Raw genomic sequence first — 46769 nt, forward strand, 5'->3', positions numbered from 1 at the left:
AAAGNGTTTTACAATGTATTATGCAGCACAGACAGCTTCACTGTCTGTATTTATCTCATCCCTCTTAGTTTTAAATTCACGCTTTGGTTTTTTGGAGAGATGCATTTCTATGAGATTGATAGCCTCTGTTTCAGAAAGACTATTAATAACAGCAATCTCACGCGCCATCCTTTCAAGCGCAGCAGTATAGAGTTGACGCTCGGAATAAGATTGTTCAGGCTGTAGATCGGAACGAAAAAGATCGCGCACAACTTCAGCGATACAAATGAGATCTCCTGAATTAATTTTCGCATCATATTCTTGAGCACGGCGTGACCACATGGTTCGTTTAACGCGCGCTTTTCCATGTAAGGTTTTCAATGCACGTTCAACGGAATCAACAGCAGATAATTTGCGCATTCCAACAGAAATGGCTTTCGCAATGGGCACTTTAACATCCATCTTATCTTTCGCAAAATGAATGACAAAAAGTTTTAATTTATGTCCTGCAACCTCTTGATCTTCAATCGCTATAATTTGCCCTACACCATGGGTAGGATAGACAATATATTCAGAGGTTGAAAATCCTTTAGCATTGGAGGACGTTCCATGTTGGGATGCCATATTGTAGTTTACTCCCTTTAGTGACCAACAAATGTAACGGAAAACAGGCTAAAAGCCTGAACGTTGAATGTTCTTTAACTAAGTATATTATACGAATTTAATGAGCATAAAAGTCGAGTACTTTTAAAACAAACAAAAATACCTTCCTTTACAAGGAGAAAATAAGAAAATTACCTAGAAAGATGATCATGTTAAAATAACACTAACATCAAACATTAAAAGAATCAATCATTTCACTGAGGAATTTTTATTTTTACAAGAGATTGTTCTCAATTTCTCAAAATGCATGCTGTGTATCTTATGCTTATTATTCTCCGCTTCCTGGATTTTCTGAAAAATACTTTTCTAATTTATCTGGAACGCCATCCATTTCTTTTGCTTGAGGAAGAGGATCTTTTCTGGTGGTTAAATTAGGCCATTTGTTTGCATAATGAAGATTGAGCTCTAACCATTTTTCTAGTCCCGGCTCTGTATCCGGTTTAATGGCTTCTGCTGGGCATTCTGGCTCACACACACCACAATCGATACATTCATCGGGATGAATGACCAGCATATTTTCACCTTCATAAAAACAGTCAACAGGGCAAACATCAACACAATCCGTATATTTGCAATGAATGCAGTTGTCAGTTACTACATAGGCCAAAATCAAACTCCATTTTTATTTTAGTGACCTTTGGAGGAAAGGGGATGCGCATTTTTATTTTTGTCTTTTATCAGTTGATCACGCAGTGCAGCTAATTTTGCAAAAGGTGAATCAGGGTTAGAGCGCTTTTCTTTCTGAGAGGATTGATGATGACTGCCTTTGCTATGCTGTTTGTTTGCTGTGTGAGAATGTCCAGTGTGTGAGGTGGTTTTGCCCAGGCTGTCTTCCTGGGCATTTGCTCTTTTTTTAAAGGGATTGCTTTTTTTGTTTGGTCCCTTATGCCCAAACTTCTCATTGCTCCTTTGTGTGTGATGATGGTTATAACGCCATAGTAAAACGATTTTTTCTTCTGTCTCAACGCGTTTTTGTTGAGCAAAATCGCCAACAGGTTCAGCTGCTGGTAAACAATCTTCCCTGTCGGATTGGGTTGCAACACAGGTAGGCAAAGAGCCCTTTTCTTCCTGTGTTGTCTGCGAGATGTCTGTTGTCTTCCATTGGTCGCCAACAGGTTCAGCTGCAGGAACATCTTGTATCGCCGCGCGTGTAGAAGCAGAGGCTGTATTTTGAAGACGATTTTGCTCAAAAACAGTATTGCTTACGGCATGCGATTGATAACCAAGACCTTTTAGAATTTCTTCCATATCGGTTCCATTGGCTCCAAGAATAGACATCATCGTTGAGGTGACAAAAAAACTTTTGCCATCATAGGCTCCATCCGGTTTCGGGTCCATTCCTTGTTTCCAATGAAGCGCAGGGCGGATGAGATTCGCAAGACGCTCTAAAATATCAACCCGTACAGCACGTTGACCTAAAATACGATAACCAGCTAACTGATAAAATTGCCGGTTATAACGAGAATCAACAACTAAGGAGGTTCGTCCAGCTGATAAGGCGGTAAAAATTTCATGCAAACCAGTTTGGTCATGTCCCTCATTTTGCAGATTCCACAGCAGCGTAATGGCTTGGACTGGAACTGGTTTAAGCATCCCTGCAACATAAATATGAAATGCACCAAAGCGCACCCCTAACCGTCGGAGAACTGTCCGCGATTCTTGATCAAGATTTTTGACAATTGTGGCTATTTCTCGACGAGGAATAATTCCTAAAGAGTGGACAAGTCGTGCAGCAAGACTGCTTGTAGAATCCGTCAAACCTTCAGCATCACGTAAATCAAACAATGGCTTTAATGCTGTTTCAAAATGAAAGGTAACAAAACGTTCCAAGCGTTTTATGACGTTTTCTCGTGCTTCTCCCGTTAATTGCGCATCTGCTAAAATAATTAGTTTGGGTTTTAAAAAATCTTCTGTTGCAGCAAGTTGACAAACTGGTTGGCCAATCCAACGTACAATGCCATCAGAACTGAGGGTGAAATCTCCATTGGCTGAAGTACAAAAACGCACCGCACGTTTCGAAAAAGCAAGAGTTAAATTTTCATTCTCTGCTGAAAGTTCTGTCTCAGGTGCTTGATTGTCGGTAGTCTTCTTGTTAGCATAAAAACGAAAACCTTCAAATTTGCCACGTCCATGTTTTTCAATAAGAATATCATCTTGAAGAATATTATTCTCTTGAACAATCTTACTATCCATGATCATTTTCTTTCTTAATGCTACGCTGGTAAAAAAATTATTCCCGCCAATTCCAATCCTGTTGCTCCTTTAACATGTTTGTTCCATTTGCTTCAATCATTCTTGTCGTTTTTTGATACTTCTTTTTATTATTTTAATTTTGGATATTTTCTTTTTTATTCATTTTTCATTCAGTTTGGATGTTTTATACATCGCCATCATATGTATTAGTTGTATTGTAAGGCTGCAAGCGTAAAATAATTTTTTTACTCAAAAGGCAGATCAATCGAAAATCCAACAAAATACCCTCTCTTTTGTTAGACTATTTTATTTTTCTGCTGCTGTTCTCTTATGAACATATGAGAAAAAAGCTTTTTTGCGTATTTCTTTGGGTAAAATACATATTCATATCGTTATTTTGAACTGAAACTGTGTCTCATGACAAGAAGTTTTACGATAAAAATAAAAAAACAATTGCGATTATAAAAATACACGCTAAAGTAGTCCACATTAAAATAAACAACTTTTACGTTCTTTTTTAGAAAGAATGATGGTGTCATTGCCAAATCAACTTTGATAATTTTTAATCGCAAGGGGTTATTATGGGTAATCTTTCAAATGCTGTTTACAAAAATAGTAAAAATTATAGCGATGCAGACAAAAGTTTGGGACGCAATATGATGCGTTCTGCTATGCAAGCGCCTTATCTTGAACGGCAAAAAGAGCATGATTTGGCGCTGCGATGGAAAGACAAACGTGATGATGATGCTATGCATCAAATTGCAGCCGCTCATATGCGTTTGGTGATTGCGATTGCTAACCGTTTTAAGCGGTTCAAAATGCCATTGGGGGATTTGGTACAAGAAGGCTATGTGGGGCTGTTGGAAGCTGCTGCGCGTTTCGAGCCTGATCGCGAGGTGCGTTTTTCAACTTATGCTACATGGTGGATTCGTGCCTCTATCCAGGATTATATTTTACGCAATTGGTCAATCGTTCGGGGGGGAACGAGCTCTTCACAAAAAGCACTTTTCTTTAATTTGCGTCGTTTGCGGGCGAAATTGGTGCAAGATGATAGCGCTCTTTCAAAGCAGGATATCTTTCGTACCATTGCTGAAAAGCTTGGCGTTTCCGTGCGTGATGTTGAAACAATGGATTTCCGTTTTTCGAGTTCTGATAATTCCTTGAGCGTTTCTGTTTCTGAAAACAGTGATAATCCCGTTGCCAAAATGGATGCTCTTGTGGATGATAGCCCTCTGCCGGATGCTTTAATTGAGCAAGTGATTGATGGTCAAAGGCGCACACAATGGCTTTATGATGCGTTACAAATTCTCAATGAACGGGAATTGGAAATTATTCGTTTTCGTCGTTTAAATGAAGAAGGGGCTACTCTAGAAGTTTTAGGTGAAAAATTGGGAATCTCAAAAGAGCGGGTGCGCCAAATTGAAGCCCGTGCTTTGCAAAAGTTGCGCTCTGCTTTGCTTACGGTTAATCCAGCAGATGCTTATGATGTGTAAGCTATGAGTATTTTTTCAGGCAACGTGCTGAGAGTGAGGCTGGGTCGTTACAGGGCACAAGCAAGCGGGTTTTGTAGTGCCATTGAATCTGTGTGAAAAGGCCTCATACGGCAGGGGGGGATGAGGGTAACAGCGCATAAAAGTGTAGAAAATGGTGGCGAGCTTCCTTGGGCAGATGCTGATCAAGGGAGTAGCTTGTTGGTATTTTTCAGGCAACGCATTGAGAGAGAGGTTATGCAATTACAGGGCATAACAAATACAGCGATGAGAAAACTTATTTTTGAGAAACAATGGGAGTGGTTGTCGATATGCCTGAAGGGATAGAAGATGATGAAAAACACGGTTTCTCTTTATTTTTTTTACTGCGTAATAATTTTAACAGCGGCTCCTGTCTGTAAAGTTTGGTTTGGTGAGAGCGCATTAAGAATGCGAAAGAGTTTTGCTTTATGCGGTATATTGTACATTTTTTTCGCAAGGCTTGTAACATTTTCTCCTTTCTGGACACGTATAATACGGATTCTTAAAGGTTGTAGTTTTTTTAGCTGCGATGATGAAAGAAAAGCAAAACTTTGTATTGTTTTTTCGGAAACTTCTGCAAAATTTTGAGAACCATGTGGGGCAGCAGTGAGAAAACGCAAGATGTGGTTGTTGAATAGAATGACAATCACATCAAATTGCCATTGTGCATTGTATGCACGCGCCTGTACTCCAGGTAAACCTTGGATTATCAGTGGGCGGATAGAGGATGGATCTAGTCCTGCAAGCCAGCCACTTTGCAGATATTCACTCGCAGACATTGCAGCAGGATGCGGTAGGGCATCAAAACGAATGGCAATTTTATCTGGACCGCTCGCCCAAACTGTGTGTCCCGAATTTTCTATAGTGAAATTCTGTGGAACAGAAAAACTGATGCCCAACCGCGGGTGAATAAATTGGTCGCTTTGCACAAAACCTGTGTGAAGGCTGCCACCAAAAATCATGCCATCAATGCTTTTGAGAAAAGTATCACGTTTCGTGTTTCTCGTGTTCATTGGACTGATTTTACCGGCTTTTTCTCTCGCAAGATGAATTCGTTGCGGGGTGGTTGGATGTGTTATGAGAAAGTCTAGGGAAGTATCTTGGTTGCTTGGAATATGATGAAAAAGGCTATAAGCTTCTATAGATTCGAGAAAGCGTGGCAAAGCAAAAGGATCATAGCCTGCTTGTTTGAGCATTTCCAAGGCAATCGAATCAGCTTGGAGTTCCTGATTGCGTGAAAATTGTGCGAGTTGTCGCTTATCTTCAATGCTGTTATGAACTTTTTTTCCATCATAAGAGAGAAGATTGGCTGAGATGTGCTTTGTCGTCTTCAATTCTGCTGCTTTTTGTAAGCGTAAAATACCGTGATTGGCAGTAATATGCGCTATTTCATGGGCTAAAACTGCTGCAACTTCTGAAGAATTATTCGCTAATGCCAACATACCGCGGGTGATGTAGATAGAGCCATTAGGCAGTGCAAATGCATTGACACTGTGCGTATTTAAAATTGTCAGTGAATAGCTTTGATAAGAATTTTGTAATCCTGCGGTGAGCTTACGCACAATATTTGCTAACAGGCCTTGAAGTTTTGCATCATAATAGGCGCCTCCATAGATTTGCAAAATACGGGGGTGTTGTCTTGCACTTAATGTGGCATAAATATTGTCCTTGCCGGACTGCTCTCTTCTTGCAGAAGAATTGTAAGAAGAAAGCATCTTGTCGGGAGAGAAAGCCGTATGACACGCAGAAAGGAGAAGCATTAAACTTATCAGAAGTACTTTATACATGCGGGTACGAAAAAATAATATTTGTTGAAAAATCTAGATTCCTTGAAAATTTGTTGCCAACAAGCTGCTCAAATTTTCTTATGGTATTTTGAAAAAATTCATTCGTATCTTTTTGGTCTATTTTTAAAATGAAGAGACTCTCTAGGAAAAAGTTTTAGAAAGGATGCTTTCAAATCTATCACGGTTCTTTTTATACAAAGATGATAGAAAAGCAAAGCATTATGAAAGGCATAGTCTGTCATGACAACATTTGCAATATTGTTAAATGGAGATCTTTCTATCACCGATCGTTTGCGGAATCAAATTCGCAATAGTCGCGTGATTGCCGCCGATGGTGGAATGCGTCATGCAGAAGCTCTCAATCTGGTACCTGAGTTGTGGGTGGGCGATTTCGATTCTTCTCAGCAGGCTTTAAAACACAAATATGCAGATGTTCCTCGTGAGGTTTTTCCCTCTGATAAAGATATGACCGATAGTGCACTGGCATGTGAAAGAGCTCTACAAAAGGGAGCTGAAAAACTGATTTTATGTGGTGCTTTTGGTGGCGAAAGAAGCGATCATAGCCTTTCTCATATGACACAAGCATTGGTCATGGAAGAAAAAGGTATTTCAGTGTTATTAACCAACGGCCTTGAAGAAGGGTGGCCGCTTTTGCCAAAGCCTTTTTCATGCGATTTACCTGATGGGTCTTTGTTTAGTATCATTGGTTTTTCTGATTTAAAAGGATTAACACTTTCAGGTGCAAAATGGCCTCTTTGTGATAAAAATGTGTCATTTGGGTCTTCTTTGACGCTTTCTAATCGCATTTGTGGAACCTTCTCTTGTCATTTATGTTCTGGAAAAGCTATAGTGTTGGCGTCTGTACCTATTCCATAAGACTCTTCCAGTATATTCGAATAATGCAGAGGGGGGAATAAGTGATGAAGTGCCGGCGTGAATAATATATTTATGTTTTGATCTTTTTTAGGAGAGGTTTTTCTATGTTAAAATCAATTTTGAAAGTGGCTGTTGTTTCCGCCATTGGTTTAAGTACGGTGGCGTGTTCTGTAAATGATCAACGTGTCGCACGCTACGGTGTGGGAGGTGCGGCAATAGGTGCTTTGGCTGGAACAGCAATTGCTGGAAGTACTGCTGGAGCAGCACTTACCGGTGCAGCATTTGGTGCAATTGCAGGGTCTGTGACAGGTGCTGCTGTTAATCAGCAAAAACAGCAAAGACAAATTATCATGCATCATCCATCATTGTGCACATATCGTAATCGTAAAGGCCGGGTTTATCACGCGCCTTGTGCTCAAAAAGTACAGACACCACAATTGTGTACCTACCGTGATGGAAGAGGTGTCATGTATAAAGCACCGTGTCCGCAACGCGTTCGTTAATGGTGGTGCCGCTCCTGCGGCTTGACCGCATTTTCCTAACTTTTGGAAAAACGCCCTTGTTCAACCAAGCTTGTTTAGCGGTTGAACAAGGTGCCCGTATTGCCTTGGTAGGGCGTAATGGTTGTGGAAAATCAACCCTGTTAAAAATTGCCGCCGGAATGATCGAGCCAAACGAGGGGGAAATTTTTCGCCACCCTCGGGTAACTCTTCGTTATCTCTCACAAAACCCGGATTGTTCAGGATTTGAAGATGTTGATGCCTTTGTAGAAGCGGGGCTGGATCATGCGCCTGATACACAGTGGATCAATACTCTTTTGGCAAATCTTGGTTTTTCAGGAACAGAAAAATTGGCAAACCTTTCTGGTGGTGAAAGGCGGCGTGTATCATTAATACGGGCTCTTGCTACAAAACCCGATATTCTTCTCTTAGATGAACCAACCAATCATCTCGATTTACCAACCATTGAATGGCTTGAAGGGACTTTATGTTCTTTGCGTTCAGCACTTGTGGTGATTTCGCATGATCGGCGATTTTTAGAAAATGTCACGCGTTCAACGGTATGGCTTGATCGGGGGAGCACAAAAAGACTGGAAAAGCGTTTTTCGGAGTTTGAAAATTGGCGTGATAAGGAACTTGAAGAAGAAGCTTTCGAACAGCACAAATTAGGCCGACAGATTGCTCGTGAAGAACAATGGTTGCGCTATGGGGTAACAGCACGGCGTAAACGGAATGTGCGCCGGCTGGGTGCTTTAAAAGAATTGCGACAGCTTCATCAAACTTACAAAGGACCCTCTGGAAGTGCGCTGTTGAAAGCTGCGAAAAGCCACGATTCTGGTCAATTGGTGCTGGAAGCAAAGCGTATTTCAAAGTCTTATGGTGAGCGCGTTATTGTCAAAGATCTCTCTTTGCGTATTCAGCGTGGTGATCGAATTGGTTTGGTTGGTCCTAACGGTATTGGAAAGACGACATTGCTTTCTATTCTGATTGGCCAAGAAGCGGCAGATAGTGGAACGGTGAGGCATGGATATAACCTTTCCATGGCGTTTCTTGATCAACAGCGGAGTTTAAATGAAGAGGAAACATTAGCGCATTATCTTACGGGAGGGAGGGGAGAGACTCTTGTGATCAATGGGCAGGAGCGCCATGTGGTGTCTTATATGAAAGACTTTTTGTTTTTACCAGAACAAGCACGGACACCACTTAAAGAATTTTCAGGTGGAGAAAAAGCCCGCATTATGCTTGCTAAGCTGCTTTCGCGTCCGGCTAATTTTTTGATTCTTGATGAACCAACCAATGATTTGGATATGGAAACACTGGATTTGTTGCAGGAATTTATTGCCGATTTTGCTGGGACAGTGTTGTTGGTGAGCCATGATAGGGACTTTTTGGATCGTACTGTGACCCATATGTTAGCACCCAAAGGCGATGGGCATTGGGTTTTGTATGCTGGCGGTTATAGTGATATGATCGCACAAAACAAGCACGCTGCATTGTTAGGGCGCAAAGAGGGGGCAGTATCACAGCGTAAAGCGCCTTCAAATCCTCAGACACGGGAAAATGCAAATCCCCTCTCATCAGCAAATCGTGGCTTTGTGGAGTGGGAGAAAACAAAAATCCGCAAGCTGTCTTATAAGCAGGCTTATGCACTGGAGAAATTGCCTGAACAAATTGCTATTTTGCAGGACGAAATTAAAAAAATTGAACAAGAACTCTCTGATCCAGCCCTTTACTGCAAGGATAAACAGCGTTTCGAGTGTCTTTCTAAAGAGCTTGAGGAAAAACAAAAGCTTCGTGCGCAGAAAGAGGAACAATGGTTGGAGCTTGAATTGCTGCGCGAAGATATAGAGTCTATGAAGTCATAAAAACGTTTTCCTATTTACTTCTCTCAAGAAGATTTTGATATTTGGATAATCGCTGCGCTTCCATTTCCTATCTGTTTTTTCTACAATTCTTTGTGAGATGATGCATTGGAGAACAAAATATTTGCGTACAATAAAGAAACGCATTGGTATTTACACTTTTGAGTAAGATATTGATTTATAACAATCATTTATTGTACTGTCTGTTGAATAACAGCTCCGCATACCGTAAGATTTACTCATTCTAAATCTGTTTATGTTGATTCACTCAAAACCATTCGCTTGCACATTACAAGCGGGATGGGCGTGCGGATAAAAATGGTTAAAGAGACTCACAATACCTCTTGTGAATCGTCTCAAGTACTGCGGGCTTTAGCAACATTGAGGGTTGGTAAAGATTATCATGGTGCCGGCTTGCACGTTCAATAAGTGTAAAGAGGAGAGTGTTGTCCAATGGCTTTTTCGCTGTATTTTTCATGAACGCCGTTATGAAATGGGCTTCGTCCGCTTTAAAAGATGTTTGTTTAAAATAAGCTCGTGCATTCACGAGAGAGTGACATTTTGTTGTACGTGAGGGATGTGACTCCCTTAGAGAATGAGAGAAACAACACTATGAGGCAATGTATAGTCTCCATGACTTACAAGATATTGCTTCGAATATTTTTGAGAGTCATAAAGCAGAAATTAAAAGGAGATGGTAGAGGTGGGAACTGGTTTCTCTCTTTACAACTTCATGTTTTTCCAAATGAGAAGGTAGATTCGTTTTAGAGATTACGCAAATAGAGATACCTGATATTCTTGCTTCATATCTTGCGTATAAAAGCTGCAACAGCTCGTACTGCACTTGATATACGCCTTAATATTTGTGAGGTTTAAGAGGATCGATTTTTTTGGGGTACATTCTCTGCTAAAAACGCTTTATAACGTTCTCTTTTGCTCTTTTGGACTATAAGAATCATGAATTCGAGAGGTGAGAATATGATCTCTCCATTGACCAGAAATCATCAAATAGTCTCTGGCGTAGCCTTCTTTCTCAAAGCCGAGGCGTTTCAACAAAATTCCACTTCTGATATTCTCTGGCACATAGTTTGCCATCACGCGATGTAGGTGATAAATTTTAAAGATATGCGGTATGAGAGCAGATAAAATCTCAAACATGAGGCCTTTGCCTTGATGTTTTTCGTCAACAGAAAAACCAAGGTAACAGGCTTGAAAAGCACCACGAATTATATTTGTAAAATTCACCACCGCGATGATAGTGTTGTCATTTTTAAATCGTACGGCATATCGGTATGCTGTTCCCCGTATACTTTCACAAGCAAAGGCATGGGCCCGTGTTTTCCAAGCTGTGAGGGTGTTGTAATCATTAGGCTTTAACGGTTCCCAAGGATGGAGATAGTCCGCATTGCGTAGGAAATAGCAAGACAGTTCACCTGCATCTTCTAAATCAATCAATTTGGAAATTGTTCGTTTCGTTTTGAGGGACATCGCTCTCTCCTGATAGAAATTTATGTGTTTGCATCTCTCTTCTGCAATTTTTCAAATGTTTTTTCTTTTTGGTGAAATTAACCTTAAAAGTTAAGAAGTTAACTAGGAATTTCATCAAAAACACTTAGTTTTTTGTGTGTGGTAGAATGGAGAGAAAAGGGTACAAATAATCAGATATTCTTTTGATGGTGTTTGATTATTCTTGAGCGCCCTTTATACGCGTTATTTTATTTTTAAGTTTCTTTTCTCTCAAGAACTTACTTGCTTACTCTAAAAGACAAAGCTTTTTGTTTAGCTTTGATGTGATGTTTTAATGCATGCGTTTTTTATGCTTTATAAATTCTCCTTAATATGTCTGATTTGTTTGTTCACAAAAATATTTTGCAAATCATAGGGGATAATTATTGTTATAGCGCGCAAATGGGCAATGCTCACTCTCTTGGTGATTAGATCCACTATTCTGAATTTATGATGTGGTGGTTCAGTCTTTTCTTAATCTTATTTTCTTATCTTAAATGATTGTCTCTTGTGCTCATGAGTGGCTGCGCTTTTGTGATATCCTCAACTTGTTTGTGTTGCTGCAATCATTTCTTCAGAGTTTTGCTAGTCCATTGTCGTGTCGATTCTTTCATGGTTTGGTATTTATGAGCTTTCTTGCTTTTTGGTCTGTATTTTTGAGTTGGCAAGAGTATGATGCTGCCGGTTTGCTTCTTTTCTATGGGAAGTCGTGGTTCCCTTGGGGAGAATTGCATGTTCTAATATAAGGTACAGTCATTTGTTCTTTATGCGCCCATCTGTCTCCTTATCTTGCTTGTTTAAAGGCTGATTGAAGGAGAAGAATACTCCGAAGCAAGAAACATTATGCCTTCATGTAGAATAGAATGTTTCGCAAAACAGAACGCCATTATGTTACATATTCAAGATGTTATACATTCATGCACTTGTTTTTAAGAGACATCTCTTAATGATCGCACGCCTCTTGGTACTACGGTGCTAGAGTATAGAGCGGAAAAGCTATTATGCATCACTCTCCTCTTTACGCTTACATTTAAAGTGAAAAATAGCACCATCATTCTTTTTGCCTTTTTGCTCGCTCAAAATGTTGTAATAGCCCTCGTTAGGGGAGTTCATAAAGGGCATTTTTACTCCTTATCTTGCAGAGTTTTTATCCACACGCCACCCCCGCCCTTGCTGTGCAAGCGAATGCTTTTGAGTGATTCCTTATAAGAGGGGGTGAGATGAGCGAATCTTATGAGATTGGCGGTTGTCATTCATGTTAAAAAAACGATGAATTATCCTTATAAATCACTCTATTGCTCTTTTAAGGAATTGCTTCTCCAACTGTGTATCATAGTGCTGATTGTCTTGATTATAAGCGAAACATGCTGCTCATTTCTGGCATAAGTTCTGGCAGAAATTGATGTGCATGATTCATTTTTTGCATCTTCTCTTTTCTCTTCATTGTGAGGAAATATTCATTGTCATCAATGGCCTTAACTCATACCAAGGGCATCTTTATAAAGCTGGATGATAGCTTCTTCTTCCATGCGTTCATGTTCTTCTTTTTTACGCAGTCGTATAATGCTTCGCACAGCTTTACTATCAAAACCAGAGCCTTTCAGTTCGGCATAAACCTCTTTAATATCATCAGAAATGGTTTTTTTCTCTTCTTCTAATCGTTCGATTCGTTCGATAAAAGCACGTAATTGGTTTACGGATATAGCATGTGTTTCATCGGTGACTGTATTCATTTGTGTTTTCTCCGGGGTGTATATTTAAAACTGTTTTTTCGACGATAAAGTTGGGTGAATAAGCTTGAAGAACAAGAAGTTTATCAAGCTGTACAGTTTTTTTACAATTTGACTTTAAATATTTTGTAAAAGTTTAAGATCTATGCATTGACAAAAGGGTACTAAGAAGCAGAAAAGAGTGAAAATATACCTATATACATTTGGAAAGTTCTTGAAAACAGAAAAGATAAAGGGATGTATGTTTTGTTTTAGTGGTTTACGTCATAAAGGTGGTTTTGTGGTTGCCGAAAAACAGACAGGGGTGTTGCAGAGAAGGTTAGAGATTTTTTTGTTGAGTCTTTTGCTCTTGTCCACGTTTGTTGGTTTTGCAAAAGCTGATTTCCGAGTTTGTAATACGACACAACAGCCCGTTGGCGTCGCCCTTGGGTATCGTACATTTTCAGGTTGGGTGAGCGAAGGGTGGTGGGTCGTCCCTGTGACAGAGTGTAAAACCTTGATCGAAGGTCCTCTTTCTTCGCGATTCTATTATTTTTATGCAGAGGGAGCAGAGAAAAAAAACAGCTGGCCAGGTTCGGTGACCATGTGTGTGCAAGATAGCCAATTTACTATTCAAGGCGTGCATGATTGTTTTCCCCGTGGTTATCAAAAGGCTGAATTTAAAGAAATTGATACGGGGAATCAAACCAGTTGGATGGTGCAGTTGACCGATGAGTCTTTGTTCAACAATTCCGTTGTACAGTCCCCCTCACTTTCAGGAGTTTCTCCCCCATGAAGCGTGCACGTAAAGTAAAAATTATTGCTACCCTTGGTCCTTCTTCTTTTTCTACTTCCATGATTGAGAAGCTTTTTATGGCGGGAGCAGATGTTTTTCGTCTGAATATGAGCCATACGGATTGTGACACGATGATTGATTTGGTCAAGCGCATACGGAAAGTCGAAAAAACTGTTCGTCGGCCAATCGGTATTTTAGTCGACCTGCAAGGACCAAAATTACGTGTTGGCTCTTTTGCTAAGGGGCAAGAGGATTTGCGTATTGGGCAAAGCTTTACCTTGGATGATCGTGATATTCTTGGTGATGCGCAGCGTGTTTTTTTTCCACATGGCGAGGTGTTGGCTGCTGTCAAGCCGGGTGATCGATTGTTGATTGATGATGGAAAGCTGGAACTGCGTGCACTGGTGTGTGATGGTCATGCTGTTGAGTGCCGTGTGGTTGCTGGAAACCGTATTTCTGATCGAAAAGGGGTTAGTCTTCCCGATACAGTTTTGCCTCTGGGGCCAATGACGCTAAAGGATAAGGCTGATCTTCAGGCAGTTTTAGAGCAGCCTGTTGATTGGGTTGCCCTTTCTTTTATCCAGCGTCCGGAAGATATTATAGCGGTGCGTGCGTTGACCAAAAGCAAAGTGTCTTTGATGGCTAAAATCGAAAAACCTCAAGCTTTGGAGCATATAAAAGAGATTATTGATGTTGCCGATGGTATTATGATTGCACGCGGAGATCTCGGTGTGGAAATGCCCTTGGAGAAGGTTCCTGCCATTCAGATGGAGCTTATCAAAGCTTGTCGTTTAGCCGGAAAGCCTGTCGTGGTGGCGACGCAAATGCTCGAGTCTATGATTACATCCTCTGTTCCAACACGCGCAGAAGTTTCTGATGTGGCGACAGCCGTTTATGCGGGAACTGATGCTGTGATGTTGTCCGCAGAATCTGCCTCTGGTCTTTATCCTGAGGAAGCTGTGCTGATGATGGATCGAATCGCTCAACAAATCGAACAAGATCATACTTATGCGGCTCAGGTTGGGGCACAGCATCCTGCTCCAGAGTCAACGGGGACCGATGCGATTTCTCTCGCCGCGCGCCAGATCGCCGAAACACTGCAATTGACAGCCATTGTTGCTTATACTGCTTCAGGTACAACGGGTGTGCGTACATCACGGGAGCGCCCGAACAGACCCATTCTTGCTTTATCACCTCTTGTGAAAACAGCAAGGCGTTTGGCTTTGGTGTGGGGGCTTCATTGTGTGGTCACTGAGGATGCGCGGGATTTGGAGGATATGGTTGATCGTGCGGCAGCAATTGCTTTTCAAGAAGGCTTTTGCAGCAGCGGAGATCGCTTTCTTGTGACAGCTGGTGTTCCCCTTGGCACACCTGGTGCGACCAACCTCTTGCGTATTGCTGCTGTTTCTCAAGATGGAACAAAGGGTGTTTGAGTGTTGGTATGCGTTACCCTTTTGGGCAGCACTCGAACAGACTTACTGATTACCTTTTCGCTTATTGTGAAGATAATAGTGCGGCATTTCGCTTTGGTCTGCAGGCTTCCGGGTGGATTAATACTCTATGGCGTTAAAGTAGTCTTTGGTGTTTTATTCTTTTGTCAGTAGTATTGAGGATGGGCTCCTCGTTTCATCAATTGAATAAGAGTCCATATCTCTGCGGTTCTGGTTGGGGCGTAGTATCCTATTCCTGAGTTAACAGAGACCGATGCGATTTCTCTTTTTAGAACAGTCTTGACCAAGCAGTTTTTTCTTCTTTCAAATTCTTGTATGCACAAACAAAAAATTGCCTCTAGAGTTGTTGGGTTGAATAATATATTGATGGTTGTACAAGAAGATAAGGCAGTTATTGGTGCAGCTGTTGTTGCCGATGCTTTGGTTATGGCTTGAAATTATAGAGCAGCTCCATGCGTGTAAGGTTATCGCATTTAAAAAGCTCTGCCGTTAGAATTTAAAATGCACGCGTGGTCACCGCCAAGAAATAACGATATTTCGTATTTTAGAAATTTTAACGGGTGGTTTAAAGCCTCAAAAAGCAGCTGCAAAGCCAAGAAGAAGCTGCTGTAGTGAAGGAAACAACACAGGAAACGAAAACAGCGACTTCTGTTTAAAAAACTGCAAAAAAATTTCTGAGAAAAAGTCTGCATCACAGAAACAAACTGCTGTAGCATCAAAGAGTCAAGAATATTACAGGAAAATATCTATGGAACATAAAAAAGCTGGTGGGTTCTCGCGTAATGATCGCGATTTAGAATCGAAACGTCTTGGCGTTAAAAAATTTGGCGGTGAAGCTGTTATTGCTGGAAATATTCTTGTTCGTCAGCGTGGTACGCACACACCTTGGTAGCAATGTCGGTATAGGGAGGGATCATACTCTTTTTGCACTCTCCAATGGAATGGTTTCTTTTCAAAAGAAAGCGAATAATCGTTCGTATGTTTCTGTTGTTACCATGGTGGAGGTTGTAGAATAAGCAGTAATATTCTCTGGCAAATAGAATATACTTGTTTATTTATTTAAGAGGAAATCGACGTGTAAAGAGAACTCGTTTGAACAAAAAGTAAAAAGAGAGTCTCTCAAGCGCTGAAAGGCAAGAGTTGTGGCGATATGGGGTGCTTATCAATATCATAATGGATAATGATGATGTTCGCAGGCATTTTTGATGTTGATTTGTAGTTTCACAGTGTAAAAATCGCACTGCAGAGGAGGTTCTTGTATACTCTCTCATGGTAAGAAATTTTGCATAAAATTACGCTCGTTCATGAAGGGCGCATGCACTTGTCTCTTTTTTTTTAGAAGACACGCTGTTTGTTTGCAGTTATTGCGATTGAGGCGATTTTTTGACAATCATGCACCGACAATTATAATTATGCTCATTTATACTGGTCTTTGAGTGTTATAGCGCTGGTTTATTGAAGAGGAATAATGCGTTTAGAGATCTTCCTGTTCTTGCGGAACAAGACTGTTTTGCTCATCTTTGAGTAATTGGCTGGTAAGCTTTTCAATGCGCTTTGTTGTGTCGCGCATAATTCTTCCCATCGCCTGCTCTCTTTCATTATGAAGTTGTAAAAGAGATTCGTAGTCTTCTTGTAACTTTTTATTTTCTCTTTTTATTTCTTCCATTTCATCAAGAATCATAATGCCAGCCATAACTGATAAACGATGGTCACCAATTTCACCAAAATTTTTCTTCAGATGTGTGATATATTGGTCTAATCGAGCCGCAAGCTCAGTGAGATGGCGTTCTTGCCCTTTATCGCAAGCCATACGATAAACTTTACCATCAATGGTGACGGAAACCGTTTCCATGTCTTTAAACCTTTATCTGTCAATTACGACACGAATCGTTTCCATTGCTTTAATTAAACGTTTAGAAACTTCTTTATTTACTGCTTCTAGCCGCTCAACTTGCGCTTCAGATTTATCAAGTGCTTGGGCAAGACGGCTGCGATCCGCGTTCATTCGTTGAATTTCTTCTTCCCATTCATTGTTTTTATCAATAACCGCATTGCGGTTTATAATAGCGATTTCTAAGGTTCTGAGGGCTTTTTCCAATTGCTCTAAAGTTTGTGATAGAACCGTAGTCTCTTGGTTCATGATATTTACATCCTTTAAGTAAGTGTATCCTTTATTAATTCTTTATGCAAAAACGAATCACTCCTTTTCTTTTCTTGTGAAAAGTTCATTTTTAAGTATGTAGGACATTTTAGCAAGTAAAGCAGGGGATAGCTGTTAATTAAAAGCTGGATTTTTTGACAGTATTGGCATAAATGATATGTGCATAAAGGATGTGTGAGGGGACTGTTACTGAACTGATCGCAAAAGGTCTCACGCTGACAATTGAAATACACTGAAAAATATTTCTCAGAAAATTGAAGAGAATATGAAAGAACAACAAAATAACGCGTTTAACAAAGTGGTCTATCATTTATGACAAATATCGAACAACAGAAGCAGATGGCGAATGCTATCCGTTTTCTTGCTATTGATGCGATTGAAAAAGCAAATTCTGGTCATCCGGGTTTGCCAATGGGGGCAGCCGATATTGCTACCGTCCTTTATACAAAATTTCTTGCTCATGATCCCAAAAATCCTCATTGGCCTAACCGTGATCGTTTTGTATTGTCCGCTGGCCATGGCTCTATGTTGCTTTATGCGCTCTTGTATCTTTCTGGTTATGAAGATATTTCCCTTGAAGATCTCAAAAATTTCCGACAAATAGGTTTTAAGGTTGCTGGGCATCCAGAATATGACCATGCTGCCGGAATCGAGACAACCACTGGGCCACTGGGACAAGGATTGGCTAATGCCGTGGGAATGGCACTGGGAGAGCGCCTGCTTAATGCACGTTTTGGTGATCTCATCAACCATTACACTTACGCGCTGGTTGGCGATGGGTGTCTCATGGAAGGGATTTCACAAGAAGCTCTTTCCCTTGCTGGACATTTGAAACTCCATAAGCTTATCGTCTTGTGGGACGATAATAACATTTCCATCGATGGAGAAATCTCCCTGGCTGATAGTACAGACCAAATAGCCCGTTTTAAGGCTTCTGGTTGGAATACCCTCAAAGTCGATGGACATGATCAAGCAGCAATCGCACAGGCTATTGAGGCAGCACAAAATTCCGATAAACCAACTTTGATCGCTTGTAAAACAACCATTGGTTTTGGAGCTCCTAATAAAGCTGGAACCAATAAAGTGCATGGAGCGCCTCTTGGCGCATCAGAAATTGCTGAGACACGTATCGCTTTGGGGTGGGAGGCAGAGCCTTTTGTTATTCCAGCCGATATCCTCGATAATTGGCGCTTGGCTGGTCTCAATGCCGCTAAAAAACGACAAAAGTGGAAAGAAAAATTTGCCGCTCTACAACTCTCAGAACGCGTGGAGTTTGAAAGATTAATGCGTGGTGATCTCTTGAGCGGATTTGATGGTGCTATCGATGCTTATAAAAAGAAACTGGTTGAGGAGTGTCCGTGTGTCGCCACCCGTAAAGCTTCGGAAATGGCTCTTGAAGTGATCAATGAAGTCGTGAGTGAGACGATTGGTGGATCTGCTGACTTGACCGGATCGAATAATACCAAAAGCAGTCAGATGAAAGCGATTTCTGCTGAGAATTTTTCAGGGCGTTATCTGCATTATGGAATTCGCGAACATGCCATGGGAGCTGTGATGAATGGTCTTGCCCTTTATGGAGGCTTCATTCCTTATGGCGGAACCTTTTTATGTTTTTCCGACTATATGCGTCCCGCAATGCGTTTGTCTTCTCTTATGGGGGTGCGGGTCATTTATGTTATGACCCATGATTCTATTGGTCTTGGTGAGGATGGACCGACCCATCAACCGGTGGAGCATTTGGCTTCTTTGCGTGCGCTTCCTAATCATCTTGTTTTCCGTCCTGCTGACGCTATGGAGACTGTCGAGTGTTGGCAATTGGCTTTGAAAACACGGGGGACGCCCTCTACCTTGGCTTTGAGTAGACAAAATTTACCACTTTTACGCCAGGAATATGAGGAAGAAAATCTTTGTATGCTCGGTGCTTATGAATTACTCACAGCAAGTGATGATGCGAAAGTTACCTTGTTTGCTTCCGGTTCAGAATTGCAAATTGCTGTACAAGCACATGCAGTTTTAGAAGAAAAGGGTGTTCCAACGCGTGTGGTGTCTGTGCCTTGTTTTGAACTCTTTGCACAGCAATCTCTTTCCTATCAGAGCGCTCTCATTGGTGATGCACCGATTAAAATTGCCATTGAAGCTGCAATTCGGCAAGGTTGGGAGCGTTTTATCGGTTGTGATGGAGTGTTTATTGGTATGCAAGGATTTGGTGCTAGTGGCACCATTGATGCGCTTTATAAACATTTCGGCATCACCTGTGAGAATGTGGTTGCTGCTGTTGAAAAAAAGCTTGAAGAAATCAATAAGGAAACTGTCAAATGAGTGTTCATGGTGCCATGAACCGTTTTGATCATTTTGGGGGTGGTCGTTTTTATGCCATTGTGGAAAGTAAACCAATGATTATTGGTGATTCGGAAAGGATCGAAATAAAGACATCTATGTCGTGCTATAAAAAATCGGCGAGGTCAATGTGAAATGCGTGTCTCTCTTGCAATAAATAGATGTAAACCTCTTGTAGGCAAGAGTTTGTCTGTTTATCGTTGAATGTGAAAATATTAAGGTTTTAGAAGTGAATGATTTGGGGGTGCTTGGAACTAGTGTACCTCTGTTGTGCTCTGAAAAATCGATAAGGAAAATGTCAAATGAGTGTTCGCGTTGCAATTAATGGGTTTGGTCGTATTGGACGCAATATTTTGCGTGCCATTATGGAAAGTGGAAGACAAGATATTGAAGTTGTGGCCGTTAATGATTTGGGATCGGTGGAAACCAATGCTCATTTGTTGCGCTATGATTCCGTTCATGGGCGTTTCCCAGGCACTGTTCAGGTTATTGGGGATGCCATTGATATCGGTTCTGGTTTGATCAAGGTGTTCGCACAGCGTGATCCAGCACAATTGCCTTGGAAGGCTTTGGATATTGATATTGCTTTGGAGTGTACGGGTCTTTTTACTGCTTGTGATAAAGCAAGTGCTCATTTGGATGCGGGAGCAAAGCGTGTTCTTGTTTCTGCACCCTCAGAAGGCGCAGATCTCACAGTGGTTTATGGCGTGAATCATCAGTCTTTGAGAAAAGAGCACCGCGTTATTTCAAATGCTTCTTGTACAACCAATTGTTTGGCCCCTGTTGCACAAGTTTTGCACAATACTGTTGGTATTGAAAAGGGCTTTATGACAACAATCCATTCTTATACCGGTGATCAACCTGTGTTGGATACAATGCATCGTGATCTTTATCGTGCACGTGCGGCAGCTCTTTCTATGATCCCTACCTCAACAGGGGCAGCGAAGGCTGTGGGATTGGTGTTGCCAGAATTGAAAGGGTTGCTTGACGGCGTCTCAATTCGTGTTCCAACGCCGAATGTTTCTGTTATTGATTTAACGTTTACCGCTAAGCGTTCCACAACGGTGGAAGAAATTAACACCGCTATTCGCACGGCTGCACAAGGCTCACTCAAGGGAGTTTTGGATTATACTGACGAAAAGCTTGTGAGTTGTGATTTTAACCATAATCCGCATTCGGCTATTTTTCATAATGATCAAACTAAGGTTATCGATGGTCAGCTCTGTCGTGTTCTCGTGTGGTATGATAATGAGTGGGGTTTCTCAAACCGTATGGCTGATACGGCTGTGGCTTTTGCTAAAACACTATAAAATGAGAGGACCTGCTGGTCCTCTTTTTATAAAAAAGTCAAGTTTATGATAAAAAATGAAGATGCATTCTTTTTGAAAAAAAACAGGTGAGGTTTCTCTTAGCGTGTAAGGAAAATGCTGCTTAAGTTATTGAGAATTTGTCCTTTTTAGGTACAATTTTGGTGGTTTTTTTCATTGTCTGAAAGGAAAAAGACGAAAAACGCTCATTTTCAATGAGATAAAGTTTTGAAAATACAGATGCACATCTTTTTTGTATAAAAGTAAAAAAAGACTCAAAGGCAGAAAAAGTTTAAATGAATGCGTTTTTGTTTGAGACAACAGAAAGTGAAGAGAAGAGATTGATGGGCTTTCATAGAGTTGATGTTGTTGATGTCAACTGAGAAACCTGTTGTTGTACGGAAGAGTGACAGAGAATAAAGGAAGCTTTTTCTTTGATGGAAGATGAAGAGAAAATTGCCTAAGATAAGAAGTGAACAGGTGCGTTTTTGTTTGAAACAACAGAAAGTGAAGAGGGAGCAGTGATGGGTTTTCGTACACTTGATGATGTTGATGTGGCAGGGAAACGTGTTCTTGTGCGGGTGGATTTTAATGTCCCAATGGCGCAAGGAAAAGTTTGCGATGATACGCGTCTTAAACGACATAAAGAAACGCTCATTGAATTGCAAAGGTGTGGTGCTAAACTTATTCTTCTTTCCCATTGTGGGCGCCCTAAGGGACAAGTGGAGCCAGAATTTTCGTTGCGTCCCGTTGTGCAAGTGTTGGAAAAAATAATCGGACAAACGGTGAATTTTGCATCAGATTGTATTGGTGAAGCTGCACAGACAGCCGTTCAATCCTTACAAAATGGCGGTGTTTTATTGCTTGAAAATGTTCGCTTTCATTCAGGGGAAGAAAAAAATGCTGGTTCTTTTGCTGAGGCTCTTGCTCATAATGGAGATCTTTATGTCAATGATGCTTTTTCAGTCTCTCATCGTGCCCATGCTTCGGTAGAGGGGATAACACATTTTTTGCCTTCTTATGCGGGGCGTTCTTTGCAGTGTGAATTGCAAGCCTTAGAAAAAGGTCTTGGTAATCCAACCCGTCCGGTGATCGCAATTGTTGGAGGAGCAAAGGTTTCCAGTAAGCTTTTTGTGCTCAATCATTTGGTTGAAAAGGTCGATTATTTGGTCATTGGTGGGGGCATGGCCAACAGTTTTTTAGCAGCCAAAGGTGTGCGTGTTGGAAAGTCATTGTGTGAACATGCGTTGATGGAAACAGTAAAAAAAGTTATTGAAAAGGCAAAGGAATGCAAATGTACGCTTCTGCTTCCTGTCGATGCAATCGTTGGATTTCGCTTTGAAAAAGATGCACCGCATCGTCTCTATGATATTGGAGATATTCCTGAAGATGGAATGATTTTGGATATTGGTACACGCTCTATCGCGCATATCAATGCCGTGATCGATAAAGCTGCTACACTCGTATGGAACGGACCACTTGGTGTTTTTGAGATGTCTCCTTTTGATCAAGGAACGATTGCAGTGGCATGCCATGCAGCAGAATGTAGCTTGACAGGGAAATTGGTTTCAATCGCAGGAGGCGGAGATACGGTGTTTGCACTTAATCATGCTGGTGTTGCTGATGATTTTACTTATCTCTCAACCGCAGGTGGGGCCTTTTTGGAATGGATGGAAGGCAAGGTACTGCCTGGTATTCTCGCTCTTATGCAGGCTTAATGGATAAGTTTAGAGGATCAGTTTTGTGGTATAGTTTTGTAAGATGGTGTATTGCTGCTGATTTTACTTCTCTTTCAGCTGCTGGAGAAGGCTTTTGGGGAATGGATGGAAGGTAAGATGCTTTCCGCTATTCTCGCTCTCATGCAAGCTTAAAGGGATTCGTGTGAACGAACAGTTTTAAAAAATGTAACATCATGGCTATGGAGTATATGTGCTGGTGTTTTGCACAGTTTTGGAAGTTAAGACAAGATTAAAGAGGAATTTTTTATGAATGAACGTCTTGAAGATATAGCACTTACTCTGGTAAGTGCAGGGAAGGGTATTTTGGCAGCAGATGAAAGTACTGCAACGATTGGAAAGCGTTTTGAAAGCATTGGAGTGGAATGCACTGAAGAGAATCGCCGCGCCTATCGTGAAATGCTGTTTACTGCAAAAGAAGCTATGGAAAACGCTATCTCTGGTGTTATCTTATTCGATGAAACACTGCGTCAAAAAGCATCTACGGGGCAAATGTTGACCGATCTTATTCGTGATGCAGGTGCTGTGCCAGGGATTAAAGTCGATACTGGTGCTAAACCCTTGGCGGCTTTTCCTCAAGAAACAATTACAGAAGGGTTGGATGGTCTTCGTGAGCGTTTAAAGGATTACTATGCTTTGGGAGCCCGTTTTGCTAAATGGCGTGCGGTGATTGCCATTGATGCATATACTCTTCCAACAAGAGCGGCAATCAGCCAAAATGCACAAGCTTTGGCGCGCTATGCTGCTTTGTGTCAGGAAGCCGGTCTTGTGCCGATTGTTGAGCCGGAAGTGCTAATGGATGGATTATCCCGTCAGCATTCCATTACGCGCTGCTTTGAGGTCACAAAAGCTGTTTTACACACTGTGTTTCAAGAATTGTTTGAGGCCCGTGTCCTTTTCGAGGGCATGATTTTAAAGCCCAATATGGTGATTGATGGAAAAGATGCGCGCAATGCTTCTGTTGAAGAAGTGGCTGAGAGGACAGTTCATGTTCTTAAAAACACTGTTCCTGCTGCTGTTCCTGGAATTGCTTTTCTTTCCGGAGGACAGACTGATGAAGAAGCAACAGCACATTTGTCGGCTATGAATGCTTTGGGGACATTGCCTTGGAAATTGACCTTTTCTTATGGGCGAGCGTTGCAGGCAGCTGCTTTGAAAGCATGGGGTGGGAAAGAGGAAAATGTTGCTGTTGCACGGGAGGCTTTTTGTCATCGCGCCCGAATGAACCACCTTGCTGCTTTGGGACAATGGACAAAAGAGCAAGAAAAATCTTGTGCTTAAAGAACATAAAAAGCCCCTTCAATGTGGTTAGAATTTTGCTTTTTAAGTTTAAAATGTCAGTCTTATGCTTTATCAAAGTACTCAAGGGCGTAATATTTTCTGTGTGAGCGTTTAAAGGATTATTATGCTTGTAAGAGCCCCTTTTGCGAAATGGCGTGCGGCGATTGCTATTGATGCACATTATTCTCTCAACAAGAGGGGCTATCAGCCAAAATGCACAAGCTCTGGCGCGCTATGCTGCTTGTATGTCAAGGAAGTTGGTGAAGTGGGTCTTGGACCGATTGTTGAACGGTAAGTGCTGATGGATGGATTATCGTATCAGCATTCCATTAAACGCTGCTTTGAGGTAAAAAGCCGTTTTACAAACGGTGTTTCAAGAATTGTTTGAATCCGTGTTCTTTTCGAGGGCATGCAGCCCTATAGGGTGCGTTGATGGCAAAGATGTGTCTACTTCCTTTGTTGAAGAAGAGACTGAGAGAACAGTTCATGTTCAGAAAAAGATCCATGTTTTTCGATCAACCTGCTGTAAAAAGGCTAAAGGCTCGAAGGGGAGGGACGTTCAGTATATGGCTTCATTAACTCATATGCGGGGTTAAGGGCAGTTCGTACTCTTTGAGAGTTATCGAATGGTGGAAAAATTTCTCACAGTCAAGAGAACTTGCAGGGGGGTGTTTACTGCTCGATAAACATGAAAATGGCTTTGCTTTGTAGATTTTTTTCCGGCATTTATTCATCATGATTGATGTTGTAGAATGCGATTTGAGAGCTTGTAAAGAGATGTCTTTTTGAAAAACCGTATTTAATTTTTTGAAAATGTTTTTCTAAAAATCCGGTGATCATGTGATTTTCTTTCGATGCGTAGGAATTGCTTTGTCTGTGGATATAACACTTTAATTTATAAGGATAATTCATCACTTTTACCTTGAATGAGATCTCCCAATGTCTCAATATTTCAAGATTTTCTCATCTCAAATTTTCCTATAGCACATCAATTACAATCACTGGCTTGCATGTTACAAGAGAGGTTGACTGTGGAGAAAAACATACTTTGAGAAAAGAGTAAAATGCCTCTTATCAAATATCTTAATGCAAGGGTTGCAACATTGCGAGTAGGCCAGAGAGAAAAGATGGTGCTGGCTCGTTCCTTCATAAGTGTAAAGATGGTTTTGCTCCGTGGATGCAAGACAGTGATAGAGATGTAAGGAGCAGTGCCTTTTTGCTTGTGGGCGTTTGATGTCCTGAGAATGCCTTAAAAAATCTCTCCTCTCGCACTGATTTTGGCTCTTATATTCTTTTGGCACTGGCAATAGGTGGTTTTAACCTTGCTGAGGAGGGGTGTTATAATGGATCTCAACGGGACAGAGTGTTTGTTAAGACAGAGTAAACAGTTTTGTGCAGCAGGCGAAATACTAAATAGAGCACAAATTCATTACACAATGGTGCAGACAGCTGTTTTCTTTTCTGCTTTATTCGGCTAGTGAGCACTGACACTTACCTTTGTTCAAGCTGTAAAACCTAAGGTGTAAAAAGGCAAATCTCTCACAACCTTTGTTACCACTTTTAGAGTCTTGCTTTTGCATTTATAATGGTTCATGATTTGTCTCTTCTATCCGTTCTCAAACTGATTTTCAAATTATAGAGAAAATCTTCTATTGAAGCTCTTTTTTATGGACATATTCCTTATGAAAGAATTCGCTTTAGAGTCGTATTTTCAATGTTGTATTTTTATAATTCCTTTTGATTGATTAAGGCGTTATGAGAGTTCAACCTTGATCTGTCAGGCGGTTGTTTTTTTGATTTCATAAGTAAGAATGTTTAAAATAACAAAATAGAACAGTCTCAAGAAAACTGATTTCAAGGGTAGTAAAGAGGCGCTCTATATTTAATCATTCTGTATTGCTTTATCTGAAGGGTTGGCTTGAATCCCAAAGAGCAAGAATTCTCTAGACGATGAAAGAGGTTTTATAGGCTCAAAAGATTTTTGTGAAATGCGTGTAGTGAACGGTAATCCAGATCTATGATCCAGTGTGTGCTATATGGGCACTATAATGGAGTTCGATATTGAACGAGAGCTGTGGTGAAGAGAAAATTTACCTCTTTTGCGGATGCATAAAGCAGAACTGTACAGACTTAATTTAAGATCTTACCATAAATAGCGCTTACAATGATAATTCTCAAAATGTCTATGGGGGTAGTTTGGAGGAGAGCTATCATCACCAGAAAGAGACTTTTATTTACATTTCATAAGCACAAATTTGTAAGTCTTATGTATGTTTGTAAACAGTTTTGCATGATAACCCTTCTGCAAAAGCAAAAAAAAGCTCTGCTGATTGCACAGAGAAGTTTGTGGATAAAATTATATTTTATTGTTTGAAAAATTATAGCTTGTAGTGCTTTCATTCTCAATATATTTTTCTAAAGTCGAAATTCCAAGGTCTAAAACAGATTATCTGCCTGTACTGCGCAATTTTCTTGCCGGAATTTTTATGATTTTGTTTGCAGACTTTTTGTCCGTTACAAAGCTTTTTTATCTGTCATAATCAGAAAAAAATTCCATGCCAAGATGAGCAAAACGATTTTTAAATGTAGAAATATGATGATATTACCCAGCAAATTCGCGATCCGTCTGCTCGCTTCTATTGTTTCAGGCTCATACTCTTGGATCAATCTCCAGATTAAGCATGTTACCTTCTTTTCTTTATAATTCCTGTTTACCTAAGCGTAATCGCTGTGCATTTTTGTTGTGACAGTAAAAAACCCCGCTTTAATTTAAAGCGGGGTGTCTCATTTTTTACTCTTTTTACTAAAACTCTCAATTATAAAAGTTTTCAGGTTGCATCATCTTCACAGTCTAAAACAAATCAACTGCTTTCACGCTGTAACACGCTTATCAAAAATAACGTATCACTCTGTTGGCAAGCACTTTATTTTTCATAACCAGAAAAAAGCTTTTACATGCCCAAATTACCAAAACGATTTTTAAATTTAGAAATACGACCACCATGGTCGACCAATGTTTGAGATCCACCTGTCCAAGCCGGATGGGTTTTGGGGTCAATATCCAAATTAAGGACGTCACCTTCTTTACCCCAAGTAGAGCGCGTCGTATATTGGGTGCCATCCGTCATAACAACGGTAATCCTGTGATAGTTGGGATGAATATTGGCTTTCATGTGGCAAACTTTCTACTTTCATAAAAGGAAATGGAACTTGCTCACTTTTTAAGTGCGCTCGCTTTGTCTTTTTGATAAATTGATTAAAGTGTCTTCTATATAACTGAGCACGCTTTAAAAAACAAGTGTTCAAATGCATTATCGTATCAAGAGTTATAAACAATCTTATAAGTGAGCGAAGCCCTATGAATCTTTTTAATCATTCCGAAAAATCTACAAAATTTTCTTATACAAAGCCTTCATTCTCTTCGCTTGCAACTTTCGCTCCTTATCTTGTGCGCTATCGTTGGTTGTTTGTTTTTGCCTTTCTTGCTTTGTCTGTTGCGGCTCTTGTCACCCTTGCTTTGCCTATTGCTATCCGCCAAATGCTTGATCATGGCTTTTCTCCTGCAAGTCACGGCCGGATTAATTTTTACTTCGCTGTTTTGTTTGTCTTAGCCTTGCTGCTTGCATTTGCTTCCGCTTGCCGTTATTATTGCGTTATCACTTTGGGAGAGCGGATTGTTGCCGATTTACGGCGCGATGTCTTTATGCATATTATGAAACTTTCTCCTGCTTTTTTTGACCGTTCCCATTCTGGTGAACTTGTTTCACGGCTTTTAACAGATACGACTCAAATAAAATTGGCTGTCGGTTCAACTGCTTCTACGGCTTTGCGTCATCTCATCGTGGTGATCGGCGCAATCGTCATGATGGTTATTACCAATGCTAAATTGTCTTCCCTTGTTTTGCTTGCTATTCCTTTTGTGGCTATTCCGTTAGTTGTCTTTGGGCGCAAGGTTCGGACACGGACACGCGCTGCGCAAGATCGTATCGCAGATGCCAATGCTTTAGCAACCGAACAGGTCAGTGCCATTCGCACTGTGCAAGCCTTTACCGCTGAAAAACTTGTTTCTATACGTTTTGCACAGTTGGTAGAACGTGCTTTTCAGACAGCTCGCGCTTCCGTAATCTTGCGTTCCTTTTTTACCGGTTTTGCAATTTTTCTGGTTTTTGGCAGTGTGGTTGCTGTGTTATGGATTGGATCGCGAGATGTTTTGAGTGGCACTATGACGGGTGGGGCATTGGGGCAATTCGTGCTCTATGCAATTTTTGGGGCTTCTACTTTTGCACAATTATCAGAATTGGGTGCAGAATTAATCCAAGCAGCAGGGGCTGCTGAACGGCTTGCTGAATTATTGCAAGAACAACCTACTCTTTTAGCTCCAAAAGTTCCTGAACCTTTAGCAAAACCTGTTCAAGGGGCTCTTGTTTTTGATCAGGTTGATTTTACTTATCCTTCTAGACCACAAGAGAAGATTTTGCACTCTCTTTCCTTTTCTATCAAAGCAGGAGAAACGGTTGCTTTTGTTGGCGCTTCAGGTGCTGGAAAAAGTACACTCTTTTCTTTGATCCTTCGTTTTTACGATCCAACAAGTGGGAAAATTCGCTTTGATGGCGTGGAAATCAATCGTCTCTCTCTACAAGATTTACGTGGTGCAATCTCCTATGTTCCGCAAGATGTTGCCATTTTTGACGCTACTTTACGCGATAATATTGTTTTTGATACCGAAAATGTCGCTGAAGAGCAAATCATTGATGCTGCTAAAGCAGCAAACGCACTTGAGTTTATTGAAGCCTTACCAGATGGTTTGGATACAGAAGTGGGAGAACATGGTACTCTGCTTTCTGGTGGACAAAAACAGCGCATTGGTATTGCGCGCGCGATTTTAAGAAATGCACCCCTGTTACTGCTTGATGAAGCAACATCTGCTTTAGATGCAAACAGTGAAAAATTGGTGCAAGATGCTTTAGAAGGATTAATGCAAAATCGAACAACATTGGTGATTGCTCACCGTTTGGCAACAATTTTAAAAGCTGATCGTATTCTCGTGATGGAGAAAGGCGCTCTTGTTGAAGAAGGAACCCATGCAGAACTCGTTGCACAAAACGGCGTTTATGCGTATTTAGCCAAATTGCAATTTTCACCGGAATAATCATTTGAATAAATTGTTATGATAAAGCTGTAAAATGCGATTATCGTGGCAATCATCATTGATTGATCAGTGCTTTGAAGAGTTCTTATTATGAGAAGATAAAGGCAATAAGGGTTACAGGTTCGTTTCTTAAACCTTTGAACAGAATTCGCATTCTTATGTATAATGCTAATGACTCATTTTACCAACATATTCTTTTATTAGGATAAATCATCGCTTTGCGATTTGAATCGGAACTTTGAATATAAGAGAGCTCTCTCATCACAAGTTCTCTGCCCTATTGCACCAATTAAATGACTTTATTTGCTTATCACAAACGGGGGTGGCGTGTGGGTAAAAACTGTTAAAGACAAGGAATAAAATGCCTCTTATAATCGTCTTTAGTGCCAAGGACTGGTGCATTGGGGAGAAAATAATGGTGATGCCGGCTTGCGATATAGAGAGGTTCTCTTGAAAAAGGCAAGGAACTAAATTCTTGTTTCAGGTGTGGTTCCTGCTTTTGTAGAGTTTGGTTATGATTGGTGGCTCTTTTATTTCGTTTCTCCCCTTGTTTGCAGGGGAATTGAGAAAAAAGCTGTATCAATAATATTTGCTAAGCTGTTTTGCAGGGCTTTCTTTGGGGAGTATTTGAAACGCGCGTTTATTGTTTGTGGTGATGCTTTTTGCTTGTCTCTCTAAGGGCTTTTTAACGCTACCCGCTTTTTAAAAAAGACTATAGGTTTAAAGACCTTTTTTGAGGGTTCTTTCTAATTTGATGCGAATGTGATCATTGCCAGCAATGATATTTTTTTTGCGAAAGATATCGTTGCCGCCTTCCTTATCCGTAACAAAACCACCTGCTTCACGAACCATTAGTATTCCAGCAGCCATATCCCAAATTTGCAGGTTATCTTCCCAAAAGCCATCGGTTCTTCCAGCTGCAACATAAGCTAAATCAAGAGCAGCAGCTCCAAATCGACGAATGCCAGAAACTTCAGCCATCACATTGCGCAATTCAATAAGATAGGTTCCATGACCTGGACGCCCCAAATGGGGCATGCCCGTGGCAATGACACAATCTTCTAATCTTCGCCGTGCAGAAACACGACAGCGACGGTCATTAAAGAAAGCACCACTCCCACGTTCAGCGGTAAAGAGCTCATCACTAATAGGGTTATAAATAACACCAGCAACGATTTTGCCTTGACTTTCTAAAGCAATGGAAACAGCAAAAAAAGGAATGCCATGAAGAAAATTTGTCGTGCCATCTAAAGGATCAACAATAAAACGATGTTGAGAATCCTCACCAATAATTTCCTCAGATTCTTCCATCAGAAAACCAAATTTTGGTCGTGCTCTGCTTAATTCATTGAAAATAATTTTCTCTGCTTTACGATCCGCTTGGCTTACGTAATCGGATGGTCCTTTTAAAGACACCTGTAGATTTTGCACTTCCCCATAATCGCGCACTAAAGAGCGTCCTGCTTTCATGGCGGCTTGCACCATGACATTCATGATTGCAGACTGCGGCATCTTTTATCCCTTATTTATCCTTTTCATTTGCACGACGTACATAAATCAATTCGTTGGTGTCAACAATGATACGTTCACCGGCATTTATAAAAGGGGGTACAAGAATACGAATACCATTTTCAAGAATGGCAGGCTTATAAGAGGCTGTCACTGTTTGACCTTTGAGAGCAGGATCAGCCTCTACAATCGTCACACTCACCTGATCAGGAAGCGATATGCCAATCGGCTTTTCTTGATAAAGTTCAACAGTTACTGTCATCCCATCTTGGAGAAAAGCAGCGCGTTCCCCAACAAAATCTTTTTGTAATTCAAGGTGTTCATAGGATTGCGAATCCATAAAAATCAAAGCATCACCTTGTTGATAAAGGAAAGTAAAATCCTTTTGTTCAAGGCGTACCCTTTCAACCGTTTCGGCAGCACGAAAGCGCTCATTGAGTTTTGTACCATCTATCAAATTTTTCATTTCAACTTGATTAAATGCGCCACCTTTTCCTGGTTTTACAGCATTGCATTTTACAGCAACCCACAAGCTTCCTTGATGTTCAATCACATTCCCAGGTCGAATTTCATTGCCATTAATTTTCATTGTCTCTATCCAATTCCATTCTTGCAAAAAGCGCTCTTTTTACCTTTGAGAGAGAGCATTTATCATCTTTGCAGAGAGAAAAGCCTAAAAAGTACTGCTAAAAAGAGTGTTTATGTAGTCTTGCTTTTCAACCTTTGCAAGACCATAAAAAGTGCTCAGACGCAAGGATTTTAAAAATTTGCACAAAGATTTTTGTGGGAATTTATGGATTTAAAGCAAAAAATACTATTTTCTCAAGCTTGTGTTAAAAAATAGGCAGAAGATTTATGATTTCTTTGCGTGCTTCCTCCAGCTGGGCAGAGTCCATACCGTCAAGCATCATTTCAAGATCAGGGGCTTGTATTTTTGCATGTTTTGCAAGCATATACCATGCTGCTGCTTTTACTATATCACCTTTTGTTCCTATGCCATCGCGATAAAGCCTGGCAAGAGAAACCTGTGCTGGAGCGATCATATTGGTGGCATTGCTTAAAAGCAGACGAAAAGCACGTTGAAAATCCGTTTCTCCTCCACGGCCTTGTACAAGCCATTGTGCCAAAAGAATTTGCGCTTCAAGATGTTTATTTTGTGCAGCAACTTCCATAAGTCTGCGGGCATTACGATCATCCTTTGGTCGTGTTAACGTCCCTAGGGAAAGAATTTTTGCCGCAGCAAAAGCCGCTTCAGCATCACCAAGGGCTGCACCTTTTAAAAACCATTTTAGTGCTTGATCTATTGCTTCGTTTTCTTGGTTTTGGGAAAAAACTCCTGCAAGAGCCTGTTTCTCACGCGAGGCTTTATAAAGAAGCAATTGTCCATAATAATAATAAGCTTCTTTTACGCCTGTATCTACAGATTTTCGAATAAATTCCTCACCAAGTTTTTGGTTTTGTGCAATAAAATTACCATCAAATAACATAAGTCCATAGCGCAATTGCGCTTGTGGTTCACCTTGTTTTGCGGCACGCCCAAACCACAAAGCAGCGCGCGCACCGTCAATAGGAACAGCACATCCTTCCATATAAATCCGAGCAACCAGAGTTTGTGCAAAGGGATCATTTTGTTCAGCACGCCTGAGCGCTTCACGGAAGGCTTTCAAATAATAGCCTTGCACATAATAGTCGTAAGCTTGATCATATTGTCCAGCTTGTAGGGGTTGGAAAGGTTTGTTAATGTTTGCAGGATCTTGAATGGTATTGAGAGAATGTTCAAGATTTGAGGATTCTTCAGCCTTTCCAGTAGAATTTGCAACAGAAAGTGCAAACCAAATCATTCCCATGGTGAGCAGTCTGATGCTTCTTTTGATCATGGATGTCTCCTCCTCGTCACAGCTTAAGAGTTTTCACATTTTTCTTTTATGATTTCAAGCAGCATTAAAGAATTATCATCTTTAAACGACAATAAATGCACATATGGTTTTTATTCTCCTCATCACAATTTGCAAAATTGCTTCTTGCTGGTTGTGGGAGGAATTTTTGTCCTTTAAAAAATGGAGGAGGTTAAAACAGATCTTTAAGCATTTATAGTAGCCTTCTTTAAGAACAGATCATTGAAGATCAAAAAGCGTCCACAACACATAAAAGGGTGCTCTTTTAAAAAAGACGCGTGCATGCGGAGAAACAGAGAATGGAACACCTTATGCATGCTGTTAAAAGTTTTCACTCTGATCAGAAATCAACCACAAAATTGCCTTCTGTTTTCTAGGTTTGAGTTCTCTAAAACTTTTCAAAAGGAAGTATTCTTCTCTGCTGGATGCGACTTCATCATGCTGGTATGCAGGGTGTGGTTTTGTTACAAGATCAGCATAAAAAAAGGCAATAGGAACATTCAAGAGATCGGCAATTTCCTTTAAATGCCCCGCGCTCACACGATTTAATCCTGTTTCATATTTTTGAATTTGTTGAGAGCTTACACCTAATAGATTAGCTAATTGTTTTTGAGACATTTTCAGCATTTTTCGCTGAAAGCAAATTTTTTTGCCAACGAATTTATCAATGAAAATGTCGTTACGAAGATTTTTGGCTTGATGAAGATTTTTACCCTGCATTTCCCCCGCCCGGTTGCGAGCGCCCTCGCATGAGTATTCCGGGAGTAACAAGTACTGAATCCGAGTCAGCTTTTTTGCTTTTAGTGCTTATAAAACACCTGGACATAGCAAAAATCCTGGAATTTTGAGATCCGCCTCGCTGTTTGACGCATTGGTCTTGTTTGCTAAAGAAAATTGGAGGCAAACGGTATGCGTTTTAAAAAGGAAAGATAAGCGTTATAAAAATTTAATGTGATGCAAGGGCAAGTTTTTTTGCATCTATAGTGAATCCAGCTTCACATAATCGATCAGCAAGTTTTAGCATCGCTTCTGTTACGCATTTATCAAAAGAAAGGTAGTAAACTCCACGAATATCTGAAGGGATTTCAACGCCTTTTTTTTGCACAATAGCAATTCTCTCAAGAGGAAGAACGGCGGCTAACATGCCCATTTCGAGAATAACATTTTGTCGTGCACGGGGTTGGGCTGTTTTTTCACCCTCAGATTTAGCATAGCCTATGTCATCAGGAGTCAGCAGTACAATACCAAATCCTATAGAATCGTTACAAATTTCTTTTTTAAAGTTTCAATGATGGGTAAACCGTTACCGCCAGTATTTTGTAAAATATATAGTTCGAGCTCAAGTCTGCGAAGAGAAAGTTCAAGATCTTTTAAAGTGACATGATCATGTCCGTGAACGATAAAGATTTTTTTATTTGAGGTATTCGAAAAGATTTTTGGGGAAGGAGTCTTTGAATTTTGTGCTATAGGCTTCGCTAAATCTTCTTTTAGCTTTTTTGCCGCGGAGTCTTTACCTCGAAAGCTGAGTGTTCCTGTTTTTTCAAACCAAATAATGACTCCTCCACCGAAAGTTTTGATCTGATATGTTCCAGGGGATTGATGTGGTAGAAGTTTAGCTTCTATAATGTCATACTCAGCTTCGCAAATTGTCTTTTGAAGATCTTCAAACGTTCCTCTGTATTTATATTCCATTTTTATGTCCCCTTCATATCTCTATCATTCGTTGTTGGTATTGATAACCAATCTTAACAATGATGAGTTTCCCCAATCATAATGGCTTCTTTTTATAAGGCATTGAACTAGAAAGTTTTTATGATATTTTTCTCTATATATTATGTAAGAAAAAGATGCTAGCTTTTTCATCTCATTTGATTGAAATTATTAAGCAGTTTTATTGAGTGAGATGGCAATCTGATTGAATTATGAATAAAAGAAACAAATTTTTATCCACTTTATATATCGTTATGCGCTCTATATGAAACACGAGGCTTACCAATGTATTGAGATTTGACACTGTATTTATGAATTCTCTTCCTATGTTACAAGGGGGCGTTTTCACATTTTTCTTGCATCATTTTAAGCAGGCTCAAAGGATTATCGCTCCCCAAAATGACTTCTTCTACAGCTATAAATTCACAGGCGGTCTTTAGCACTTCGCCAAAGGTTGCAAAATCGCTTCCTGCTTGAATAATGGCAGGAATTTCCATAATTTCTGCCCACCACCCTGCAAGTTGCAAATTGCGAGGGTGCGCATGCGGTTTTTTATCAGCACCTAATTTGCCAAAAAATAGATAGTCAACACCTGCTTCTCCAGAAACCATCGCACAATGGCGATTGCGAATATTGCCAAAGCCTATGATCTTTTCTGATTTTTTCTGATTATTAAGAAGTTCAAGAGCTTTAAGATCACCTTCTATATGTACACCATCAGCTTTTATGCGTCCAGCAATGCGACTGTCACCAGAAATGAGAAGAGCAGCACCGTTACTTTGAATATCTTGCGCATAGAGTTGTGCTTGTTTTTGTAAAAAAAACGCATCATCTTGCACCCCTTGAGAATCATAGAGAATAATGCACGCAAAGGACTTCGTTTGTAAAATTTGGCGTAAAAGAGTGGGCTTTAAAGTACGCTGAACATCTAATGTTAAAACCAATTGCGGAAAAGGAGCCTGTTCAACGGGTTTACTCTTTTGTTTTGTCATATAAAATCCTTTACTCTGAAAAAGAAACTTGACACTGAATGAGTTAACTTTGCATTCTGCTCTGAGAGAGGAATGGTTTTGTAACTTTTGGGGGACCGTTATGGCATGCCAAACTGTTTTAAAGCATAATATACATCCTTTTCGTCGTGATACACGCATCGATGTTTTTCGTTCTTTAGCTTTGTTGACAATTTTCATCAATCATATTCCTGGAACTCTCTATGAATACATAACACATAGAAACTTCGGTTTTTCTGATTCAGCAGAAGTGTTTGTTTTGCTTTCGGGGGTTGCTCTTGGACTCAGTTTTCATACACGCTTACAGCAGAAGTCTTTTACCTTCATTATGCGTAAACTTTGGCGCAGAGCTTTGCAACTCTATGCCGCATATCTCTTTACAACCTTTGTAACGTTAAGCCTTTTTTTAGCAGCCTTTTATTTATGGAAAACAGAGCAACTGTTATCAATGAATAATGTGGGTTTATTTTTGACACAACCCTTCCTCGCTTTTTTTAGCGCCTTAAGCTTTGGACATCAATTGGGGTATAATAATATTCTGCCCCTTTATATTGTACTCATGCTTTTTGCACCTTTTGCGCTGTATTTGAGTTGTAAACAAAAAGGACTGTTGCTGTTGGGCTCGTTCATGCTCTACATCTTCAGCGGATTTTATGAAATTGCTCCTCCTTCTTATCCATTAGAAGGAAAGTGGTTTTTGAATCCTTTGTCTTGGCAATTCCTGTTTATTATAGGATTAACGAGCAGTTTATTTCTTCAACAAGGAAAAAATATTGTCTTTCAGACTTTTTTTGTCGTTTTTGCCGCCGCGTACCTTTTGCTTTCATTGCTCTGGGTCCGTTTAGATTGGTGGGGCGTTTTGGGGTGGCTTGGCTGGTCCTCCCCCTTGCTTAATTTTAATAAAACATTTTTAAGTTTGCCCCGTCTACTCCATATCATTGCGTTAGCATTCTTTATCCTCTGTTTGCCGCGTTTGAATGCCTGGTTTCAGGTTTCAGAAAAGCATCCCTTAGCAATTTTAGGAAAACACAGTCTTCCAGTCTTTGTAACGGGGACTGTTTTTGCTATGGTAGGGCAGATTTTAAAAACAGTGATGACAACAACCTTTTTTTCCGATAGCCTCTTGATTATCAGTGGTATTGCTCTGCAATTTTCGGTCGCCTACTTTTGTGAAAAACGCCTATCAATTCATCGGTTTTCCGCAAGAAAACCTCTCCGTTTGTCATGACGCTCGATGACACGTTAACCTTAGTATAAGAAGCACATTGCGCAAAAGTTTAAAAAGAGGTACTCATTAAAAAAAGCATTCTGTTCAGCAGGAAAAGAAACTTTTTAACTTTCATTTCGTTTGAGTGTTGTAATTTTTGTGCTGATATTTGGAGTATAAAAGTGTGAGTGCCTATAAACGTCCCTATGATGAACCCATTATCATGGTTGAGCATAATGCTTTTGACAATGCTTTTAACCGCCTTTACGAAGAAACAATGGCGTTGATTGAAGAAACGGCAACTTATATTGATACGGAAGGCAAATTAGCAACACGTTCTCTCTCTGCAGAAGTTTCTGCTCTTTATGCTAAAGAGGCGATGTATTTAAGTACGAGGCTTATGCAAATCGCTTCTCAACTTCTGCTTCTTCGTGCAGAGCGTGAGGGGGAAATGTCACCAGAACAAATACAAAAAGAACTTGCCAAAGTCTCGCTTCATACACCAACGCTGAGACTAGAAAGCGTTCATTGGCAAGAATTTCCAGAAGTCTTCCGCGACTTTGTCGCTCGTTCTCTTCGTTTAGAAGCGCGCATGCAATATTTACGTAACGGCAGGGAAGGCGTTGATTCCTCTGTTTTGGAGGACGACAATCCGGTGGGTAAACAAATTGAATTGCTTAAAACAGCTTTTCGGCGCTCTTAGAAATTTTGTAGCTGTTGTTTTTTTCTCCATTCCGTTTGGGATGCTGTCTCTATGAGAGTTGATTTCGGTACAATTCCTCTATTTTCTCTGTTCCATTGTTTTATACTTTACTTTGTTAATTTTTTTTGCCTCGCCATTTTACTCAAACGCGTGAAAAGCGTAGAGCTTTATTTTAGGGCGGGGCGTTTGTTGTTAAAGGGGCTGGCGCTTTTTGAAAGGGGTTTTTGAAAGGGAAGGGCGATTCGTGTTAAGAGAATGGCACCCCTTATTTTATTGATAGGTGCATGTGCAATATTTGTGTTCTGAGAGATGTGTCTTCTTTATGTTTGCGAAGATAATTTATGTTTGCGAAGATAAAGCTGTTTTGGAGGACGATAATCTGGTGGGTAAACAAATCGAATTACTTAAAACAGCTTTTCGGCGCTCTTAGAAATTTTATAGCTGTTGTTTTTTTCTCCATTCCGTTTGGGATGCTGTCTCTATGAGAGTTGATTTCGGTACAATTCCTCTATTTTCTCTGTTCCATTGTTTTATACTTTACTTTGTTAATTTTTTTTGCCTCGCCATTTTACTCAAACGCGTGAAAAGCGTAGAGCTTTATTTTAGGGCGGGGCGTTTGTTATTAAAGGGGCTGGCGCTTTTTGAAGGGAGGCTTTTGAAGGGAAGGGCGGTTGGCATTGAGCGAATGGGTTCTTCTTTTTTGTTCAGAAGCGTGCATGCAAGATTTGCGCACCTATAGGGAAGGCGTCTCTTCCCTTGTTGTCGAAGACGACAGTGTCTCGAAGGACGACAATCGCGTGGGCAGACAAATCGGATTCTATCCTTCTTTCGTGTTCTTTGCTTTCGTGCATCTGTTCAAATACGCAAAAAGTGTATAAACTTCGCTCTATGGCAGAGACGATTCGTATTATAGGCATTGATCCCGGGTTACGGCGAACAGGATGGGGGGTTATCGATTTTTCTGGCAATCGTCTTCAATTTGTTGCAGCAGGTACGCTTTCTTCTGATGCGCGCTGCGACGTCGCTTCTAGACTCTCTCAGCTTTACAAAGGGCTGGTAGATGTTTTGCATCGATTTATGCCTCATGAAGCCGCTGTGGAACATGTATTTGTCAACAAGGATGCTACGGCAACTTTAAAACTTGGTCAAGCACGCGCCATTGCACTTCTTGCTCCAGCGCAGGCAAATCTGCCTGTTTTTGAATATGCGCCGAACAAAGTGAAAAAATCAGTTATTGGCGTTGGTCATGGTGATAAGGAACAAATTCACATGATGGTGAAAGTTCTTCTCCCGCATGCTGAATTCGATAGCAGTGATGCTGCCGATGCGCTTGCCCTGGCCCTTTGCCATAGTAGTCATCGCATCAGTGCTGCTCATCGTGCAAGGATTATGGCATGATTGGCAAATTAAAAGGTATCCTTGAACATATCTTTGATGATCATATCATTGTGAATGTTCAGGGGGTGGGCTATGTGGTTTTTATTTCAAATCGTCTCCGTCCTTCTTTACCTGCTTTGGGTGAGAGTTTAAGTTTGTTTATTGAAACCCATGTTCGTGAAGACGCTATCCGCCTTTTTGGTTTTGTTGCGAAAGCGGAACAAGAATGGTTTTGTCTGTTGCAAAATGTGCCCGGTGTAGGAGCAAAAGTCGCTTTGGCAATTTTGGGAACTTTATCGCCAGATGAACTCGCACAGGCGATTGCCTTAAACGATATTGCAATGATTAGTCGTGCTCCAGGCGTTGGTAAAAAAGTGAGTGAAAGAATTGTGAGCGAACTGAAGAGCAAAGCTCTCCCTTTTAGTGAAAAGGTGATTCCTAGCACTCCACTGCCTCATTTGGAGGTGACCAATCAACCGACAAATGATGCACTTTCCGCTTTGATCAAACTTGGTTTTGAACGTGATCAAGCAGCCAGGGCTCTTGCTGTAGCGGTGAACAATCTTGAAGGGGAGACGCTTTCCTCTGCACTGCTTATTCGCCATAGTCTTAAATTGCTTTCTCCTCCTATTTAACGCAAGGTAACAATGCATAAAGATGAAGATCAACGCCTTTTGGATGCTGTCCCACTTCCCAATGATCCAGATCGCTCCTTAAGACCACAAGTGCTCGATGATTTTATTGGTCAAGAGGCGGCACGTGCCAATTTAAAAATATTTATTGAAGCGGCAAAAGCGCGTCAACAAGCACTCGACCATGTTTTGTTTGTAGGACCACCCGGTTTGGGCAAAACAACGCTTTCACAAATTATGGCCAAAGAATTAGGAGTTAATTTTCGCTCTACCTCGGGTCCTGTTATCGCTAAGGCGGGAGATTTGGCAGCTCTCTTAACCAATCTAGAAGAGCGCGATGTTTTATTTATTGATGAAATTCATCGTTTAAGTCCCGCTATTGAAGAAATTCTTTATCCAGCCATGGAAGATTATCAGCTTGATCTTATTATTGGTGAGGGACCAGCTGCACGTTCGGTGAAAATTGATCTTGCTAAATTCACTTTGGTGGCGGCAACCACGCGTTTGGGACTTTTAACCACGCCTTTGCGAGATCGTTTTGGTATCCCCATTCGATTGAATTTTTATACTATAGAGGAATTGGAGTATATCGTTCAGCGGAATGCTCGGCTTTTTTCGGTACAGATCAGTGAGGATGGAGCTCATGAAATTGCACGCCGAGCACGCGGTACTCCACGGATTGCTGGACGACTTTTACGGCGGGTCTGTGATTTTGCTCTCGTCAAAAGGGCAAAAAAAATTGACCGAAAAATTGCTGATGAAGCACTGTCTCGTCTGGAAGTTGATCATCTCGGGCTCGATCCACTTGACCGTCGTTATTTGTTGCTGATTGCACAAACTTTTTTAGGTGGTCCAGTGGGGATTGAAACCATTGCTGCTGCTCTTTCAGAACCGCGGGATGCTATTGAAGATATTATTGAACCCTATCTTCTCCAACAAGGTTTTATTCAGCGAACTGCCCGCGGGAGAATTCTGCATCAAAAAGCTTGGAGCCATTTGAGGCTTTGTGCCCCAGCTTCCACGGTTTCAACACAAAAGCATCCTCAGCTGTTCGATATGCCAGAGGATGCAGCGCGCCAAACAATTTTATCGGATGATGTTGATGATTGAAATTTCCTTTTTCAAGAGTTGTCATGCATATGTTTTGCATGAGAGGATATTGTGGATTATAAGCTCCTTGTCTGCGGGCAAATTTTGCACCAAAAAGATTGGAGCCATTTGAGGCTTTGTGCTCCATCCAGTTTCCACGGTTTTAACACAAAAGCATGTTCAATTGCTCAAGACGCTCAATAATTCATTATGATAGACGACTTTATAGGATGAAGCCGATGCTGGAAAAAAAAACTAGGAGTAACCATACAAATGCTTTTCATGATTTGCAGGTTCGGGTTTATGTTGCTGATACAGATTTTTCTGGCGTAGTATACCATGCGCGTTATCTAGAATTTTTTGAACGGGGACGGTCAGAATTTTTACGGGGGACAGGGTTTAATAATAAGCTGTTCGCATCAGGTTTTGAGGGTGAAAAACTCTTTTTTGTCGTACGTCATATGGAAATCAATTTTTCTAGATCAGCACAAATCGACAATCTTTTAACCATTAAAACACGCATTAGCCGTATTCAGGGGGCACGCTTTTTTATGGAGCAATATATTTTGCGTGATGAGAGTATGTTGGTCGCAGCAAAGGTTGAAATTGCTCTCATTAATGAAGAGGGAAAACCACGGCGTTTACCGAAGGAACTTTTTTCAACAATTGCAGTTTAATTGCAGTTTAAAAGTGACCTTTGGGCAAAAAGCGGTATGATATGGGTTCTCTCTAAAAAGAAAGTGCAGTTTGTTTTGTTAAATTTAGAAACTATAAAACAATCTGTTTTATTGAATTTTAAGAAATGAAAGGGTTCATTTAGAGGGACAAAAATTATGCCGCACTTAGAACTAACAAATCTGGAAACAATTGGCATAGTGCACTTGTTTCTGCAAGCGGGTTTTACTGTCAAAGCTGTGATGATTGGATTGCTGCTAGCTTCCATATGGAGTTGGGCAATTATTTTTGATAAAATTTTGACCTATCGCAGAATATGGCGTGACATAAAACAATTTGAACGTATCTTTTGGTCAGGAAAACCGCTTGAAGACCTTTATGCAACCTGTAAAAGTCAGCGCACCAGTAGCATCTCAGCGGTTTTTATGGCCGCAATGGTGGAGTGGAAAAAATCCCTTGAAAAGGGAATCCATACATCAATAAGTCTGCAGAGCAGGATTGATAAGGCTATGGATCTTACTTTAGGGCGTGAAAGCGCAAAAATAGAAGCAAAATTAGGCTTTCTTGCTACACTTGGTTCGGCTGGTCCTTTTATCGGCCTTTTTGGAACGGTTGTTGGGATTATGGGCTCGTTTCTTTCTATCTCAGCCTCTCAAAATACCTCATTGGCCATTGTTGCACCAGGTATTGCAGAGGCCCTTTTAGCAACTGCCATTGGTTTGTTTGCTGCAATTCCAGCCGTTATTGCTTATAACAAACTGGTTAATGAAAGTGCACAGATCATTGCACAGATAGAAAACTTCGCCGATGAATTTTCGACAATTGTCTCACGGCGTATTGATGAGACGCTCACATCGCATTCATCATTATAAGAGGAGCTTGTCTATGGGGATTTCTGTTGCTTCTTCTGCTCATAAAAACAAACGCAGACGGCGTCGTTCACAGAGCAAAATGATGAGTGAGATTAACATAACACCTTTTGTTGATGTCATGCTGGTGCTGTTGATCATTTTTATGGTTTCCGCTCCACTTTTGGTGAATGGTGTTCCGCTTGATTTGCCGCGCAGTCAAGCAGGACCCGTGCGCATGGAGAGCACGCCAGTGACAGTTTCACTCGATGGGCAAGGGCGCCTCGCTCTCAATCAAGATTATTACGAAACATTTGAAGCTTTGATTGCACAGCTTAAAATGACATTTAAAACGGATTTTGAACAAAAAAAACAACGGATTTTTGTACGTGCTGCTAAAACTCTTGAATATCAAAAGGTGTTACAATTGCTCGCTGAACTGCAAAAAGCAGGTTTTTCACAGGTTGCTTTAGCAAGTCTCGCACAATAAAATTTCTTAGCAACTGTCGCTTGTTGTCTGTAAAAACAACAAACAGTGATTAAAAGTAAAAAAACGCAAGGCATGGAGATGAAAAAAGACTCTTATCATAGCATGAAACGAGGCTTGGCTTTATCTCTTGCTGTTCATGTGGTTTTTCTCACTGGCGGGGTGATTCATTTTATCAATCCCGTCTCTTTACCACAGCAATTAGAAGCAATCCCTCTCACACTTGTTCCTGTGAACGAAGAATTGGACTCTCAGCAGGGGGCTTTGAATGCTCCTGTGCGTGCAATTCCCGCCGTAAAGCCTACCACCAAACCACAAGAAAAAGAAGATGCTCATCATTTTGGAGAGGGACAGATAGATAGTTCGGCCCCTTTTAAACCAAAAGAAAAACCACGCTCCGTTGAGACAACACCTTCACCATCCGGAGAAGAGAAGGTGCCAGAAAAGTCTTTACCAGAAACAAAAGCAGAAGAAGTTCCAGAAAAACCTTTAGAAGTTGCTGAGAAAGTTGTGCCAGCACCTTCTGAAGATGTGCACCCAGAGGTTGCTGAGAAAGTTGTATCAGAGCCTTCTGAAGATGTGCGTCCAGCGGTTGCTGAGAAAGTTGTGCCAGCACCTTCTGAAGATGTGCACCCAGCGGTTGCTGAGAAAGTTGTGCCAGCACCTTCTGAAGATGTGCACCCAGCGGTTGCTGAGAAAGTTGTATCAGAACCTTCTGAAGATGTGCGCCCAGCGGTTGCTGAGAAAGTTGTACCAGCACCTTCTGAAGATGTGCGCCCAGCGGTTGCTGAGAAAGTTGTATCAGAACCTTCTGAAGATGTGCGCCCAGCGGTTGCTGAGAAAGTTGTATCAGAATCTTCTGAAGATGTGCGCCCAGCGGTTGCTGAGAAAGTTGTATCAGAACCTTCTGAAGATGTGCGCCCAGCGGTTGCTGAGAAAGTTGTATCAGAATCTTCTGAAGATGTGCGCCCAGCGGTTGCTGAGAAAGTTGTACCAGAGCCTTCTGAAGATGTGCGTCCAGCGGTTGCTGAGAAGGTTGTGCCTGAGACAGCCCCCAAAATGCATAAAAATAAAGATGAGATGTTGCCACAAGATTTAGCTCAAACGGTGCAAAAAGTCCCTGTAGAGCAGGAAGCGACAAGATCTCAACATGTTCCCAAAATTGCGCTGCCAGAAAAGTCCCCTTTCCCGCAGTTTAAACCAAAACCCGTCAAAGAATCTGCTGTGCAAAATGCACAAGCAGTGAAAAAGCACAATCAACATATGAAAGAAAAAACCATTGAAGATATTTTGGCAATGGAAGAAAATAATCTTCTCAATCGAGCACGTAGCCAAGGAGGGGGAGCAAAGCGCTCCAGCGAACCAGAGGCTTTAGGGGCAAGAAAAAATATCAATGATACTACAAAAATGGCGCAAACATTGGTCAGTATAGTTGGTGGGTGTATTCAAAAAAAGCTTAAACTTGTTGCTCTTGGTGGAGATTTAAAAAATCGTCCGGTCGTTCGTTTGCGATTTTACTTAAATCGTGAAGGAATGGTGATCGGAGATCCTATCATTGATCCTTTAAGTGGGGAACAGAGTCAACAAGCTATTATGATAAGACAGGTCTATGCAGCTGTTTTTTCATGCCAACCTTATACAGATCTGCCACGCGATCAATATGATTTGTGGGGACAGGGTTTTGATTTTAATGTTGATCCCCTTCAAGAGATAATCCGATGATATATAATATATTTTTTGCTTTATATACTGTATTTTTCGCTCTTCAGTAAAAGGATACACATCCATGATGATTATGACGACACGCACATTTTTTTCTTGGTTTATTGTCACTTGCGTTTTGTGGCTTACAAGTTTTTCATCTGTTCCTGTTCACGCTCAACTGAAAGGCACTATTTCAACGGCTGATTTTAATCCCATTCCCATTGCTGTTACGGATTTTTTTTCCAATGATTCTATTGGACACAAGATTACAGCGGTCGTTACAGCAGATCTTGAACGGTCTGGACTTTTTTTACCGCTTAATAAGGACTCCTTTTTGGAAAAAATCTCTAATCCTAACCGTCAACCCCATTTTCCTCATTGGCAAGAAATAAAAGCGCAAGGTTTGGTTACTGGGCAAGTGATCAGAGAAAACGACGGACGCTTGAGGGTTGATTTTCGCTTATGGGATGTGTTTGGACAGCGACAGCTTAAAGGACGGCGCTTTTATACAGCCACAGAACGTTGGCGGCGTGTTGCGCACATGATTGCAGATGAGATCTATAGTGAGATGACCGGAGAAAGTGGTTATTTTGATACAAAGATTGTTTTTATCGATGAAACAGGTCCCCAAAATGCACGGATCAAACGCTTGGCAATTATGGATCAAGATGGGGCTAATTTGATCTACATTTCTGATGGGAGTGAATTGGTACTGACACCGCGTTTCTCACCCAAGCGGCAAGAAATTACCTATATGGCTTATGAACAACATCAAGTGCCCCATGTTTATCTGCAACAAATTGAAATGGGACAAAGGGAGTTGATAGGTACCTTTAACAATATGACAATTGCCCCGCGTTTTTCTTCTGATGGGCAAAAAGTGATCATGAGTTTGTTGCAAAATGATGGGAGTGCAAATCTTTACACCATGGATTTACGCACACGCATGATGACGCGTCTTACCACAACCTCTGCCATTGATACGTCTGCTTCTTATTCGCCAGATGGGACAAAAATCGTCTTTTCATCTGATCGTAGTGGAAAGCCGCAAATCTACACGATGGATGCAGATGGGAGCAATCTCCAGCGTATTTCTTCAAATGAGGGCAGTTATTCTACACCCATTTGGTCTCCACGTGGTGATTATATCGCTTTTACTAAACAATTGGATGGACAATTTTCCATTGGCGTGATGCACCCTGATGGGCAAGGTGAACGAATTTTAACCACTGGTTTTCACAATGAAGGACCAACTTGGGCTCCTAATGGTCGCGTGTTAATGTTCTTTCGCAAAAATCCGGGTATGGGACCCAAAATCTACACAATTGATATTACTGGACGCAATGAACGCCAGTTGCCTACACCCAATGATGCTTCTGATCCAGCATGGTCGCCATTACTCAATGTACAATAAAAGCAGCTGTTCCATAAAAACAGCAGATCGGCAATGTGCTTGAGAAGTGTGGCATAGAGCTGAAAAGGAGGGGAGTTTGATAAGCAGTTTATTTGCATATGTGATCAGTTTTATAACATTTTTATTACGGTTTTCCGTGGGCAAGGTTTTCTTGAGAGGATTTCTATCGATAGCATTTCTTTTAGAAAAATCCCTTGGGGGAAGAGTTCTTTAGAAAAAATCCTTTCAGGAATTCTTTTCAGGTTTTTGCACTTAGATTTTTTGGTGAAAATCCTTTGTGCTCGTGTGCTTTTAAGTTAAGATTTGAGAGATAGGGTGGCGTGTTGGCAAGCTTGCCTTTTGATCTCCTTCCCGTCCTAACGGATGAAGATTCCTACCCGCGTTGGTTTGTAAAAAACAACTGTTCTTGGTAGCTTCTATTGCTGCATCCTTAATGGGATTCACGTCAGAGGCTCTATGAGCAAGCTCTGTCGTGAATATTTTTTCTTGTACTTTCAAGTTCTTTAGACAAATCCCTTGGAGAGAAGAGCTCTTTACAAAAAAATCTTTGAGAAATTCTTTTCAGGCTTTTCCACTTGGTTTTTTGGTGAAAATCCTTTGTGCTCGTGTGCTTTTAAATTAGGATTTAAAAGACAGGATGGCGTGGTGAGAACGTTGTATTTACCGTGGTAGAAAGGTTAGCAAGCGAGAAATATGACACGAGCCAAAGATTGGCGAAGGTGTTATTGTTAAGGATAAGTTTCTAATGATATCCGTTGAGATTGCAACATTTTGGCGTCATTGGGCTTTCACAGGCTAATGGCTTGCTCCCAAAATCTTTAAAATTCGATTTTTTCCTGTTAACTCGAATCAACACCTTTCTAGGTCAAAGTCAAAACTTAGGCGTTATAACGACACGGCATAAAGAATTGTTGCGTTAGGGCGTGACAAGGCTTCTCTAAAATCGTAATCGAATGGTAGCAAAATCGGTCTTGTGGGAAGTTGTAGGATAAAAATTTATGCATTTCGCACAGAGTCAAGACATGACAAATACTGTGCGGAGTGTTTGGCATGAGGCGCTTATGGGATTGTCCGCTGCACTGCTTATGATGATAGGTTGCTGCGTTTATTGCTTATCTTATGAAAAGAATGGGTGCTTTTACTTTGCTTGTTATGCCGGCTGTTCTTTTAGAGAGAGCATAACGGCTTTCAAAAGAATTGCTCTTAATCAATAAATCAGCATTTTTGGATAAGGCTTTATTATCCACATGCGCTCTTATTCAAAACGGTTGTGTTCTGATGTCAAAAAGGTAAAATAGAAAGCTAGCAAAAAAATTGATAACAAAGCCAATCTATTAAAGAAACTTTAGCAGAGGTTTATTTACGCATAAGGAGTATCCTTTGTGAATTCTCTTTTGTTTTACGTTTTCACTACAGATGTCCTTATCTATTCGGAATAATTCTGCCGGCGTTGGTTTTTCTTGTTAAGGACTAAACATTTTATCCATTGTTTTATGGAAGGCCTTTCTTTTATTTTAAAAGTGTGGGCTTTGTTATTTTTCATGGAGGTTTTTTTACAAAAAGGGGTTTAAGGGTGCAATTTTTGTCTTGACCTTTTTGGTGAGTGTTGTAGCCTCAGCACCTCAGCACCTCAGCACCTCAGCACCTCAGCACCTCAGCACCTCAGCACCTCAGCACCTCAGCACCTCAGCACCTCAGCACCTCA

Annotated in this window: 42 protein-coding genes and 1 pseudogene; 27 read left to right on the plus strand and 16 right to left on the minus strand. The window is 40.8% G+C overall.

Features of this window, described 5'->3' with window-relative positions; genetic code table 11:
* Positions 1 to 18: 18 nt before the first annotated feature.
* From BN200_RS03715 to BN200_RS03725, 3 genes are all read right to left on the minus strand, one after another.
* Entirely contained in the window at positions 19 to 603 is a 585-nt protein-coding gene (locus BN200_RS03715; protein ID WP_019221117.1) for a CarD family transcriptional regulator, read from the minus strand.
* Between the two features lie 307 nt (positions 604 to 910).
* The gene (gene fdxA / locus BN200_RS03720) at positions 911 to 1249 is read right to left on the minus strand and encodes a ferredoxin FdxA (protein ID WP_019221118.1); all 339 of its coding nucleotides are present in this window, start codon (positions 1247 to 1249) and stop codon (positions 911 to 913) included.
* Between the two features lie 20 nt (positions 1250 to 1269).
* A complete protein-coding gene (locus tag BN200_RS03725) occupies positions 1270 to 2835 on the minus strand; it encodes a hypothetical protein (protein ID WP_019221119.1) in 1566 nt (521 codons plus the stop codon).
* A gap of 581 nt (positions 2836 to 3416) precedes the next feature.
* On the opposite strand from BN200_RS03725, the gene BN200_RS03730 reads away from it, so the two are divergent.
* On the plus strand, positions 3417 to 4328 hold the full coding sequence (locus tag BN200_RS03730) for an RNA polymerase factor sigma-32 (protein ID WP_019221120.1): 912 nt from the start codon (positions 3417 to 3419) through the stop codon (positions 4326 to 4328).
* Positions 4329 to 4448: 120 nt separating this feature from the next.
* A complete protein-coding gene (locus BN200_RS03735; RefSeq protein ID WP_019221121.1) occupies positions 4449 to 4652 on the plus strand; it encodes a BTB/POZ domain-containing protein in 204 nt (67 codons plus the stop codon).
* Positions 4653 to 4687: 35 nt separating this feature from the next.
* Here the strand turns inward: BN200_RS03735 and BN200_RS03740 are convergent, their stop codons facing one another.
* Positions 4688 to 6166 (minus strand): M48 family metalloprotease, encoded by a 1479-nt coding sequence (locus BN200_RS03740; RefSeq protein ID WP_081585535.1) that lies wholly within the window; start codon positions 6164 to 6166, stop codon positions 4688 to 4690.
* A 207-nt stretch (positions 6167 to 6373) separates the two neighbouring features.
* On the opposite strand from BN200_RS03740, the gene BN200_RS03745 reads away from it, so the two are divergent.
* The 3 genes from BN200_RS03745 (at position 6374) to BN200_RS03755 (ending at position 9374) form a co-directional block, all read left to right on the plus strand.
* Positions 6374 to 7009, plus strand: a complete 636-nt coding sequence (locus BN200_RS03745) for a thiamine diphosphokinase (protein WP_019221123.1) — start codon at positions 6374 to 6376, stop codon at positions 7007 to 7009.
* Between the two features lie 104 nt (positions 7010 to 7113).
* Positions 7114 to 7512 (plus strand): hypothetical protein, encoded by a 399-nt coding sequence (locus BN200_RS03750; RefSeq protein WP_019221124.1) that lies wholly within the window; start codon positions 7114 to 7116, stop codon positions 7510 to 7512.
* Positions 7512 to 9374, plus strand: coding sequence for an ABC-F family ATP-binding cassette domain-containing protein (locus BN200_RS03755; protein ID WP_019221125.1), 1863 nt, complete (start codon positions 7512 to 7514; stop codon positions 9372 to 9374). The genes BN200_RS03750 and BN200_RS03755 overlap by 1 nt, the downstream gene beginning before the upstream one ends.
* Before the next feature lie 915 nt (positions 9375 to 10289).
* Here BN200_RS03755 and rimJ read toward each other — a convergent pair.
* Both rimJ and BN200_RS03765 read right to left on the minus strand, forming a co-directional pair.
* Positions 10290 to 10859 carry a ribosomal protein S5-alanine N-acetyltransferase gene (gene rimJ / locus BN200_RS03760; protein ID WP_019221126.1) on the minus strand — a complete coding sequence of 190 codons (570 nt, stop codon included), beginning with the start codon at positions 10857 to 10859 and terminating at the stop codon, positions 10290 to 10292.
* A gap of 1493 nt (positions 10860 to 12352) precedes the next feature.
* Positions 12353 to 12610 carry a DUF2312 domain-containing protein gene (locus BN200_RS03765; protein WP_011181282.1) on the minus strand — a complete coding sequence of 86 codons (258 nt, stop codon included), beginning with the start codon at positions 12608 to 12610 and terminating at the stop codon, positions 12353 to 12355.
* 238 nt (positions 12611 to 12848) lie between these two features.
* On the opposite strand from BN200_RS03765, the gene BN200_RS03770 reads away from it, so the two are divergent.
* From BN200_RS03770 to rpmA, 4 genes and pseudogenes are all read left to right on the plus strand, one after another.
* Positions 12849 to 13382, plus strand: coding sequence for a DUF1036 domain-containing protein (locus tag BN200_RS03770; protein ID WP_019221129.1), 534 nt, complete (start codon positions 12849 to 12851; stop codon positions 13380 to 13382).
* Positions 13379 to 14815 (plus strand): pyruvate kinase, encoded by a 1437-nt coding sequence (gene pyk, locus BN200_RS03775; RefSeq protein WP_019221130.1) that lies wholly within the window; start codon positions 13379 to 13381, stop codon positions 14813 to 14815. Before BN200_RS03770 ends, pyk begins: the two co-directional genes overlap by 4 nt.
* A 297-nt stretch (positions 14816 to 15112) precedes the next feature.
* Entirely contained in the window at positions 15113 to 15268 is a 156-nt protein-coding gene (locus tag BN200_RS09960) for a hypothetical protein (protein ID WP_341871740.1), read from the plus strand.
* A gap of 313 nt (positions 15269 to 15581) precedes the next feature.
* Positions 15582 to 15849: pseudogene (rpmA, locus tag BN200_RS03780) on the plus strand (50S ribosomal protein L27).
* A 458-nt stretch (positions 15850 to 16307) separates the two neighbouring features.
* Here rpmA and BN200_RS03785 read toward each other — a convergent pair.
* Positions 16308 to 16685, minus strand: a complete 378-nt coding sequence (locus tag BN200_RS03785) for a cell division protein ZapA (RefSeq protein ID WP_019221133.1) — start codon at positions 16683 to 16685, stop codon at positions 16308 to 16310.
* A 12-nt stretch (positions 16686 to 16697) separates the two neighbouring features.
* Positions 16698 to 16973, minus strand: coding sequence for a DUF4164 domain-containing protein (locus BN200_RS03790; RefSeq protein ID WP_019221134.1), 276 nt, complete (start codon positions 16971 to 16973; stop codon positions 16698 to 16700).
* Between the two features lie 333 nt (positions 16974 to 17306).
* Between BN200_RS03790 and tkt the strand changes: the two genes are divergently transcribed.
* The 6 genes from tkt (at position 17307) to BN200_RS09145 (ending at position 23950) form a co-directional block, all read left to right on the plus strand.
* Positions 17307 to 19313 carry a transketolase gene (tkt, locus tag BN200_RS03795; protein ID WP_019221135.1) on the plus strand — a complete coding sequence of 669 codons (2007 nt, stop codon included), beginning with the start codon at positions 17307 to 17309 and terminating at the stop codon, positions 19311 to 19313.
* Complete coding sequence (locus BN200_RS09140) at positions 19310 to 19465, plus strand: hypothetical protein (protein ID WP_019221136.1); 156 nt, start codon at positions 19310 to 19312, stop codon at positions 19463 to 19465. Before tkt ends, BN200_RS09140 begins: the two co-directional genes overlap by 4 nt.
* A 168-nt stretch (positions 19466 to 19633) precedes the next feature.
* Positions 19634 to 20641 carry a type I glyceraldehyde-3-phosphate dehydrogenase gene (gene gap, locus BN200_RS03800; RefSeq protein ID WP_019221137.1) on the plus strand — a complete coding sequence of 336 codons (1008 nt, stop codon included), beginning with the start codon at positions 19634 to 19636 and terminating at the stop codon, positions 20639 to 20641.
* 521 nt (positions 20642 to 21162) lie between these two features.
* Positions 21163 to 22356, plus strand: a complete 1194-nt coding sequence (locus tag BN200_RS03805) for a phosphoglycerate kinase (RefSeq protein ID WP_195886761.1) — start codon at positions 21163 to 21165, stop codon at positions 22354 to 22356.
* 267 nt (positions 22357 to 22623) lie between these two features.
* Positions 22624 to 23655, plus strand: coding sequence for a class I fructose-bisphosphate aldolase (locus BN200_RS03810; RefSeq protein WP_019221139.1), 1032 nt, complete (start codon positions 22624 to 22626; stop codon positions 23653 to 23655).
* Between the two features lie 124 nt (positions 23656 to 23779).
* Positions 23780 to 23950 (plus strand): hypothetical protein, encoded by a 171-nt coding sequence (locus BN200_RS09145; protein WP_019221140.1) that lies wholly within the window; start codon positions 23780 to 23782, stop codon positions 23948 to 23950.
* 2656 nt (positions 23951 to 26606) lie between these two features.
* Here BN200_RS09145 and rpmE read toward each other — a convergent pair.
* Entirely contained in the window at positions 26607 to 26828 is a 222-nt protein-coding gene (gene rpmE, locus BN200_RS03820; protein ID WP_019221146.1) for a 50S ribosomal protein L31, read from the minus strand.
* A gap of 185 nt (positions 26829 to 27013) precedes the next feature.
* Between rpmE and BN200_RS03825 the strand changes: the two genes are divergently transcribed.
* On the plus strand, positions 27014 to 28804 hold the full coding sequence (locus BN200_RS03825) for an ABC transporter transmembrane domain-containing protein (RefSeq protein WP_019221147.1): 1791 nt from the start codon (positions 27014 to 27016) through the stop codon (positions 28802 to 28804).
* A 720-nt stretch (positions 28805 to 29524) separates the two neighbouring features.
* Here the strand turns inward: BN200_RS03825 and BN200_RS03835 are convergent.
* From BN200_RS03835 to BN200_RS03860, 7 genes are all read right to left on the minus strand, one after another.
* Positions 29525 to 30316, minus strand: coding sequence for an inositol monophosphatase family protein (locus BN200_RS03835; RefSeq protein WP_019221149.1), 792 nt, complete (start codon positions 30314 to 30316; stop codon positions 29525 to 29527).
* A gap of 10 nt (positions 30317 to 30326) precedes the next feature.
* Entirely contained in the window at positions 30327 to 30902 is a 576-nt protein-coding gene (efp, locus tag BN200_RS03840; protein ID WP_019221150.1) for an elongation factor P, read from the minus strand.
* Positions 30903 to 31146: 244 nt separating this feature from the next.
* Positions 31147 to 32190, minus strand: coding sequence for a tetratricopeptide repeat protein (locus tag BN200_RS03845; protein WP_019221151.1), 1044 nt, complete (start codon positions 32188 to 32190; stop codon positions 31147 to 31149).
* A 339-nt stretch (positions 32191 to 32529) separates the two neighbouring features.
* Positions 32530 to 32928, minus strand: a complete 399-nt coding sequence (locus BN200_RS03850) for a helix-turn-helix domain-containing protein (protein WP_019221152.1) — start codon at positions 32926 to 32928, stop codon at positions 32530 to 32532.
* Positions 32929 to 33154: 226 nt separating this feature from the next.
* A complete protein-coding gene (locus BN200_RS09965; RefSeq protein ID WP_341871743.1) occupies positions 33155 to 33478 on the minus strand; it encodes a TIR domain-containing protein in 324 nt (107 codons plus the stop codon).
* A complete protein-coding gene (locus tag BN200_RS09970) occupies positions 33460 to 33900 on the minus strand; it encodes a hypothetical protein (protein WP_341871741.1) in 441 nt (146 codons plus the stop codon). The genes BN200_RS09965 and BN200_RS09970 overlap by 19 nt, the downstream gene beginning before the upstream one ends.
* Positions 33901 to 34247: 347 nt before the next feature.
* A complete protein-coding gene (locus BN200_RS03860; RefSeq protein ID WP_019221153.1) occupies positions 34248 to 34910 on the minus strand; it encodes a thiamine phosphate synthase in 663 nt (220 codons plus the stop codon).
* 100 nt (positions 34911 to 35010) lie between these two features.
* On the opposite strand from BN200_RS03860, the gene BN200_RS03865 reads away from it, so the two are divergent.
* From BN200_RS03865 to BN200_RS10075, 11 genes are all read left to right on the plus strand, one after another.
* Positions 35011 to 36156: an OpgC family protein gene (locus BN200_RS03865; protein ID WP_019221154.1), complete on the plus strand. Its 1146-nt coding sequence runs from the start codon at positions 35011 to 35013 to the stop codon at positions 36154 to 36156.
* A 163-nt stretch (positions 36157 to 36319) separates the two neighbouring features.
* Positions 36320 to 36838, plus strand: coding sequence for a DUF1465 family protein (locus BN200_RS03870; protein ID WP_019221155.1), 519 nt, complete (start codon positions 36320 to 36322; stop codon positions 36836 to 36838).
* A gap of 888 nt (positions 36839 to 37726) precedes the next feature.
* On the plus strand, positions 37727 to 38236 hold the full coding sequence (gene ruvC, locus BN200_RS03875; RefSeq protein WP_019221157.1) for a crossover junction endodeoxyribonuclease RuvC: 510 nt from the start codon (positions 37727 to 37729) through the stop codon (positions 38234 to 38236).
* Entirely contained in the window at positions 38233 to 38850 is a 618-nt protein-coding gene (ruvA, locus tag BN200_RS03880; protein ID WP_019221158.1) for a Holliday junction branch migration protein RuvA, read from the plus strand. The genes ruvC and ruvA overlap by 4 nt, the downstream gene beginning before the upstream one ends.
* Positions 38851 to 38862: 12 nt before the next feature.
* Positions 38863 to 39957: a Holliday junction branch migration DNA helicase RuvB gene (gene ruvB / locus BN200_RS03885; RefSeq protein WP_019221159.1), complete on the plus strand. Its 1095-nt coding sequence runs from the start codon at positions 38863 to 38865 to the stop codon at positions 39955 to 39957.
* A gap of 218 nt (positions 39958 to 40175) precedes the next feature.
* On the plus strand, positions 40176 to 40613 hold the full coding sequence (gene ybgC, locus BN200_RS03890) for a tol-pal system-associated acyl-CoA thioesterase (protein WP_019221160.1): 438 nt from the start codon (positions 40176 to 40178) through the stop codon (positions 40611 to 40613).
* A gap of 156 nt (positions 40614 to 40769) precedes the next feature.
* The gene (gene tolQ, locus BN200_RS03895; protein ID WP_019221162.1) at positions 40770 to 41483 is read left to right on the plus strand and encodes a protein TolQ; all 714 of its coding nucleotides are present in this window, start codon (positions 40770 to 40772) and stop codon (positions 41481 to 41483) included.
* Positions 41484 to 41496: 13 nt separating this feature from the next.
* Complete coding sequence (tolR, locus tag BN200_RS03900) at positions 41497 to 41949, plus strand: protein TolR (RefSeq protein WP_019221163.1); 453 nt, start codon at positions 41497 to 41499, stop codon at positions 41947 to 41949.
* 78 nt (positions 41950 to 42027) lie between these two features.
* On the plus strand, positions 42028 to 43668 hold the full coding sequence (locus BN200_RS03905) for a hypothetical protein (protein WP_034988929.1): 1641 nt from the start codon (positions 42028 to 42030) through the stop codon (positions 43666 to 43668).
* Between the two features lie 67 nt (positions 43669 to 43735).
* The gene (gene tolB, locus BN200_RS03910; RefSeq protein WP_195886762.1) at positions 43736 to 45064 is read left to right on the plus strand and encodes a Tol-Pal system beta propeller repeat protein TolB; all 1329 of its coding nucleotides are present in this window, start codon (positions 43736 to 43738) and stop codon (positions 45062 to 45064) included.
* 1333 nt (positions 45065 to 46397) lie between these two features.
* Positions 46398 to 46538, plus strand: coding sequence for a DUF7146 domain-containing protein (locus BN200_RS10075; protein ID WP_425277064.1), 141 nt, complete (start codon positions 46398 to 46400; stop codon positions 46536 to 46538).
* Positions 46539 to 46769 lie beyond the last annotated feature (231 nt).

This window comes from Bartonella senegalensis OS02, from assembly GCF_000312545.1.
In the GTDB taxonomy this organism is placed as follows: Bacteria; Pseudomonadota; Alphaproteobacteria; order Rhizobiales; family Rhizobiaceae; genus Bartonella; species Bartonella senegalensis.

Excerpts from the sequence above, each read along its gene's own strand:
- BN200_RS03715 (WP_019221117.1), bottom strand. The coding sequence starts at position 603 with ATGGCATCCCAACATGGAACGTCCTCCAATGCTAAAGGATTTTCAACC.
- BN200_RS03725 (WP_019221119.1), bottom strand. The coding sequence starts at position 2,835 with ATGGATAGTAAGATTGTTCAAGAGAATAATATTCTTCAAGATGATATT.
- BN200_RS03730 (WP_019221120.1), top strand. The coding sequence starts at position 3,417 with ATGGGTAATCTTTCAAATGCTGTTTACAAAAATAGTAAAAATTATAGC.
- BN200_RS03735 (WP_019221121.1), top strand. The coding sequence starts at position 4,449 with ATGAGGGTAACAGCGCATAAAAGTGTAGAAAATGGTGGCGAGCTTCCT.
- BN200_RS03745 (WP_019221123.1), top strand. The coding sequence starts at position 6,374 with ATGACAACATTTGCAATATTGTTAAATGGAGATCTTTCTATCACCGAT.
- BN200_RS03750 (WP_019221124.1), top strand. The coding sequence starts at position 7,114 with ATGTTAAAATCAATTTTGAAAGTGGCTGTTGTTTCCGCCATTGGTTTA.
- BN200_RS03755 (WP_019221125.1), top strand. The coding sequence starts at position 7,512 with ATGGTGGTGCCGCTCCTGCGGCTTGACCGCATTTTCCTAACTTTTGGA.
- rimJ (WP_019221126.1), bottom strand. The coding sequence starts at position 10,859 with ATGTCCCTCAAAACGAAACGAACAATTTCCAAATTGATTGATTTAGAA.
- BN200_RS03765 (WP_011181282.1), bottom strand. The coding sequence starts at position 12,610 with ATGAATACAGTCACCGATGAAACACATGCTATATCCGTAAACCAATTA.
- BN200_RS03770 (WP_019221129.1), top strand. The coding sequence starts at position 12,849 with ATGTTTTGTTTTAGTGGTTTACGTCATAAAGGTGGTTTTGTGGTTGCC.
- pyk (WP_019221130.1), top strand. The coding sequence starts at position 13,379 with ATGAAGCGTGCACGTAAAGTAAAAATTATTGCTACCCTTGGTCCTTCT.
- BN200_RS03785 (WP_019221133.1), bottom strand. The coding sequence starts at position 16,685 with ATGGAAACGGTTTCCGTCACCATTGATGGTAAAGTTTATCGTATGGCT.
- BN200_RS03790 (WP_019221134.1), bottom strand. The coding sequence starts at position 16,973 with ATGAACCAAGAGACTACGGTTCTATCACAAACTTTAGAGCAATTGGAA.
- tkt (WP_019221135.1), top strand. The coding sequence starts at position 17,307 with ATGACAAATATCGAACAACAGAAGCAGATGGCGAATGCTATCCGTTTT.
- BN200_RS09140 (WP_019221136.1), top strand. The coding sequence starts at position 19,310 with ATGAGTGTTCATGGTGCCATGAACCGTTTTGATCATTTTGGGGGTGGT.
- gap (WP_019221137.1), top strand. The coding sequence starts at position 19,634 with ATGAGTGTTCGCGTTGCAATTAATGGGTTTGGTCGTATTGGACGCAAT.
- BN200_RS03805 (WP_195886761.1), top strand. The coding sequence starts at position 21,163 with ATGGGTTTTCGTACACTTGATGATGTTGATGTGGCAGGGAAACGTGTT.
- BN200_RS03810 (WP_019221139.1), top strand. The coding sequence starts at position 22,624 with ATGAATGAACGTCTTGAAGATATAGCACTTACTCTGGTAAGTGCAGGG.
- BN200_RS09145 (WP_019221140.1), top strand. The coding sequence starts at position 23,780 with ATGCTTGTAAGAGCCCCTTTTGCGAAATGGCGTGCGGCGATTGCTATT.
- rpmE (WP_019221146.1), bottom strand. The coding sequence starts at position 26,828 with ATGAAAGCCAATATTCATCCCAACTATCACAGGATTACCGTTGTTATG.
- BN200_RS03825 (WP_019221147.1), top strand. The coding sequence starts at position 27,014 with ATGAATCTTTTTAATCATTCCGAAAAATCTACAAAATTTTCTTATACA.
- BN200_RS03835 (WP_019221149.1), bottom strand. The coding sequence starts at position 30,316 with ATGCCGCAGTCTGCAATCATGAATGTCATGGTGCAAGCCGCCATGAAA.
- efp (WP_019221150.1), bottom strand. The coding sequence starts at position 30,902 with ATGAAAATTAATGGCAATGAAATTCGACCTGGGAATGTGATTGAACAT.
- BN200_RS03845 (WP_019221151.1), bottom strand. The coding sequence starts at position 32,190 with ATGATCAAAAGAAGCATCAGACTGCTCACCATGGGAATGATTTGGTTT.
- BN200_RS03850 (WP_019221152.1), bottom strand. The coding sequence starts at position 32,928 with ATGCAGGGTAAAAATCTTCATCAAGCCAAAAATCTTCGTAACGACATT.
- BN200_RS09970 (WP_341871741.1), bottom strand. The coding sequence starts at position 33,900 with ATGGAATATAAATACAGAGGAACGTTTGAAGATCTTCAAAAGACAATT.
- BN200_RS03860 (WP_019221153.1), bottom strand. The coding sequence starts at position 34,910 with ATGACAAAACAAAAGAGTAAACCCGTTGAACAGGCTCCTTTTCCGCAA.
- BN200_RS03865 (WP_019221154.1), top strand. The coding sequence starts at position 35,011 with ATGGCATGCCAAACTGTTTTAAAGCATAATATACATCCTTTTCGTCGT.
- ruvC (WP_019221157.1), top strand. The coding sequence starts at position 37,727 with ATGGCAGAGACGATTCGTATTATAGGCATTGATCCCGGGTTACGGCGA.
- ruvA (WP_019221158.1), top strand. The coding sequence starts at position 38,233 with ATGATTGGCAAATTAAAAGGTATCCTTGAACATATCTTTGATGATCAT.
- ruvB (WP_019221159.1), top strand. The coding sequence starts at position 38,863 with ATGCATAAAGATGAAGATCAACGCCTTTTGGATGCTGTCCCACTTCCC.
- ybgC (WP_019221160.1), top strand. The coding sequence starts at position 40,176 with ATGCTGGAAAAAAAAACTAGGAGTAACCATACAAATGCTTTTCATGAT.
- tolQ (WP_019221162.1), top strand. The coding sequence starts at position 40,770 with ATGCCGCACTTAGAACTAACAAATCTGGAAACAATTGGCATAGTGCAC.
- tolR (WP_019221163.1), top strand. The coding sequence starts at position 41,497 with ATGGGGATTTCTGTTGCTTCTTCTGCTCATAAAAACAAACGCAGACGG.
- BN200_RS03905 (WP_034988929.1), top strand. The coding sequence starts at position 42,028 with ATGAAAAAAGACTCTTATCATAGCATGAAACGAGGCTTGGCTTTATCT.
- tolB (WP_195886762.1), top strand. The coding sequence starts at position 43,736 with ATGATTATGACGACACGCACATTTTTTTCTTGGTTTATTGTCACTTGC.